55 protein-coding genes and 1 pseudogene (2 of these 56 running past the window's edge) are annotated in these 55,987 nt (G+C 68.3%); 39 read left to right on the plus strand and 17 right to left on the minus strand.

Features of this window, described 5'->3' with window-relative positions:
- The 5 genes in view from ADBZ9K_RS16755 to ADBZ9K_RS16775 are tightly spaced (at most 43 nt apart) and all read left to right on the plus strand, a layout consistent with a single transcriptional unit that may run on beyond the window.
- Positions 1-983, plus strand: the 3' portion of a protein-coding gene (locus ADBZ9K_RS16755; protein ID WP_526622312.1) for an ABC transporter permease. It extends 196 nt beyond the left edge of the window; 983 of the gene's 1,179 nt are visible here — the last part of the coding sequence; its start codon lies off the left edge, out of view; it ends in the stop codon at positions 981-983.
- Positions 983-1,549, plus strand: coding sequence for an ABC transporter permease (locus ADBZ9K_RS16760; RefSeq protein ID WP_526622314.1), 567 nt, complete (start codon positions 983-985; stop codon positions 1,547-1,549). Before ADBZ9K_RS16755 ends, ADBZ9K_RS16760 begins: the two co-directional genes overlap by 1 nt.
- A gap of 2 nt (positions 1,550-1,551) precedes the next feature.
- A complete protein-coding gene (locus tag ADBZ9K_RS16765) occupies positions 1,552-2,274 on the plus strand; it encodes an ABC transporter ATP-binding protein (RefSeq protein ID WP_526622316.1) in 723 nt (240 codons plus the stop codon).
- A 43-nt stretch (positions 2,275-2,317) separates the two neighbouring features.
- Positions 2,318-3,838 carry an amino acid permease gene (locus ADBZ9K_RS16770; RefSeq protein WP_526622318.1) on the plus strand — a complete coding sequence of 507 codons (1,521 nt, stop codon included), beginning with the start codon at positions 2,318-2,320 and terminating at the stop codon, positions 3,836-3,838.
- A gap of 5 nt (positions 3,839-3,843) precedes the next feature.
- Entirely contained in the window at positions 3,844-5,823 is a 1,980-nt protein-coding gene (locus tag ADBZ9K_RS16775) for a primary-amine oxidase (protein WP_526622320.1), read from the plus strand.
- Here ADBZ9K_RS16775 and ADBZ9K_RS16780 read toward each other — a convergent pair.
- Positions 5,817-6,239, minus strand: a complete 423-nt coding sequence (locus ADBZ9K_RS16780) for a MarR family winged helix-turn-helix transcriptional regulator (RefSeq protein WP_526622322.1) — start codon at positions 6,237-6,239, stop codon at positions 5,817-5,819. The two genes, ADBZ9K_RS16775 and ADBZ9K_RS16780, sit on opposite strands and share 7 nt — an antisense overlap.
- 45 nt (positions 6,240-6,284) lie before the next feature.
- On the opposite strand from ADBZ9K_RS16780, the gene ADBZ9K_RS16785 reads away from it, so the two are divergent.
- The 6 genes from ADBZ9K_RS16785 (at position 6,285) to rlmN (ending at position 10,894) form a co-directional block, all read left to right on the plus strand.
- Positions 6,285-6,965, plus strand: coding sequence for a class I SAM-dependent methyltransferase (locus tag ADBZ9K_RS16785; RefSeq protein WP_526622324.1), 681 nt, complete (start codon positions 6,285-6,287; stop codon positions 6,963-6,965).
- A gap of 47 nt (positions 6,966-7,012) precedes the next feature.
- Positions 7,013-7,366: a Fe-S protein gene (locus ADBZ9K_RS16790; RefSeq protein WP_526622326.1), complete on the plus strand. Its 354-nt coding sequence runs from the start codon at positions 7,013-7,015 to the stop codon at positions 7,364-7,366.
- Between the two features lie 125 nt (positions 7,367-7,491).
- Positions 7,492-8,259 (plus strand): UMP kinase, encoded by a 768-nt coding sequence (pyrH, locus tag ADBZ9K_RS16795; protein ID WP_526622327.1) that lies wholly within the window; start codon positions 7,492-7,494, stop codon positions 8,257-8,259.
- 16 nt (positions 8,260-8,275) lie between these two features.
- On the plus strand, positions 8,276-8,833 hold the full coding sequence (frr, locus tag ADBZ9K_RS16800) for a ribosome recycling factor (protein ID WP_526622329.1): 558 nt from the start codon (positions 8,276-8,278) through the stop codon (positions 8,831-8,833).
- A complete protein-coding gene (locus ADBZ9K_RS16805; protein ID WP_526622331.1) occupies positions 8,833-9,726 on the plus strand; it encodes a phosphatidate cytidylyltransferase in 894 nt (297 codons plus the stop codon). Before frr ends, ADBZ9K_RS16805 begins: the two co-directional genes overlap by 1 nt.
- 76 nt (positions 9,727-9,802) lie before the next feature.
- A complete protein-coding gene (gene rlmN / locus ADBZ9K_RS16810) occupies positions 9,803-10,894 on the plus strand; it encodes a dual-specificity RNA methyltransferase RlmN (RefSeq protein WP_526622333.1) in 1,092 nt (363 codons plus the stop codon).
- A gap of 169 nt (positions 10,895-11,063) precedes the next feature.
- Here rlmN and ADBZ9K_RS16815 read toward each other — a convergent pair whose 3' ends face one another.
- Both ADBZ9K_RS16815 and ADBZ9K_RS16820 read right to left on the minus strand, forming a co-directional pair.
- Positions 11,064-11,318, minus strand: coding sequence for a DUF2631 domain-containing protein (locus tag ADBZ9K_RS16815; protein WP_526622335.1), 255 nt, complete (start codon positions 11,316-11,318; stop codon positions 11,064-11,066).
- A 61-nt stretch (positions 11,319-11,379) separates the two neighbouring features.
- Entirely contained in the window at positions 11,380-12,729 is a 1,350-nt protein-coding gene (locus ADBZ9K_RS16820) for a cryptochrome/photolyase family protein (protein ID WP_526622337.1), read from the minus strand.
- Positions 12,730-12,807: 78 nt separating this feature from the next.
- Here ADBZ9K_RS16820 and puuE point away from each other — a divergent pair, with 78 nt between their 5' ends.
- Together puuE and ADBZ9K_RS16830 are read left to right on the plus strand one after the other, a co-directional pair.
- Positions 12,808-13,731, plus strand: a complete 924-nt coding sequence (puuE, locus tag ADBZ9K_RS16825; RefSeq protein ID WP_526622339.1) for an allantoinase PuuE — start codon at positions 12,808-12,810, stop codon at positions 13,729-13,731.
- Between the two features lie 83 nt (positions 13,732-13,814).
- The gene (locus tag ADBZ9K_RS16830; RefSeq protein WP_526622341.1) at positions 13,815-14,870 is read left to right on the plus strand and encodes a GlxA family transcriptional regulator; all 1,056 of its coding nucleotides are present in this window, start codon (positions 13,815-13,817) and stop codon (positions 14,868-14,870) included.
- On the opposite strand, the gene ADBZ9K_RS16835 is transcribed toward ADBZ9K_RS16830, so the two are convergent.
- Positions 14,820-15,827 carry a GlxA family transcriptional regulator gene (locus ADBZ9K_RS16835; protein ID WP_526622343.1) on the minus strand — a complete coding sequence of 336 codons (1,008 nt, stop codon included), beginning with the start codon at positions 15,825-15,827 and terminating at the stop codon, positions 14,820-14,822. The two genes, ADBZ9K_RS16830 and ADBZ9K_RS16835, sit on opposite strands and share 51 nt — an antisense overlap.
- A gap of 218 nt (positions 15,828-16,045) precedes the next feature.
- On the opposite strand from ADBZ9K_RS16835, the gene ADBZ9K_RS16840 reads away from it, so the two are divergent.
- From ADBZ9K_RS16840 to ADBZ9K_RS16860, 5 genes are read left to right on the plus strand one after another with little or no spacing between them, the layout of a single operon-like run.
- Entirely contained in the window at positions 16,046-16,570 is a 525-nt protein-coding gene (locus ADBZ9K_RS16840; protein ID WP_526622344.1) for a DUF1097 family protein, read from the plus strand.
- On the plus strand, positions 16,567-17,298 hold the full coding sequence (nthB, locus tag ADBZ9K_RS16845) for a nitrile hydratase subunit beta (RefSeq protein ID WP_526622346.1): 732 nt from the start codon (positions 16,567-16,569) through the stop codon (positions 17,296-17,298). Before ADBZ9K_RS16840 ends, nthB begins: the two co-directional genes overlap by 4 nt.
- Complete coding sequence (gene nthA, locus ADBZ9K_RS16850) at positions 17,295-17,915, plus strand: nitrile hydratase subunit alpha (protein WP_526622348.1); 621 nt, start codon at positions 17,295-17,297, stop codon at positions 17,913-17,915. The genes nthB and nthA overlap by 4 nt, the downstream gene beginning before the upstream one ends.
- Entirely contained in the window at positions 17,912-18,220 is a 309-nt protein-coding gene (locus tag ADBZ9K_RS16855) for a nitrile hydratase accessory protein (protein ID WP_526622350.1), read from the plus strand. Before nthA ends, ADBZ9K_RS16855 begins: the two co-directional genes overlap by 4 nt.
- Positions 18,221-18,235: 15 nt before the next feature.
- A complete protein-coding gene (locus ADBZ9K_RS16860) occupies positions 18,236-18,913 on the plus strand; it encodes an energy-coupling factor ABC transporter permease (RefSeq protein ID WP_526622352.1) in 678 nt (225 codons plus the stop codon).
- A 74-nt stretch (positions 18,914-18,987) separates the two neighbouring features.
- On the opposite strand, the gene ADBZ9K_RS16865 is transcribed toward ADBZ9K_RS16860, so the two are convergent.
- The 6 genes from ADBZ9K_RS16865 to ADBZ9K_RS16890 all read right to left on the minus strand — a co-directional run bounded on the left by ADBZ9K_RS16865 (position 18,988) and on the right by ADBZ9K_RS16890 (position 26,520).
- A complete protein-coding gene (locus tag ADBZ9K_RS16865; protein ID WP_526622353.1) occupies positions 18,988-19,593 on the minus strand; it encodes a fasciclin domain-containing protein in 606 nt (201 codons plus the stop codon).
- A gap of 45 nt (positions 19,594-19,638) precedes the next feature.
- Positions 19,639-20,298, minus strand: coding sequence for a fasciclin domain-containing protein (locus ADBZ9K_RS16870; protein WP_526622355.1), 660 nt, complete (start codon positions 20,296-20,298; stop codon positions 19,639-19,641).
- 102 nt (positions 20,299-20,400) lie between these two features.
- Positions 20,401-22,878 (minus strand): AMP-binding protein, encoded by a 2,478-nt coding sequence (locus tag ADBZ9K_RS16875; protein WP_526622357.1) that lies wholly within the window; start codon positions 22,876-22,878, stop codon positions 20,401-20,403.
- Entirely contained in the window at positions 22,871-23,926 is a 1,056-nt protein-coding gene (locus tag ADBZ9K_RS16880; RefSeq protein ID WP_526622359.1) for an ABC transporter ATP-binding protein, read from the minus strand. Before ADBZ9K_RS16880 ends, ADBZ9K_RS16875 begins: the two co-directional genes overlap by 8 nt.
- Positions 23,923-25,497, minus strand: a complete 1,575-nt coding sequence (locus tag ADBZ9K_RS16885; RefSeq protein ID WP_526622360.1) for an ABC transporter permease — start codon at positions 25,495-25,497, stop codon at positions 23,923-23,925. The genes ADBZ9K_RS16880 and ADBZ9K_RS16885 overlap by 4 nt, the downstream gene beginning before the upstream one ends.
- Positions 25,498-26,520 (minus strand): iron ABC transporter substrate-binding protein, encoded by a 1,023-nt coding sequence (locus ADBZ9K_RS16890; RefSeq protein WP_526622362.1) that lies wholly within the window; start codon positions 26,518-26,520, stop codon positions 25,498-25,500.
- A gap of 165 nt (positions 26,521-26,685) precedes the next feature.
- Between ADBZ9K_RS16890 and dxr the strand changes: the two genes are divergently transcribed.
- The 7 genes from dxr to ADBZ9K_RS16925 all read left to right on the plus strand — a co-directional run bounded on the left by dxr (position 26,686) and on the right by ADBZ9K_RS16925 (position 34,417).
- Positions 26,686-27,861 carry a 1-deoxy-D-xylulose-5-phosphate reductoisomerase gene (dxr, locus tag ADBZ9K_RS16895; protein WP_526622729.1) on the plus strand — a complete coding sequence of 392 codons (1,176 nt, stop codon included), beginning with the start codon at positions 26,686-26,688 and terminating at the stop codon, positions 27,859-27,861.
- Positions 27,858-29,096, plus strand: coding sequence for a M50 family metallopeptidase (locus ADBZ9K_RS16900; protein WP_526622364.1), 1,239 nt, complete (start codon positions 27,858-27,860; stop codon positions 29,094-29,096). The genes dxr and ADBZ9K_RS16900 overlap by 4 nt, the downstream gene beginning before the upstream one ends.
- Before the next feature lie 46 nt (positions 29,097-29,142).
- Positions 29,143-30,282 (plus strand): flavodoxin-dependent (E)-4-hydroxy-3-methylbut-2-enyl-diphosphate synthase, encoded by a 1,140-nt coding sequence (gene ispG / locus ADBZ9K_RS16905; RefSeq protein ID WP_526622730.1) that lies wholly within the window; start codon positions 29,143-29,145, stop codon positions 30,280-30,282.
- A 43-nt stretch (positions 30,283-30,325) separates the two neighbouring features.
- Positions 30,326-31,180 (plus strand): GNAT family N-acetyltransferase, encoded by an 855-nt coding sequence (locus ADBZ9K_RS16910; protein ID WP_526622366.1) that lies wholly within the window; start codon positions 30,326-30,328, stop codon positions 31,178-31,180.
- 62 nt (positions 31,181-31,242) lie between these two features.
- Complete coding sequence (locus ADBZ9K_RS16915; RefSeq protein WP_526622368.1) at positions 31,243-33,066, plus strand: penicillin-binding transpeptidase domain-containing protein; 1,824 nt, start codon at positions 31,243-31,245, stop codon at positions 33,064-33,066.
- A 131-nt stretch (positions 33,067-33,197) separates the two neighbouring features.
- Entirely contained in the window at positions 33,198-34,055 is an 858-nt protein-coding gene (locus tag ADBZ9K_RS16920; RefSeq protein WP_526622370.1) for a cyclopropane mycolic acid synthase family methyltransferase, read from the plus strand.
- Positions 34,056-34,198: 143 nt separating this feature from the next.
- The gene (locus ADBZ9K_RS16925; protein WP_526622371.1) at positions 34,199-34,417 is read left to right on the plus strand and encodes a hypothetical protein; all 219 of its coding nucleotides are present in this window, start codon (positions 34,199-34,201) and stop codon (positions 34,415-34,417) included.
- 1 nt (position 34,418) lies between these two features.
- Here ADBZ9K_RS16925 and ADBZ9K_RS16930 read toward each other — a convergent pair whose 3' ends face one another.
- Positions 34,419-34,838: a Rieske (2Fe-2S) protein gene (locus tag ADBZ9K_RS16930; RefSeq protein WP_526622372.1), complete on the minus strand. Its 420-nt coding sequence runs from the start codon at positions 34,836-34,838 to the stop codon at positions 34,419-34,421.
- Between the two features lie 97 nt (positions 34,839-34,935).
- Between ADBZ9K_RS16930 and ADBZ9K_RS16935 the strand changes: the two genes are divergently transcribed.
- The 5 genes from ADBZ9K_RS16935 (at position 34,936) to ADBZ9K_RS16955 (ending at position 39,270) form a co-directional block, all read left to right on the plus strand.
- Positions 34,936-35,517 (plus strand): DUF1707 domain-containing protein, encoded by a 582-nt coding sequence (locus tag ADBZ9K_RS16935; protein WP_526622373.1) that lies wholly within the window; start codon positions 34,936-34,938, stop codon positions 35,515-35,517.
- Positions 35,518-35,526: 9 nt separating this feature from the next.
- Positions 35,527-36,384: a type I methionyl aminopeptidase gene (gene map / locus ADBZ9K_RS16940; protein ID WP_526622375.1), complete on the plus strand. Its 858-nt coding sequence runs from the start codon at positions 35,527-35,529 to the stop codon at positions 36,382-36,384.
- Positions 36,385-36,457: 73 nt separating this feature from the next.
- Positions 36,458-37,960 (plus strand): cobyric acid synthase, encoded by a 1,503-nt coding sequence (locus ADBZ9K_RS16945; RefSeq protein WP_526622377.1) that lies wholly within the window; start codon positions 36,458-36,460, stop codon positions 37,958-37,960.
- 10 nt (positions 37,961-37,970) lie between these two features.
- Positions 37,971-38,642 carry a hypothetical protein gene (locus ADBZ9K_RS16950; protein ID WP_526622379.1) on the plus strand — a complete coding sequence of 224 codons (672 nt, stop codon included), beginning with the start codon at positions 37,971-37,973 and terminating at the stop codon, positions 38,640-38,642.
- A gap of 76 nt (positions 38,643-38,718) precedes the next feature.
- On the plus strand, positions 38,719-39,270 hold the full coding sequence (locus ADBZ9K_RS16955) for an alpha/beta hydrolase (protein ID WP_526622732.1): 552 nt from the start codon (positions 38,719-38,721) through the stop codon (positions 39,268-39,270).
- A 2-nt stretch (positions 39,271-39,272) separates the two neighbouring features.
- Here the strand turns inward: ADBZ9K_RS16955 and ngg are convergent, their stop codons facing one another.
- The 3 genes from ngg to ADBZ9K_RS16970 all read right to left on the minus strand — a co-directional run bounded on the left by ngg (position 39,273) and on the right by ADBZ9K_RS16970 (position 44,621).
- Entirely contained in the window at positions 39,273-41,072 is a 1,800-nt protein-coding gene (gene ngg, locus ADBZ9K_RS16960; protein ID WP_526622734.1) for an N-acetylglutaminylglutamine synthetase, read from the minus strand.
- Positions 41,069-42,877, minus strand: coding sequence for an N-acetylglutaminylglutamine amidotransferase (locus tag ADBZ9K_RS16965; protein WP_526622381.1), 1,809 nt, complete (start codon positions 42,875-42,877; stop codon positions 41,069-41,071). Before ADBZ9K_RS16965 ends, ngg begins: the two co-directional genes overlap by 4 nt.
- Before the next feature lie 172 nt (positions 42,878-43,049).
- Positions 43,050-44,621 (minus strand): amino acid permease, encoded by a 1,572-nt coding sequence (locus ADBZ9K_RS16970; RefSeq protein ID WP_526622383.1) that lies wholly within the window; start codon positions 44,619-44,621, stop codon positions 43,050-43,052.
- Positions 44,622-44,879: 258 nt separating this feature from the next.
- Here ADBZ9K_RS16970 and ADBZ9K_RS16975 point away from each other — a divergent pair, with 258 nt between their 5' ends.
- From ADBZ9K_RS16975 to zwf, 6 genes and pseudogenes are all read left to right on the plus strand, one after another.
- Positions 44,880-46,202, plus strand: a complete 1,323-nt coding sequence (locus tag ADBZ9K_RS16975; protein WP_526622736.1) for a glutamine synthetase family protein — start codon at positions 44,880-44,882, stop codon at positions 46,200-46,202.
- Positions 46,189-46,944 (plus strand): gamma-glutamyl-gamma-aminobutyrate hydrolase family protein, encoded by a 756-nt coding sequence (locus tag ADBZ9K_RS16980; RefSeq protein ID WP_526622385.1) that lies wholly within the window; start codon positions 46,189-46,191, stop codon positions 46,942-46,944. Before ADBZ9K_RS16975 ends, ADBZ9K_RS16980 begins: the two co-directional genes overlap by 14 nt.
- Complete coding sequence (locus ADBZ9K_RS16985; protein WP_526622387.1) at positions 46,941-48,305, plus strand: aldehyde dehydrogenase family protein; 1,365 nt, start codon at positions 46,941-46,943, stop codon at positions 48,303-48,305. The genes ADBZ9K_RS16980 and ADBZ9K_RS16985 overlap by 4 nt, the downstream gene beginning before the upstream one ends.
- Complete coding sequence (locus ADBZ9K_RS16990) at positions 48,302-49,087, plus strand: 3-oxoacyl-ACP reductase (protein WP_526622388.1); 786 nt, start codon at positions 48,302-48,304, stop codon at positions 49,085-49,087. Before ADBZ9K_RS16985 ends, ADBZ9K_RS16990 begins: the two co-directional genes overlap by 4 nt.
- A gap of 9 nt (positions 49,088-49,096) precedes the next feature.
- Positions 49,097-49,823 (plus strand): annotated as a pseudogene (locus ADBZ9K_RS16995) (FadR/GntR family transcriptional regulator).
- Between the two features lie 34 nt (positions 49,824-49,857).
- Positions 49,858-51,372 (plus strand): glucose-6-phosphate dehydrogenase, encoded by a 1,515-nt coding sequence (zwf, locus tag ADBZ9K_RS17000; protein ID WP_526622390.1) that lies wholly within the window; start codon positions 49,858-49,860, stop codon positions 51,370-51,372.
- Here zwf and ADBZ9K_RS17005 read toward each other — a convergent pair whose 3' ends face one another.
- Positions 51,373-51,678: a hypothetical protein gene (locus tag ADBZ9K_RS17005; RefSeq protein ID WP_526622392.1), complete on the minus strand. Its 306-nt coding sequence runs from the start codon at positions 51,676-51,678 to the stop codon at positions 51,373-51,375.
- Between the two features lie 206 nt (positions 51,679-51,884).
- Positions 51,885-52,436 carry an RNA polymerase sigma factor SigC gene (gene sigC / locus ADBZ9K_RS17010; protein ID WP_526622394.1) on the minus strand — a complete coding sequence of 184 codons (552 nt, stop codon included), beginning with the start codon at positions 52,434-52,436 and terminating at the stop codon, positions 51,885-51,887.
- Positions 52,437-52,655: 219 nt separating this feature from the next.
- Here sigC and ADBZ9K_RS17015 point away from each other — a divergent pair, with 219 nt between their 5' ends.
- From ADBZ9K_RS17015 to ADBZ9K_RS17025, 3 genes are read left to right on the plus strand one after another with little or no spacing between them, the layout of a single operon-like run.
- A complete protein-coding gene (locus tag ADBZ9K_RS17015) occupies positions 52,656-54,935 on the plus strand; it encodes a heavy metal translocating P-type ATPase (protein ID WP_526622396.1) in 2,280 nt (759 codons plus the stop codon).
- Positions 54,936-54,939: 4 nt separating this feature from the next.
- Positions 54,940-55,152, plus strand: coding sequence for a heavy-metal-associated domain-containing protein (locus tag ADBZ9K_RS17020; RefSeq protein WP_526622398.1), 213 nt, complete (start codon positions 54,940-54,942; stop codon positions 55,150-55,152).
- Positions 55,153-55,198: 46 nt separating this feature from the next.
- Entirely contained in the window at positions 55,199-55,339 is a 141-nt protein-coding gene (locus tag ADBZ9K_RS17025; protein ID WP_526622400.1) for a hypothetical protein, read from the plus strand.
- 4 nt (positions 55,340-55,343) lie between these two features.
- On the opposite strand, the gene ADBZ9K_RS17030 is transcribed toward ADBZ9K_RS17025, so the two are convergent.
- On the minus strand, positions 55,344-55,987 hold the 3' end of the coding sequence (locus tag ADBZ9K_RS17030; RefSeq protein ID WP_526622402.1) for a cytochrome c oxidase assembly protein. The gene runs 1,291 nt beyond the window's last position; only the last 644 of its 1,935 coding nucleotides appear in the window; its start codon lies off the right edge, out of view; the stop codon is at positions 55,344-55,346.

Raw genomic sequence — 55,987 nt, forward strand, 5'->3', positions numbered from 1 at the left:
CCTCGAGTTTCGCGATCACCGGGGCTGATTCGGTCACCGATGTGCTCGACGGCGCGCAATTGTGGGCGGTTCCGGCCGCCGGGGTGCACTTCGACAGTGAGGCGCAGGCCCTGGTTGCCGACGGACCCGCGCCGGCGATCGCCAGTCCCGAAGGGTGGCGCGCGATCAAGATCCTGTCCGGCACCACCGAGGTCGACGGCAAACCGGTGTCGCTACACGGATCTGACGAAATACCCACTGGTCAAGCAGTTTTGGGATCGCAGGTCGCCGAGCGGCTGGGCTTGGTCGGCGGCGACCGGATCACGATCGGCGGCCAAGATCTCGGTGTCGAGGTCCGCGGCGCCGGGCAGTCGATCACCGTGGCCACCCCGCTGGCGCAATCGGTGGTGGGCGACCGCGGCTGGTGGATCGTCTTCGCGCCGTCCGGTCAGGAGAAGAGCCGCAGCCTCGGCACGACCTTCGGCGGTGCCGTCGGGCTGGCATCGACATCGGACCCGTCGGTCACGCCGGACCCCGCCGGCTCGGGACTGATCTACGACACCGTCGGCGGTTCGGGTCCGCTGACCTTCGACCAGAAGTTCTCGGCACTGTTCTCCGGCAAGGTGACCAGTTCCACGTTGGGCATCATCTCGATCATCGGGCTGGTGCTCGGCTTCATCATCGCGGTGTCCTCCTTCCTGGCCGCCGTACAGGAACGCCGCCGCGAATTCGGCATCATGTCCAGCATCGGGCTGGCCGACGAGGTGCTCTATTTCTTCCTCGTCGAATCCGCCGTGGTGTTCGTGACGGCTTACGTGCTCGGCGTGCTATCGGCCGGAATCGCAGTGGCACTGGTGATTCCCGGCATCGCCACCCCGATCGCCTGGTTGCAGGCCGCCGGCATGGTCGCCGGCTTCATGCCGGCCATGGCAATCGTCGGCGCGCTGATACCCGTGCACCGGCTGCTCCAGCAGCGCCCGGTCGACCTGCTCGGAGGCCGCTGATGATCGGTCATGGACTGGCCTACGGATGGCTTGCTGCCAGGCGGCGGGTCCGGGAGATGGTGCTGCCGATCGTCACCACGGCCACCGGCGCCTTCCTCGTCGTCATCGTGTTCGGGATGTCGGCGGGGATCCGGGCACAGTCGGCAGCGCTGGGACATGCCGCCGAGATCGGCAAGGCCATCGTGCTGATCGCCATCACCGTGTTGCTGGTCGGTGTCGTCGAGGTCGCGGTGGCCACCACCCGAACCGTCGCGCACCGTACCCGTGAACTCGGGGTGCTTGGCGCCACCGGGGTGCCGCGCCGGCCGGTGATCGCGGCGCTGCTGGTCGAACCGGCGGTCGCCGCGATCCTGGGGGCGCTGGCCGGTGTGGTGCTGGCGGTGGCGGGTGCGGTCATCCTGGCCGCCCTCGGCTTGGTGCCCACCGGGGTGTCCCCGGCCGGGCTGGGCTTCGGCGCGGCCATCGCCGTCGGGGTGAGCATCGTCGCCGCCCTGGTCACCAGCGTCATCCCCACGTGGAACGCGGCGTCGCGTCCACCCATCCGCTCCCTGTCGACCGGAGGTTAATCATGACCGCAGTCGAAGACGCCGTGCCGCAGGCGGCGCCGGCTCCCGACCCCACGCCGGTGATCGAGATCAGCGACGTGTGGAAGTTGCACAAGCTCGGCGATGAAGTGGTCAAGGCGTTGATAGCCGCCGAATTGACTGTCATGCCAGGAGAATTCGTCTGTCTGATGGGGCCGAGCGGAAGCGGGAAGTCGACCCTGCTCAACATCATCGGCGGCCTCGACCGGCCCACCAAGGGTTCGGTGACGATCGCCGGGCGAGACACCGGCACGCTGACCGAGAGCCAGTTCGCCGCGCTGCGCCACGACACGATCGGCTTCATCTTCCAGAGCTACAACCTGATCCCGTTTCTGTCCGCGGTCGAGAACGTCGAACTGCCACTGATGTTCGAGCCCTTTGACCGCGCATCATTGCGTCAGCGGGCGCTGGAACTGCTCGACCTCGTCGGCCTGAGCCACCGGGTGCATCACCAGCCGACCAAGATGTCCGGTGGTGAGCAGCAGCGCACCGCGATCGCGCGGTCGCTGATCAGCAATCCCACCCTGGTGCTCGCCGACGAGCCGACCGCAAATCTGGACCACCGCACGGGGGAGACGGTGGTGCGCATGCTGCGCGACCTGTGTTCGACGCTGGGCGTCACGGTCGTTGCCAGCACCCACGATCCCACGGTGGCCGACGAAGCGAGCCGTGTCGTCCGGATGCGAGACGGACAAATCATCAACTGATCCAAGCGGGAACAACTGCCCCTATCGGGATTGGAAGTAATACATGACGCAAGAACTCGAGGCGCCAGCGTCGGCTCAGCGCGACAAGCTCTTGACCACAGAGCTCGTCCCCGAGCAGGTGCTACCGAAGGTGATGACGACCTTCGGCCTCACGGCCACCTACGTCTTCATCATCTGCTGGATCACCGGCTCGTCGATCATGGCGGCCGGCGGCTGGACCGCGATCCCGATGTGGATTCTCGGCATCCTCACCTTCTTGATTCCCGCGGGCATGGCGGTGGCCGAACTGGGCAACCTGTGGCCCGGTGAAGGTGGGGTGTACATCTGGGCCACCCGAACTATGGGCGAGACGTGGGGCTTCATCGGTGGCTACCTGTCGTGGATCCCGGTGGTGCTCAACTCCGCGTCGTCGCCGGCGATCATCCTGCAGTTCCTGCTGCTGGCTTTCCACGCCGAACTCGGCCTGACCCTGAGCATCATCCTGCAGGTGGCGCTGCTGTGGGCTGTCGTCGGTTTGGCGCTGGCCAAACTGGCTGCAAACCAACGCATCATGAACACCGTTTTCGTTGTGTACTGGGTTCTGACCGCCGTCATCTTCATCTCGGGCGTCATCTACGCCATCCGCAACGGGTCGGCGCAGGAGTTCACGGCGCGCGCCGCGACGGTGCCCGACTTCGCCGGCGCCGGATTCCTGTACGGCACCGTGCTGCTCTACCTGGTGGGCGTCGAGACGCCGTACAACATGGGTGCCGAGTTCTTGTCGGTGCGCAAGAGCGGGCCCAAGATGGTCGTCTACGGATCGATCGCACTGATCCTTATCTACCTGCTCACCACGCTGGGCACCATCATGGTGTTGCCGGCCGACGAGGTCAATCCGGTCACCGGCGTCATCGGCATGCTCGGCACCGCCGCACCCAAGGGCGTGATGGAAGTGGCGGCTGTCGTGCTGGCCATCATCGTGTTCGTGGCGTTGATGAGCTACCAGGTCACCTATTCGCGGCTAATCTTCGTCTCCGGCCTGGAGCGCCACCTGCCGCGGATCTTCACCCACCTCAACCCGCGCACCCGTAACCCGGTGACCGCGGTCCTCATCCAGGGTGTGCTGTCGTCGCTGCTCATCGTGGGCCTCTACTCGCAGAGCAGCATGGCCAACGTGACCGTGTTCCTGCAGGGCGGTCTGTCCATCGCGTGGCTGATCTCCGGGTTCTTCTTCCTGATCCCGGTCGTCATCGCGCGCAAGAAGTACGCCGATCGCTATGCCTCCGAAAAGTTCTGGCGTATCCCCGGCGGCATGGTCGGCGTGTGGATCGCCATTGTGGTCGGCTCGTTGGGCACCCTCGGCGGCATCTACTACTCGTTCGCCAAGTCGTGGATCGCCGATGTGCCCGACAGCACCTGGATGGTGTGGACCGGAAGCATCGCGATGGGCATGTTCGCCCTCGGCGTCGTCGTGTACATCTTCGGCCGCCGCTCCGCCCACAAGGTGACCCAGGAAGACGCCCTGGCCCATCTGGCCGTACTGGATCTCAAGAAGTCCGAATCATCAAGCCCCGAGGCGGTTTAACCCACATGACCATGGACAGCACCGTGCTGAGCACGGGAACCACCGACGACCGTGCCTGTTACCCCCTCGACCCACTCTCCGGAGCCGAGATCGAGGCCGCCGCGGCCGTCGTCAAGGAATCGCAGTACGCGACGCCGACGCTGAAGTTCGTGATGATCCAGCTGGCCGAGCCGGACAAGAACGCGGCGTTGACATTCGAGGCGATGACCGACCTGCCACGGCGGGCTTTCATCACGATGTACGACGCCGCGGCCAAGCTCATCTACGAATCGGTGGTCGACATCGGCGCCCGGGTGGTGGAGACCTGGACGGCCATCCCGGGTCGCTTCCCGTCCTATCTCGTCGAGCACATGACCGGTGTCGAGGAGGTGGTCCGCGCCGATCCGCGGTGGCAGGAGGCGATGCGCAAGCGCGGCGTCACCGACTTCGACCTGGCGATGATCGACCCTTGGCCCGCAGGCTATTACGGCGCGCAGGACCACTACGAGAACTCGCCGTTGATCTGCCGGCCGTTGACGTTCATGCGGGCCGCGCCGTCCGAGCACGGCTACGCCCGTCCGGTGGAGGGCGTGATCGTCACGTTCGACCTCGACTCGATGACGGTCCTCGAGGTGGAGGACCACGGGGTGGTGCCGCTGCCGCCGAAATCGGGCAACTACTCGGCGCAGTTCATGTTCGACGAGGACAACCGGCCCGCCTTCACCCAGTTCCGCGACGATGTCAAGACCATCGAGATCACCCAACCCGACGGTCCGAGCTTCACCGTCGACGGCTGGAAGGTCCAGTGGCAGAAGTGGTCCCTGCGGGTTGGCTTCAACCCCCGTGAGGGGCTCACCCTGCATGAGATCACCTACAACGACCGGGGCACGGTCCGCCCGATCATGTACCGGGCGGCGCTCTCGGAGATGGTGGTGCCCTACGGTGACACCTCGCCGACGCACTGGAACAAGAACGTCTTCGACATGGGTGAGGTCGGCATGGGGTTCTCGGCCAACCCACTGACCCTCGGGTGTGACTGCCTGGGCGAGATCTTCTACTTCGACGGTACGGTGCACGACTCCGACGGCAACGCGGTCACCATTCCCAACGCGATCTGCATGCATGAGGAGGACTACGGAATCTCCTGGAAGCACACCGACTTCCGCACCGGCGAGGTGGAGGTGCGCCGCTCGCGCCGGCTGGTGATCTCGATGATCTGCACGGTGGGCAACTACGAATATGGGTTCTTCTGGTACCTCTACAACGACGCGTCCATCGAGATGGAGGTCAAGCTCTCCGGCGTGCTCACCACCGGGTCGATTCCGGAGGGGGAGTTGCCGCGGTGGGGCAAGCTCGTCGCGCCGGGAATTTATGGTCCCAACCACCAGCACTTCTTCAACTTCCGGCTCGACATGAGCATCGACGGGCCGAGTAACAGTGTCTACGAGGTGGATTCGGTGGTCGAGCCCGAAGCTGAGCTCAACCCGCACCACAACGCGTGGATCGCGAAGGACACACTGGTGGCCTCGGAGGCCGAGGGTGCCCGGGACTGGAACTGGTCGACCGGGCGGTACTGGAAGGTCACCAACCCGTCCAAGGTCAACGAGCTCGGCGCCGCGGTGGGATACAAACTGATGCCCCGTGATCCGGTGCCGGTGATGGTGCAAGAGGGCTCCTACATCTATGACCGGGCCCGCTTCGTCCAGCACAACCTGTGGGTGACAAAGTACGACCCGGCGGAGAAGTTCGCCGCCGGCGACTACATGTACCAGAGCGCCGAGGCCCAGGGGCTGCCCCAGTACATCGCCGACGACGCGCCGCTGGAGAACACCGACATCGTGCTCTGGTACACGGTGGGTGCCCATCACATTGTGTGCCCGGAGGACTGGCCGGTAATGCCCTGCCACTACACCGGATTCAAGATGAAGCCGGTCGGCTTCTTTGACGGGAACCCGGCGCTGGACGTGCCGCCGTCACCGCCGAAGGGCTGCCACAGCCATCACTGAGCTCCGAGGGCGGCGAGAATTCCGCGGAATTCTCGCCGCTGTTCGGCGCTCAGGTTGACCATCAGCCGGTCCTCGGCCGCGCGCACGCCGGTCTCGGTGCTGGCCAGCAGTTCCATCCCGCTCCGGGTCAACTTCGCGGGTAGTGAGCGCCCCGAGGCCACGCTCGGCGGGCGGATCACGAGTTCGCGCTCCTCCAGGCTGCGCAGGACCATGTTCATCGCCTGTGGTGAGACGCCGGTGTCACGGGCCAGCTCGGCATTGGAGCGGTCGGGATAGCGCGACAGTAGGCGCATGCAGATGTACTGCGGGAACGACAGGCCGATGGGTTCGAGCACCGTCGAGCACACTTCGGCGCGCAACGCCGAGGTGACGCGGTGCAGCAGGTAGCCCAGCGGCTGGTCGTTGCCTGAAACCATGTCAATCATATTGACATATATCAACGGCATTGATAATGCTGGAGTATGACCACACCAGACGATCTCTTCGATTCGGCTTACCGCGGCCAGGCTCCGGAATTCGAGGGCTTCCGGCCCCCGTGGAGCATCGGCGAGCCGCAGCCCGAGATCGCCGCACTCATCGAGGCGGGGAAATTTCACGGTGACGTCCTCGACGCCGGCTGCGGCGAGGCGGCCGTGTCGCTGTACCTGGCCGAACGCGGGTTCACCACCGTCGGGCTCGACCTCTCGCCCACGGCCATCGAGCTGGCCCGGGCCGAGGCCGCCAAGCGGGGCCTGGCCGGCGCCAGCTTCGACGTCGCCGACATCAGCAACTTCGGTGGCTACGACGGCCGATTCGGCACCATCGTCGACTCCACACTGTTCCACTCGATGCCGGTCGAAGCGCGGGAGGGCTATCAGCGTTCGATCGTGCGGGCGGCCGCCCCGGGCGCGAGCTACTTCGTGCTGGTGTTCGACGCCACCGCGATGCCGGCGAACGGGCCCGCCCACCCGGTGACTGCCGAGGAGCTGCGGGCCGCGGTCGAGCCGTACTGGGTGGTCGACGAGATCAGGCCGGCGCGGATTCACGCCAACGTGCCCGATGCGTTGGCCGCCATGACCGAGTTCGCCGGTGGCGATCTACGTCCCGAAGCCAACGGTCGTAAGTCGATGCCGGCCTGGCTGTTGTCGGCGCATCTGGGCTGACCGTCTAGCCTGCGGGCCGCCGACCTGGGGTGTCGTACGCTGAGCCGATGGAGCTACTACGCAACGTAGTCGTGTTGGTGCACATCGTGGGGTTCGCCGTGACGTTCGGCGCCTGGGTGGCCGAAGCGGCAGCCCGGCGGTTCCGCACCACCCGGGTGATGGACTACGGGCTGCTGGTGTCGCTGCTCACCGGCGTGGCGCTGGCCGCGCCGTGGCCGGCGGGAATCGTGCTGAACTACCCGAAGATCGGGGTCAAGCTCGTCATCCTGGTGGTGCTGGGCGGGCTGCTCGGCATGGGTAATGCGCGGCAGCGGCGCACCGGCGAGCCGGTCGCCCGCCCGGTGTTCGTGTCGGTCGGCGTGTTGTCGCTGGCGGCGGCCGGCATCGCCGTGCTGTGGTGAGCTGAATCGGGCCCGCAACCCGACAAATCCGTGACTCCGGCGATGAGGCAGGATAGAAGTGCCGTCCCGAACGTCGCCGGGATGGCACTCTCGTGCCAGGAGTCCGACACAATCCGAGGAGTCTGATGGGGGAGCCGGCCAGTCCCAACGGCGCTGATCCGTCGGCGACGCATCCGCAGGGATTGCGCCCGAAGTATTCGCGGGTGCTGCTCAAACTCGGCGGGGAGATGTTCGGCGGCGGGTCGGTCGGGTTGGACCCCGACGTCGTCGCCCAGGTGGCCCGGCAGATCGCCGAGGTGGTGCGCAGCGGGGTGCAGGTCGCCGTTGTCATCGGCGGGGGCAACTTCTTCCGTGGCGCCCAACTGCAGCAGCGCGGGATGGAACGCACCCGGTCGGACTACATGGGCATGCTCGGCACCGTTATGAACAGCCTTGCGCTCCAGGACTTCCTGGAAAAGGAAGGCATCGTCACGCGGGTCCAGACGGCCATCACCATGGGCCAGGTCGCCGAGCCCTACATTCCGCTGCGGGCGGTGCGGCACCTGGAGAAGAGCCGGGTGGTGATCTTCGGCGCGGGTATGGGTCTGCCGTACTTCTCCACCGACACCACCGCCGCGCAGCGCGCCCTGGAGATCGGCGCCGACGTCGTGCTGATGGCCAAGGCGGTCGACGGGATCTTCACCGACGACCCGCGGGAGAACCCGGACGCGCAGATGCTCACCGAGATCACCCACCGCGAGGTCATCGACCGTGGACTGCGGGTGGCCGACGCGACCGCATTTAGCCTGTGCATGGACAACGGCATGCCCATCCTGGTGTTCAACCTGCTGACCAACGGGAATATCGCCCGGGCGGTCGCAGGTGAGAAGATCGGGACACTGGTCACCACCTGAGGGAGGACCCCCGTACATGATTGAAGAGGCGCTCTTCGACGCCGAAGAAAAGATGGAGAAGGCCGTCGCGGTGGCCCGCGATGACCTGTCGTCCATCCGTACCGGACGGGCGAACCCCGGCATGTTCTCGCGCGTGGTGGTGGACTATTACGGCTCGACGACCCCGATCACGCAGCTGTCGAGCATCAACGTGCCCGAGGCGCGGATGGTCGTGATCAAGCCCTACGAGGCGTCCCAGCTCAAGGCCATCGAGGATGCCATCCGCAACTCCGATCTTGGCGTGAACCCGACCAACGACGGCACCATCATCCGGGTGTCCATCCCGCAGCTGACCGAGGAACGCCGCCGCGATCTGGTCAAGCAGGCCAAGTCCAAGGGCGAGGACGCCAAGGTCTCGGTGCGCAATATCCGCCGCAAGGCGATGGAGGAGCTGGCCCGCATCAAGAAGGACGGCGAGGCCGGCGAGGACGAGGTCAGCCGGGCCGAGAAGGACCTCGACAAGTCGACCCACCAGTACACCACTCAGATCGACGAACTGGTCAAGCACAAGGAAGGCGAACTGCTGGAGGTCTGATGACCGCTCAGCAACCATCGCCCGTGGCAGCCACCGAGTCCGGCGCCCCCGATTCCGGGGTACCGGAGAAGAAGACCTCACGCGCCGGACGCAATCTGCCCGCCGCGATCGCCGTCGGCGCATTCCTGGGCGCCATGGCCATCGGCAGCCTGCTGTTCGCACCGAAATGGTGGTTCCCGCTGTTGGCCAGCGCCATCGCGATCGCCACCCACGAGGTGGTGCGCCGGTTGGGCGAACATGGCTACGCGATGCCGCTGGTGCCGCTGCTGGTGGGCGGTCAGGCGATGATCTGGCTGGCCTGGCCGTGGGGCGTCGCGGGGACGCTGGGGGCCTACGGCGGCACGATCGTGGTCGCCATGGTGTGGCGCCTCGTCGGGCAGGGGCTGCGGGAGCAGCCGGTCAACTACCTGCAGGACATCGCCGCAACGGTGCTACTGGCCACCTGGGTGCCATTGTTCGCCAGTTTCACCGCGCTGCTGATCTTCCAGGACAACGGCGGCGCCCGGGTCTTCACCGTGATCGCCACCGTCGTCTTCGCCGATATCGGTGGCTATATCGCCGGTGTGCTGTTCGGCAAGCATCTGCTGGCCCCGGCGATCAGCCCCAAGAAATCCTGGGAGGGGCTGGGCGGCTCACTGCTGTTCGGCATCGCCGCGGCCGTGCTGTCGGTCACGTTCCTGCTGCACAAACCCGCCTGGGTCGGCCTGCCGCTCGGGTTGATGCTGGTGATCACCGGCGTCCTCGGCGACCTGGTCGAATCGCAGGTCAAACGCGACATGGGCATCAAGGACATGGGCACGCTGCTGCCGGGCCACGGCGGCATCATGGACCGCATCGACGCGATGCTGCCGTCCGCGGTCGTCGGCTGGATCGTACTGACGCTGCTCGCCTGACCCGCGGTCGGGGATGCTCCAATGTCGGGGATGCTCCAATGTCGGGGATGCTCCAATGTCGGGGATACTGGGACCAATGAAGCAAGAGCTGGTCTTCGAGGCCCCGCGGCGTGCGCTGCCGCCACGACACCTCGCTGACCTCGATGCCGAGGGCCGCGCCGCCGCCGTCGCCGAACTCGGGCTGCCCGCATTCCGGGCCAAGCAGCTGGCTCAGCAGTACTACGGCAGGCTGCTGGCCGACCCGCAGCAGATGACCGACCTGCCCGCCGCGGTGCGTGACACGGTGGCCGACGCGCTGTTCCCGAAGCTGCTCTCGGTGGCCAAGGAAATCGAGTGCGACGCCGGGGAGACGCGAAAGACGTTGTGGCGCGCCCACGACGGCACCACCTTCGAGTCGGTGCTGATGCGCTACCCGAATCGCAACACCGTCTGCATCTCCTCGCAGGCCGGCTGCGGCATGGCCTGCCCGTTCTGCGCCACGGGCCAGGGCGGGCTGACCCGCAACCTGAGCACCGGCGAGATCCTCGAGCAGGTCCGGGCCGCGGCCGTCACGTTGCGCGACACCTTCGGTGACCGGCTCTCCAACGTGGTGTTCATGGGGATGGGTGAGCCGCTGGCCAACTACACCCGGGTGCTCGCCGCGGTACAGCGCATCACCGCCGCACCGCCGGAGGGTTTCGGCATCTCGGCACGGTCGGTGACGGTGTCGACGGTCGGGCTGGCCCCGGCGATCCGCAAGCTCGCCGACGAGCACCTGGGTGTGACGCTGGCGGTGTCGCTGCACACGCCCGACGACGAACTGCGCGACACTCTGGTGCCGGTGAACCTGAGATGGAAGGTCCACGAAGTTCTTGATGCCGCCCGTTACTACGCCGATCTCACCGGGCGCCGGGTGTCCATCGAGTACGCCCTGATCCGCGACGTCAACGACCAGGGCTGGCGGGCCGACCTGCTGGGCAAGAAGCTGCACTCCGCGCTCGGGCCGCTGGCGCACGTCAACCTGATCCCGCTCAACCCGACGCCGGGCAGCCAGTGGGATGCCAGCCCCAAGGCCGCCGAGCGTGAGTTCGTGCGCCGGGTGCGGGCTCGGGGCGTGTCGTGCACGGTGCGCGACACCCGCGGTCGCGAGATAGCGGCCGCGTGCGGCCAGCTGGCCGCCAGCGGCTAGTCGTCATGGTGTCACCTGCCGGGCAGGGAGGTTGTGTGCCCGTCTCTGAGCGACACAGTGGCGGCTGCGCCCGCCTTCACCCTCGCCGGAGCGCGCAGTGTCGCGCGAAGGCGGTCAGAGAACTAGACCCCGACGTCGGCGTGACGACGGGAACGGATGAGGCTGGTGGTTAGCGCAGCCAGCCGCGGCGGCGACCCCACCAGTCGCGGATGATCACACCGGCGACCAGGACCGCGAATACGACGAGCACATAGTCCTCGACGTGGCCGACATGGTTGCCGCGCAGCATCGCCAGCAGGAACACGACGACGAAGATGCCGACGCCGTACCAGGTGCGGTAGTTGATCTTGCTCCAACCCCAGGCGGCCGAGGGCACGTCGGCGGGGTCGACTTCGGTGTAACGCTCCACCTCGGTACTGACCATTGCGGCTCCTGTCGAACGATCGGCAACTGCGGCCATTCTGGCATACCGCCCCGGCGCGGGCTCAGCGGATCTGGCCGTAGCGCCGCAACGCCTCGACCCGTTCGGCGGCGTGGTCGACGATCGGGTCCGGATAGTCGGCGGGCCGGCCGCCCTTGAGCTTGTGCACGTCGGTCACTCCGGCCAGTTCGGGCACCCAGCGCCGCACATAGTCGCCGCTCGGGTCGAACTTCTCGCCCTGCGCGGTCGGGTTGAACACCCGGAAGTACGGCGCGGCGTCGGTGCCCGTGCCCGCGCACCACTGCCAGCCGTGCTGATTATTGGCGACGTCGCCGTCGGTCAGCTGCTCGAGAAACCAGCGCGCACCCCACTGCCACGGCAGATGCAGGTCCTTGACCAGGAACGACGCCACGATCATTCGTACCCGGTTGTGCATGAATCCGGTGTCGAGCAGCTGGCGCATGCCGGCGTCGACGATGGGGTAGCCGGTACGGCCCTGTTTCCAGGCCTCGAAGGTAACCGTTGCCGCCGTGTCGGTGTCGACCTCGATAGCGTCGTACCGGCGGTTCCAGTTCCACCAGGCGCTGTCGGGCCACGTCTGCAACACCGCGGCGTAGAAGTCACGGAACGCCAACTCGCGCAGGTAGGCGCCCGGCCCGGTCTGACGGGCGTCGAGGTCGGCGACCATCGTGCGGGGGTGGATGGTGCCGAACTTCAGGTGCGCCGACATCCGGCTGGTTCCCGGCTTGTCCGGGCGGTCGCGGTCCTGCGCGTAGTGAGCGAGCCCGGTGTCGACGAACTCGGCCCAGCCGCGCAGCGCGGCCGGCTCGCCGGCTTCGATGTCGAGGCGCGCGCCCGGGTTCGGCGGGTCGACCCGGCCGAGCCGGGCCGGCAGGGCCGCCGGGTCGATCCAGCTCACCGGCGCCGTCGCGGACTGAGCGGGGGCCCGCCAGCCGATCTGACGCCATCTGGCCAGAAAGGGGGTGAACACCTGATACGGGGATCCGTCGTCCTTGGTGACCCGCCCCGGTGAGACGAGGTAGGGCGACCCGGTGGCCTGCAGCGTGGCGCCGGCCTGCGCCAGCGTCGCGGCCACCGCGGCGTCGCGCCGCACCCCGAACGGGCTGAAGTCGGACGAGACGTGGACGGTCGTCGCGTCGACGGCGGCGCACAGCGCCGGGATCTCCTCGTCGGGCCGCCCGCGGGTGATCAGCAGCCGGCCGTCGAGCGCATCGGACAGCGCCCGCAGCGCATCGCCCAGATACTGCATCCGGCGCGGCCCCGACGAGGCCTCCAGCCGCGGGTCGAGCACGAAGCAGCCGAGCACGTCAGCATCGTCGGCGGCGGCTGCCAACAGGGGCGGAAGGTCGTGCAGGCGCAGATCGCGGCGAAACCACAGCAGTGTGGACGGCATGCCGTCCATGCTGCCCTGCCGCCGCAGACAACGCCGCCGAACCCGGCTCAGGCCCACTGGGCCTGCCAGAATGCAGCCATGACCCAAGGGCCCGGTCCGGTGCAGTATCCGCGCGACTTGGTCGGCTACGGGGCGCATCCGCCGCACCCGCGCTGGCCGGACGAGGCCAACATCGCGGTGCAGTTCGTACTCAACTACGAGGAGGGCGCCGAGAACAGCGTCCTGCACGGCGACCCGGCATCGGAGACGTTCCTCTCGGAAATTGTTGGTGCCCAGCCCTTCCCGAACCGGCACATGAGCATGGAGTCGCTCTACGAGTACGGATCCCGCGCCGGGCTGTGGCGGCTGCTACGGGTGTTCGACCGCCGTGGCCTACCGCTGACCATCTTCGGGGTCGCGATGGCGCTGGCCCGCAATCCCGAGGCGGTCGCGGCGTTCACCGCACGCGGTGACGAGATCGCCTGCCACGGCCTGCGCTGGATCAGCTATCAGCTGGTCGAACCGGCGGTGGAACGCGCGCACCTGGCCGAGGCGGTGGACCTGATCACCGAGCTCACCGGATCGGCCCCGTTGGGCTGGTACACCGGCCGGGACTCCCCGCAGACCCGCCAGCTGGTGGTCGAGCACGGCGGGTTCCTCTACGACTCCGACTCCTACGCCGACGACCTGCCGTACTGGACACGGGTCGACGGACACGCTCACCTGGTGGTGCCCTACACGTTGGACACCAACGACATGCGTTTCGCGACACCGGGTGGATTCCCTTCCGGTGAACAGTTTTTCGCCCACCTGCGTGATGCCTTCGACGTGCTGTACGCCGAGGGCGCGGCGGGTGCGCCCAAGATGCTCTCAGTCGGGTTGCACTGTCGGCTGGCCGGGCGGCCGGGGCGCACCGCCGCGCTGGAGCGCTTCCTGGACCACGTGCAGTCCCACGACAAGGTGTGGATCACCCGGCGGGTGGACGTCGCCCGGCACTGGATCGCGCGCTTTCCCGCGCCCTGAACGACGCTGCGCGTCGGTGGCAACGTCGCGGTAACAGAGGCCGGTTACATTCATCGGCACAGCGAAGGGCGGCAAGAGGACACGTGGCCGACGATTCCCGGGGCCGGGCGGGTGCGACGCAGGGCGCGCACGCGCCTAGAACCGTCGTGTTCGCGCTCTATGACAAGGTGACCTTGCAGGATGTCGCCGCACCGCTGGAGATCTTCGCCCGCGCCAACGATTTCGGCGCGAATTACACCGTCCTGCTGGCCTCGCCGACCGGTGCGCCGGTGGGCACCACCGCCTACGCGACACTCGACGTCGACGTCTCGGTGGCCGATGTGCCCGGCGAGATCGACACCCTGCTGGTGCCGGGCGGGGTCCCCGCCGACTTCACCTTCACCCCAGGCGTCCACGACATCCCGGAGGAACCCACCCCCGACGCCGTCCCGGACGCCCTGGAGATGGTGCGCCAGCTCGCGCCGCGGGCGCGCCGGGTCGCCTCGGTGTGTACAGGTGCCTTCGTGCTGGCTCGCCTCGGAATGTTGGAGGGGCGCAGTGCGACAACACATTGGGCGCACTGCCAGGAGCTGGCCCGCCAGTACCCCGGGGTGCGGGTCGACCCGGATTCGCTGTTCGTCCGGGACGGCCCGTTCATCACCGGCGCGGGGATCACCGCCGGGATCGACCTAGCGCTGGCACTGGTCGAAAGCGACTACGGCCCGAGTGTGGCCCGGCGGGTGGCCCGTTGGATGGTCGTCTTCCTGCAACGCCCCGGCGGGCAGGCCCAATTCAGCGTCTGGGCGGACTCGGCGCTGCCGGCCTCGGACGGCCTCCGCGAGATCATGGACGCGGTGATCGCCGCTCCCGGCGCCGATCACTCGATCGCCTCGATGGCCGCGCGCGCCGCGGTCAGCGAACGGCATCTGGTGCGGATGTTCCGCGACCAGGTCGGCATGACCCCGGCCCGGTTCGTCGAGCAGGCCCGGTTGGAGGCCGCCAAGGTGCTGCTCGCGACCGGCGACCACAGCCAGGACGCCATCGCGCGGCGAGCCGGGTTCGGCACCCCCGACACCATGCGGCGCACCTTCCGACGCAACCTCGGGGTGTCACCCAGCGTGTACCGAAACCGCTTCCGCACCACAGGTATCGACCAGTAGCCGCGCCGGGCGTGCGCTGCCCGGCGGAGCGCGGTGCGCGGCCAGATGATCGCGGACCCGGGCGCCGTAGCGCAGCCCGCTGCGCTGGGCGGCGGCGTGAAACGACTCACCCGCCAGGACCAGACCGACCGCGTTCTCCAGCCGGACCTCGTAGACATACTGGCGCAATGTCTTACCGACCTGGGCCTTGAACAACCGGGCCAGATGGCGCGGGCTCAGCCCGACCTGAGCGGCCACCGCGTCGAGTTCGTAGTCACCGGCTGGGTCGGCGTTGACCGTCGCCGTCAAGCGTTCCAGCCCAGGGTGTTTCGGCCGCGGCGTGCGGGCCGCGACCGAGATCTGCGGGTGGCCCTCCAGTCGTCGGCTCAGCACCACCATCTCTTTGGCGATCTCGGCGGCGACGTCGGTGCCGTGGTCGTCGGCAACCAGCGCCAGGGCCAGATCGATGCCCGCCGCGACACCGGCCGAGGTCCAGATCTCGCCGTCGCGGGTGTAGACCGATTCCCGTTCGAGCAGTGTCGACGGGTGGCGCGCGGCGAACGTATCCAGGTGCCGCCAGTGCGTGGTGGCACGCCGACCGTCGAGCAGCCCCACCGCGCCCAGCGCGAAGGACCCCGCGCAGATCGCGGCGACCCGGCGCGCCTGCGGGGCGTGCAGGCGGATCAGCTGTTGGAGGCGTTGCGGCACAGCGTCAGTCACCAAAGCCGCCCCGCCGGGAATCAGGAGGGTGTCCGGGTGCGGCGCCAGCTCCGAGGCAGCTGCCACGTCAAGGCGCAACCCCGACGAGCATTGCACTGTGTGGGATTCGCCGCACGCATGCAGCGTGACGGAGTACGAACAGCCCAGTGCCCGCGCCACATCGAAGACTTCCAACGGGCCGGTGACGTCGAGGGTGCGGACGCCGTCGAATACCAGCATCGCGATGTGCCGCGACGCCGGGGCCACGTGATGACACATTGCTAGAGCCTGGCTGCGCCGCTGCACGGGCGCGCGGCGATGTCCCGATTTACGGTGGATCTGTCCGGGTCGGTCGGGTCGGCCGATCGATGGCCTGTTCTGCGCATGACGTGTCCTCATCCGCCGATGACCGAAAAGCGTTGGTTACCAGACGGAAACACCGTCGGATCACCGTTGGCTGCAGCGACTCGACATGACCGACAAGGGAGGTGGAACTGATGGATTCACGGACTGCGCTGACGCTGAGCATCGGTGTGCTCGGTGGGGTAGCGGTGGCATTCACCGCCACGGTGATCACCGTTCCGATCTGGGTGGTGTTCCTGGCGTGGGCGTCGTTCTTCTTCGTCGGCGGCGGGATCACCGGCTGGATGCGCTCGGTGCTGTCGAACCTGGTGGGTGTGGCCATCGCCTGCGCGAGCCTGTACGCAGCCCATCTGCTCGGCGGCTCGTTGACCGCGACGTCGATCGCGGTGGGTGTGGGCAGCGCGCTGATGGTGCAGACGTCCTGGGTGGGGCTGCTCTCCACCACACCGGCGGTGGTGGTGGGGTTCGCCTCCACGGTGTCGACGGTGGCAGGTACGGGCCAGTTGGTCACCGCGACCAGCATCTCCCATCCCGGACTGGTGGCCGCGTGCGCGTGCGTGCTCGGTGCGACGTTCGGGATCGCCTCGGAATATCTGGCCAATGTGATGACCAGGACGGCCACGGCCGGCCGTCCCGACACGGAAGGTGCGACGGCATGAAGTTACAGCACTATCTGGGTGGGCTGGAGGGCCTGCCCGAGCCGCTGACGCTGGAGAAGCGGGTGTTCGTCGAGGAATGGGAGAAGCGGATCTTCGGTATCCACGTCGCGATGATGGGCCTGAGCAACCACCTGGGTTCGGCGCTGCCGGAGTATCCGATCGCCGACGTCCCGACGAACTTCAGCGACGAGTGGACCTGGGCATCCCTGCGCACGGGCGCCGAGGCGATGAATCCTTTCGACTACTTCAAATTTCGCTATTACGAGAAGTGGCTTGGGGGTATCACCCAGTTCTTCGTCGACAAGGGTTACGTGTCCGAGGAAGAGATCTCGGCCCGGCTGGGTGATGCGACACCGGTCGCCGGGGGTGACGACGCCATCGACGACCAGGTGATCGATTATCTGCGCCGCGGCGACAGCCCCCGACGCGATGTCGCGCACCCGCGGTTCGCGGTCGGCGAGCAGGTCCGCATCACCAATGTTCCGGCCGGTGCACACACCCGGCTGCCCGGCTACCTGCGTGAGCGGACCGGGACGGTACAGCGCATCTTCGAGGGCGACTACGGCTACTTCGTCCACACCGGTGACGGCATCGGCGACCCGATGCCGATCTACATCGTCGAGTTCACCCCCGAGGAGTTGTGGGGCGCGCGCGCCGAACCGGGTGCCAACACCGTCTACGCAGAGCTTTTCGAGGCCTATCTCCAACCCGTCGAGGAGGACCAGTGACTGACCAGTTTGCCTACCCGTCCGACCGCGAGCAGTCCAGCGCCGACCGAGTTGCCGCGCTGGAGCACCTCCTGATCGAGAAGGGCATCATCACCAGCCAGACCGTGGACAAGGTACTGGCCTACTTCGAGTCCGAGATGACGCCGTTGAACGGCAAGAAGATCGTGGTGAAGGCGTGGACCGACCCCGACTTCGCCGCCCGTGTCGTCGTCGACACCCCCGCCGCGCTGGCCGAACTCGACCTACCCGAGGGGATGGCCGGCGCCGAAGGGGAGCATTTGCAGGCCGTCGCCAACGGGCCGGGCATCCACAACCTGGTGATCTGCACGCTGTGCTCGTGCTTTCCCTGGCCGGTGCTGGGGCTGCCGCCTTACTGGTACAAGGATCCGGTCTTCCGGTCCCGGGCGGCCCGTGAGCCCCGCACCGTGCTCGCCGAGGTCGGCCTGGAACTGCCGACCGACACCGAGATCAAGGTGTGGGACTCCAGCGGTCATTCGCGGTGGTTCGTCATTCCCGAACGGCCTTCCGGCACAGAGGATTACACCGATACCGAACTCATGGATCTGGTCACCACCGAGTCGATGATGGGTGTCGCGCGGGCGGGGCAACCGGTATGAAACTGCACGCCACCTGCACCACCGATCAGGCTGCACCGTCGTTCGACCACGAATGGCAGCGGCGAGCCTTCGGTCTGGCGCTCGCGCTCTCGGAGTTCGGCCACTACCCGTGGAGTGAATTCCAGCAGAGCCTGATCGACACGATCGGGGCCTGGGAGTCCAGCCAGGACGCCAGCCGCGGCGAATGGCAGTACTACGACCACTGGGTGGCTGCCCTCGACCACGTGGTCGCGGAACGACAGCTGCTTACTGCCCCCGTAATCACCGACGACGGCGACCACGCCGTGGACCACGACGACCACTGACCGAAAGGACTGACGATGCACATCGAGCCCGGAATCGTTGAAGGACCCAAGATCGTCCTGAGTTACCTCACCGCCGGCGGCGTCGGCGGGTACGCGCTGACCCTGGCGTGGAAGCACATCAAAGAGCGGGGGGCGGGCTCGCTGCTGACCGGAACAATCGCCACGACGGCGCTGGTGTTCGTCTTCTTCCAGGTGTTCCCGCATGTGCCAGTGGGAATCTCGGAGGTGCACCTGATTCTCGGGTCTACCCTGTTCCTGCTGTTCGGAGCGGTGCCCGCGGCGTTCGGCCTGGCGCTGGGACTGCTGACGCAGGGTCTGTTCTTCGCGCCCTTCGATCTACCGCAGTACGGCATGAACGTCACCACCCTGCTGGTACCGCTGTTCGCATTGCAGTACGTCGCGGCCAGGACCATCGCGCCACAGACCCGCTACGTCGATCTGAAATACCGCCAGGCACTGGCACTGTCGACCACATACCAGGCCGGGATCGTGTCATGGGTGACGTTCTGGGCGATCTACGGGGAGGGTTTCAGCGGCCAGACCATCGCCAGCGTCGCGACGTTCGGGGTGGCGTACATGTCGGTAATCGTCCTCGAGCCGCTAGCCGACCTTGCGGTGCTGGCCGGGGCGAAGGCGTTGCATCGCTTCCGCAACGGGGCCTGGCTGGAGCCGCGGCTGTTCAACCCGGCCTGAACAACGCAGCGAGGGTGCGGTTTCGCAGTACGCCGGGCGGCGTGGCGAAACCGCACCCTCGTGCGTGCGTCCGGTTACTGGGCCGGGGGCATCAGCACGGTGTCGATGAGGTAGACGGTCGCGTTGGCGGTCTTCACCCCGCCGCAGACCACATTGGCCCCGTTGACCTGCAGATGATCACCCGAACCGGTGACGGTCAGATCTGCGCCCTGCACCGTCTTGTGGGTGCCGACCACCTGCGCGGGGCTGGCCTGGCCGGACACCACGTGGTAGGTCAGGATCGAGGTCAGCAGATCCGAGTCGGTCTTGAGCTGCTCGATGGTCGCGGGATCGATCTTGGCGAACGCGGCATCGGTCGGGGCGAACACGGTGAACTGGCCGCCGTTGAGGGTGTCGACGAGATTCACGTTCGGGTTCAGCGCGCCCGAGACCGCGGCGGTCAGGGTGGTCAGGAGCGGATTGTTGGACGCGGCAACGGCAACCGGCGACATCGCCATCCCCGCCACCGAACCGGGCCCGGTGGGTACCTGGGCCGCGTAGGCACTGCAGCCGGGGCCCACCAGGTTGGTGGCCGCGTCATCGGCTGTGGCGCTGGGGGTTACGGCCAGCGAGAGGCCGAGTGCCGCGGTGGCGGCGAGGGTTGCGATCGTGCTTGCTTTCTTGGACATCAACGTGGACATGGGTGTTCCTCCTGGATCGGACAGTGCAGTGGTGGGCGGACGTTCTTACTGAGCCGGGGGCATCAGGACGGTGTCGATCATGTAGACCGTGGCGTTGGCGGTCTTGACGCCACCGCAGACCACGTTGGCGTCGTTGACCTTCAGCTCGTTGCCCGAGCCGGTGACCGTCACGGTGGCGCCCTGCACGGTCTTGTGCTCGCCGACGACCTGCGCGGGGCTGGCCTGGCCGGACACCACGTGGTAGGTCAGGATCGAGGTCAGCAGATCCGAGTCGGTCTTGAGCTTCTCGATCGTGGCGGGATCGATCTTGGCGAACGCGTCATCGGTCGGGGCGAACACGGTGAACTCCCCACCGTCGAGGGTCTTGACCAGGTTGACGTTCGGATTGAGCTTGCCCGACAGCGCCGAGGTCAACGTGGTGAGCATGGGGTTGTTGGACGCCGCCACCGTGAGCGGGGCGGCCGCCATACCGGAGACCGAGCCCGGCCCGGTGGGCACCTGCTCGGCGTAGCCCGCGCAGCCGGGACCGACCAGGTCGGCGGCCGGGGCGGCCATGGTCGTGGATGTGGTGGTTGTGGTGGTGGTCGGTTGCGGGGCGGAGGATTGCGAGCTCGCGGTGCTTCCGGTGGTCGACGAACACGCCGAGAAGAGGACGGCCGCCACGGCGATCCCGGCTGTCGTCGGGGCTGTGCGGTGAACATGCATCGTGACTCCCTTGTCTGCATTCAATGGACCGACCGCGTCGCGATCGGCTTGCACAAGGGATTCGGGTCGAGGCTCGTGCCGGACTGGTCCGAACGGCTCAGGTCACAAACGCGTCACATTCGCACGAGCGGGAAGTGCTGCCAACCCCACCCGGGCGCGGACCGCGGCAACCACCCGGGCCACGGCGACGCCCACCACGATCGAGGCGGCGACACCGGCCACCGGATGACCGAACAGCGGATACACCTGAAAGTGCGTGAGGTAGATGTAGAGCGAGGCCTCGGCGACTACGCCGGCGACGGCGGTCAACGGGGCGGGGAACGCCACGGCGGGCAGCCAGATCAGCAGCAGAATCCCGGCGGCGACCAGAGCTTCCCGGTGGCCGTTGCCGAAATATCCGGCCACCCCGATGACGACGACGGCGCTGATCGCCAGGCGCTGCCAGGCAGCGCCGGCCTTGGCCGCGGCCCAGCCGGCCGCGAAAAACCAGAAGGCCAGCACCGTGAACCACGCCTCTCGGCCCAGGTGCAGACCACCGAGGTCGTAGCGCAGGGCCAGGCCGAGCGCCAGGAACGCCGCCGCGATCCCGAACGGAAAGCGACGCTCCAGGCGATCGCAGACCGGAAGCCAGCTGATCGCGGTGAGCGCCACCAGAATCCACACCAGCACCTCGACGAACCACAGCCGGCCTGCGGTCATGCTGTCGTGCGGACCGAGAACCTTTTGCAGCAGAACCAGATTGGTGGGCGCGTAATCGTCGGTGACGAGCAGGGCGAACGCGATCCAGACGATCGAGGGTATGGCGATCCAGGCGATCGTGTCGACCAGATGCCGCACCCGCTGCCGCCGGGCCGGGCTGGCCAGGCAGAACCGGCCGAAGTTGTAACCGGCGACCGCGAGCAGAATGTGGGCGCCACCCCACAGTTCGAACAGGCCCGCGTGGGATCCCACGATCAGCACGATGGCAACCGCCCGCAGGGCGACGCTGGTGTCCAGCGTCGCGCCCCATCGCGGACCGCCGCGCCTGCCGAGGGTTTCCAGTTCGGCGATGGTGCGGTTCTGCCAGTCGGCCGGCAGCCGGCCCAGCATGCGTTCGAGCCGGATCGACATCGTCACATACGACAGCGAGTTACCGCCCAAACCGACGAAGCTGCTCTGCGGTGTCAGGGTGTCGGTGTCGACGTGCAGCACATCGGCGAACAGGGCGCGCACATCGGTTGCGGGCCGCCGGTCTTGTTCGCGGGCGATGGTGCGCAGGGCCGGGTAGTCGGGCTTGCCCGACGGCAATACCGGCAGTTCGGCCAGCGCGACGGCGCGCACCGCCGTGGCGGGCAGGCCGGCTGCAGCCGCGGTGCGGTGCCGCAGCTCGGCGGGGTCCACCGGGCCGGCGGCCGCGACGACAAGGTGTCCGTCGGCCTCGGTGCACATCGCCGGGGCGGCGTGTTCGGCCACGGCGGATTCGACGCGTTGCAGATCGATGCGCAACCCGTAGAGCTTGACGAATCGGCTCAATCGGCCCACCACCTGGTAGAGGCCGTCGCCGAGGCACCGGGCCAGATCCCCGGTGTGCAGCGCCTCGAGTTCGGGGCCGCCGGCCAGGTCGGCGGGCGAATGGGCGTAGCCCATCATGACATTCGGCCCGTGGTAGACCAGCTCGCCGACGTCGGGATCGCCGAAGCCGTCCACCGCGGCCAGCGTGAACCGGCCCCCGGGTATCGGCCGGCCGATGGCCTCGGGGTGGGTGTGGGCGAGTTCGGCTGGCAGATAGGCCATCCGCGCGGTCGCCTCGGTGGCGCCGTACATGACGACGAACTCGAATCCGCGCCGGCGCCCGAGTTCGGCGTACCGGCACACCGCCGCGGGGCCCAAGCGTCCACCGGCCTGGGTGACATAGCGCAGCGTCGGCAATTCCATGGTGTCGAAGCCGATCCGGTCGAGCAGGTCGAATGTGTGGGGCACCCCGGCCAGGCTGGTGGCACCGTGGCGGCCGAACAGCGTCCAGAACTGGTCGTCGGTGACCGACCGATCGGTGAGGACCAGCGCGGCACCCCGCCACAGGTGGCTGTGGATCACCGAGAGTCCGTAGCAGTACGACATCGGCAATGTGGTTGCCGCCCGGTCGGTTTCGGTTATCTGGAGATACTCGGCGATCGCGACGGCGTTGGCGCGCAGGTTGCCCGCCGACAAGCGCACCAGCTTGGGGGAGCCGGTGCTGCCCGAGGTGCTCAGCAGCAGCGTCAAGTCCGGGTGCAGGTGGTGCCGGCTGGACCGGCCGCGGTGCCGGACGGTTCCGTCCGCGGCGACGACGACGTCGGGGTCATAGGTGTCCAGCAGCGCCGCCGGGTCCGCCCCCGGGGGTACCGGGATGGTGACGTGGCCGCCGGCCAGCGCACCCAGGTAGGACACCAGGGCCGCGACGGTGTTGCCGGCCTCCAGCAGAACGAGTTTGGGTTCCCGGCCCAGTTCGGCCGCCGCGGTGGCGGCGCGGGCGGCCAGGTCGCGGTGGGTCAGGGTCTCGGTGGCCGTCGCGACGGCCATGCGGTCACCGAAGCCGGCCATCCGCTGGACCAGCTCACGCACCACTGTCCTCGAAAATGACCGGGGTTCCCAACAATTCGACGGTGACCTTGCTGTGCAGGTCGGGACAGCCGAAGCTGTGCTGGCGCACGGTGATCGCCGCGGCCGCACCGGCCGGTGCGATGGTCAGCAGCACATCGGGCCCCAGGAACTCCGCCCCCACCACGGTGCCCAGGCCGGTGCCGGCGGCATCGGTGACCACGCTGGCCTGCAACTGCTCGGGGCGCAGCAACATCGTTGCGGGCCCGTCGGCCGCCGACGCGACGGGAAGGCGCCCGAGTACACACTCGGCGACGCCGTCGCGCACGGTGCACGGCAGGAACACGCAATCGCCGAGGAATTCCGCGGTGAACCGGGAGGTGGGGTTGAGGTACACCGCCTGCGGGGTGCCCACCTGGGTGAATCGTCCGTCGCGCATCACGGCCACCTGGTCGGCGATCGACAGCGCCTCCTCCTGGTCGTGGGTGACCAGCAGGGCGGTCACGCCGGCTTCGGACAGGGTGCGTGCCACGGCCTTGCGGGTGGCCGCGCGCAGTCCGGTGTCCAGCGCGCTGAACGGTTCGTCGAGCAGCATCAGGGCGGGGCGGCGGGCCAGGGCGCGGGCCAGTGCGACCCGCTGCTGCTGGCCGCCGGACAATTCGCTGGGACGCCGGGAGGCCAGCGACTCGTCCAGGGACACCGTGCGCAGCAACTCGGCGACCTGGTCACGTACCGCGCGCCGACGCTGCCCGCCGGTGAGGCCGTAGGCGACGTTCTGCCCGACGGTCAGGTGCGGGAACAGGGCGCCGTCCTGCGCGACGTATCCCACCCCACGCCGGTGCGGTGCCACCCCGCCACCCGGGCCGGCGACCTGGCGACCGGCCAGCGTGACCGTGCCGGCATCGGGTGTCTCGAATCCGGCGATGATGCGCAGCAGGGTGGTCTTGCCGCAGCCGGACGGGCCCAGTACCGCGGTGATGCCGCCGTCGGCGATGTCGAGGTCAAGTTTGTCGAGCACCGTGTTGCCGTCGAAAGACTTTGTCAGAGAACGTGTTTGCAGTTGGACGTTCACAGCGCGGCCACCTTCGATGACTGCCGGACCAGCAGCATCGTGACCGGCAGCGCCAGCACGATCATGATCGCGGCATAGGGTGCGGCCGCGGCGTAATCCAACTCGCTGGCCAGCGACCAGAACCGCATCGACAGGGTGCGGGTGCCCGTCGGTGCCAGCAACAGGGTGGCGGTGAGCTCGGTGGCGACCGCGACGAACACCATCGCCGCACCGGCGGCGGCCGCGGGGGCGGTGAGCCGCAGTGTGATTCGGGCGAAAGTGGCCGCCGGCGGCACGCCCAATGTCCACGAGGCCTCCTCCAGGCCGGCGGGCACCTGGGCCAGACCCGCTCGCACGCTGACCAGCGCCCGCGGGATGAACATCAGCACGTAGGCGCACACCAGCAGGGTCACCGTCTGGTAGAGCGGGGGAGTCACCCGGATGGCCACGGTGACCAGCGCCAGCGCGGTGACGATGCCGGGCAGCGAGCTGGTGAGGAAGTTCGCCCCCTCGACAGCCCGCGCCAGCGGCCCGCTGGTGCGAACCGCCACCCACGCAACGGGATACGCCAGCGCGGTCGCGGCCAGCGCACCGGCCGCGGCCAGCCCGACGGTCTGGGCGAGCGCGACGCCGACATCGTCGAGCACCCACACGCCGGGCCCGCCGATCCACAGCCAGCGCACGATCGTCCACGCCGGAACGCCCAGCGCCAGCACCGACAGCGCGGTCAGGCCGGCCGCGGCGGGGATCCGAGCGGTGCCGAGCCGAACCGTGGTCGCCGGTCGCGGCGCGCCCGAACCCACCCGGGCGAACTGCGCGCGGCCCCGCGCGCCGGCCTCGGCCACCAGCAGCAGCAGACACAGCAGCACGAGCACACCGGCCAGCATCGAGCCGGCCGCGCCGTCGAACGTGGCCTGGAACTGCTCGAAGATCGCGGTGGTGAAGGTGTTGAACCGCAGCATCGCGAATGCCCCGTATTCGGCGAGCAGGTGCACGCCGATCAGCAGCGCGCCGCCCAGGATCGCCAACCGCAGCTGCGGCAACACCACGCGGCCGAACACCGCCACCGAGCCGGAACCCAGCGCCCGCGCAGACTCCTCGAGTGCCGGGTCCAGCCGCCGTAGGGTGGCCGCCGCGGGCAGGTAGGCGAACGGGAAGTAGGACAGGGTCGTCACCAGCACGGCAGCGGTGAACCCGTGCAAGCCGGGCACGACACCGACCCAGGCATAGGAGTTGACGAACGCCGGCACGGCCAGGGGGGTCACCAGCAGCGGTCGCCACGCCGCCCGGCCGGGCACGTCGGTGCGCTCGACGAGCCAGGCCGCGCCGATCCCGATCACCACACACAGCGGAACGGTGACCAGCACCAGGCCGACGGTGTTGACCAGCAGCTCGCCGACGCGGGGCCGCACCACCAACTCGACGACCCGCGCCGGCCCGGTGGTGACGAACGCCCACGCCACGTAGCCCAGCGGAATGAACGTCACCGCGACAAGAACCGCGACGACGGCGGCCGCGACCGGGCCCGGTCGCCGGCGCGGGCCGGATCGGTTCGCCGCCGGTCGCGGCGGCGCGTCGATGACGGCGCTCACCTACAACAAGCCCGCCTGCGTCATCAGGTCCGAGACGCGTTTGGCGTCCAGGGTGGACGGGTCGACGGTGGGCGGGTCCAGCCGGCTCAGCGGCACCAGCGCGGCGTTGGCGGGTACGCCGCTGGCCACCGGATACTCGAACGACGTGCCGGTGCGCAGCACCTCCTGGCCGGCCTTGGAGGTGATGAAGGTCAGGAATTGCTGTGCCTTGTCCTGCTTCTTGCTCGACTTGAGCACTCCGCCACCGGACAGGCTCAGGAATGCCCCGGGATCCTGGTTGCCGAAGTAGTGCAGCGCGGTGTTACCGCTCATCTCCTTGGTCTTGGCTTGATCGCGGTACCAGTAGTAGTGGTAGATCACGCCGCCGGCGACCTCGCCGTTGTTCACTGCGCGCAGCGTGGCGATGTTGTCGGAGTAGATGACGGCGTTGCTCTTCATGCCGGCCAGCCACTGCTCGGTGGCGGCCGGGCCCTTCAGCTGCAGCAGCGCGGCGACGATCGCCTGGAAGTCGGCCTTGGTGGGTGGGGCGCCCCAGCGGCCCTTCCATTCCGGCCGTTGCAGATCCAGCAGCGAGCCGGGCAGCTGGTCGGCGGGCAGCTTGGCCGGGTTGTAGACGAAGACGGTGCTGCGTGCGGCGACCCCGGCCCAGGCGTTGCTGGCCGGGCGGAACTGCGGGGGCACGTTGGCCACGACCTTCGCGTCGATCGGCGCGAACAGGCCGGCGCGCTCCACGGCCGCCATGGCAGGGGAGTTCTCGGTGAGGAACACGTCGGCGGGGGAGTTGGAGCCCTCGGCGATCAGCTGATTGCCCAGCTCGGTGTCCCCGCCCTGGCGGTAGGTGACCTTGATCCCGGTTTCCTTGGTGAACGCGTCGATCCACTCATTGGTCAGCGACTCGTGCTGGGCGTTGTAGACCAGCAGTTCGTCGCCGCCGCCCGAGGAGCACGCGGTGCCGGCGAGGCCGACGAGCACGGTCAGAATCAGGGCACAGGTGGTCCGAACCGCGTTTCGGCAGCTGGGCATGCGGGACCCTTCCGGTGGGGGGCATAAGGGTTGCCTAACCATATACCTATGCAGGCGGGCGTCCCCCGGTTGCGTGGCCAGCGGGCGCGGAAACACCACCGTCGAGCCGCGAAACACCGGAGTCGATGTCGGCTCGTGACAATTCCGCCTCCTGGAGGCGGCACAATTGGTCGGGTGAGCCCCGCCAACCGCCTGAAGGTCCTGATCCTGGGCAGCACCGGTTCGATCGGAACCCAGGCGCTGGAGGTCATCGCCGAAAACCCGGACCGCTTCGAGGTCGTGGGACTGGCCGCCGGCGGCGGAAACCCCGAACTGCTGGCCCGCCAGCGGGCCCAGACCGGGGTGGTCAACATCGCCGTCGCCGACCCGGCCGCCGCCGATCGGGTGGGTGAGGTCACCTACACCGGGCCGGACGCGGCGACCCGCCTGGTGGAGAACGTGCACGCCGACGTGGTGCTCAACGCTCTGGTCGGGGCGCTGGGGCTGGCACCGACCCTGGCCGCGCTGGCCAGCGGCGCGCGGCTGGCCCTGGCCAACAAGGAGTCGCTGGTGGCCGGCGGGCCGCTGGTGGTCAAGGCCGCCGCTCCCGGCCAGATCGTGCCGGTGGACTCCGAGCATTCGGCGCTGGCCCAGTGCCTGCGCTCCGGGCGGTCCGAGGAGGTCGCCAAGCTGGTGCTCACCGCCTCCGGCGGACCGTTTCGCGGCTGGTCGGCCGCCGACCTGGAATCGGTCACACCCGGGCAGGCCGGCGCCCACCCCACCTGGAGCATGGGCCCGATGAACACGCTGAACTCGGCCTCGCTGGTCAACAAGGGCCTGGAGCTGATCGAGACCCACCTGCTGTTCGGGATCGGATACGACGACATCGAAGTCGTGGTGCACCCGCAGTCGATCGTGCATTCGATGGTGACGTTCACCGATGGCTCGACCATCGCCCAGGCCAGCCCGCCGGATATGAAGCTGCCGATCGCGCTCGCGCTGGGCTGGCCCGACCGGGTGCCCGGTGCGGCGGCGGCCTGTGACTTCAGCACCGCCTCCACCTGGGAATTCGAGCCGCTGGACGCCACGGTCTTCCCGGCCGTGGACCTGGCCCGCCATGCCGGGCAGACCGGTGGCTGCCTGACCGCGGTGTACAACGCCGCCAACGAGGAGGCCGCCGCGGCCTTCCTGGACGGGCGCATCCCGTTCCCGGCCATCGTGCGAACAATTGCAGACGTCCTGCACGCCGCCGACCAGTGGACCGGCGAACCAGCTACCGTGGATGAGGTACTTGACGCGCAGCGCTGGGCTCGGCAACGGGCCCGTGCGGTCGTCGCACAGGAGGTCGCTTCAATCCGATGATGTTCGCTATCGGCATCGTGCTGTTCGCGCTCGCCATCCTGCTCTCGGTGGCGCTGCACGAGTGTGGCCATATGTGGGTGGCGCGCGCCACCGGAATGAAGGTCCGCCGCTACTTCGTGGGCTTCGGCCCAACGCTGTGGTCGACGATGCGGCCCAACAAGCTCGGCTATACCGAGTACGGCGTCAAGGCCGTCCCGCTGGGCGGGTTCTGCGACATCGCCGGCATGACGTCGGTCGAGGAGCTCGAGCCGCAGGACCGGCCCTACGCCATGTACAAGCAGAAGACCTGGAAGCGGGTGGCGGTGCTGTTCGCCGGCCCGGCGATGAACTTCCTCATCGGCCTGGTGCTCATCTATTCGATCGCCGTCATCTGGGGCCTGCCCAACCTGCACGCGCCGACCACCGCCGTCGTCGGCGAAACCCAATGTGTGGCACCAGAAGTCACCAAGGGCAAGCTCGGCGACTGCACCGGGCCCGGCCCGGCCGCGCTGGCCGGCATCAAGGCCGGCGACGTGGTCGTCAAGGTCGGTGGCACCGAGGTGAAGAACTTCGATGAGATGGTCACCGCGGTGCGCAAGGCCGCCGGCCCCACACCGTTCATCGTGCAGCGCACCGAGGACGGCGCCACCCGCGAGTTCACCACCACCGTCGACGTCACCCCCACCCAGCGGTACGCCGCCAAGGACAAGGGCGCCGAACCCGTCCCCACCAGCGTCGGGGCAGTCGGGGTCAGCGCCGCAACCTTCCCGCCGGCCCAGTACAACCTGCTGACCGCGGTGCCCGCCACCTTCGTCTTCACCGGTGACCTGGCCGTGGAGTTGGGCAAGTCGCTGGCGGCGATCCCCACCAAGGTCGGCGCGCTGGTGCACGCCATCGGTGGCGGGGAGCGTGACCCGGAAACCCCCATCAGCGTCGTGGGGGCCAGCATCATCGGTGGCGACACCGTCGACCACGGACTGTGGGTGGCGTTCTGGTTCTTCCTGGCTCAGCTCAACTTCGTGCTGGGCGCGATCAACCTGGTGCCCCTGCTGCCGTTCGACGGTGGCCACATCGCCATCGCCGTCTTCGAGAAGCTGCGCAACCTGGTCCGCTCGGCCCGCGGCAAAGTCGCCGCGGCGCCGGTGAACTACCTGAAGCTGATGCCGGCCACCTACGTGATCCTCGTCGTGGTGGTCGGCTACATGCTGTTGACCGTCACCGCCGACCTGGTCAACCCGATCCGACTGTTCCAGTAGTCGGCCTGAGTTTGGAGATGAATCAGTGACTTCCATCGGCCTGGGCATGCCGGCCCCGCCGGCCCCCGTGCTGGCGCCCCGCCGCAAGACCCGCCAGCTCATGGTGCGCGACGTCGGCGTCGGCAGCGACCATCCGATCTCGGTGCAATCCATGTGCACCACCAAGACCCACGACGTCAACGCCACCCTGCAGCAGATTGCGGAGCTGACCGCCGCCGGCTGTGACATCGTCCGGGTGGCCTGCCCCCGGCAGGAGGACGCCGACGCGCTGGCCGAGATCGTGCGGCACAGCAACCTGCCGGTGATCGCCGACATCCACTTCCAGCCGAAGTACATCTTCGCCGCGATCGACGCCGGCTGCGCGGCGGTGCGGGTGAACCCCGGCAACATCAAGGAATTCGACGGTCGCGTCGCCGAGGTGGCCAAGGCCGCCGGGGCGGCGGGCATCCCGATTCGCATCGGCGTCAATGCCGGTTCGCTGGACAAGCGCTTCATGGACAAGTACGGCAAGGCCACCCCGGAAGCGCTGGTCGAGTCCGCGCTGTGGGAGGCCTCGCTGTTCGAGGAACACGGCTTCGGAAACATCAAGATCAGCGTCAAGCACAACGATCCGGTCGTGATGGTCGCCGCCTACGAGCAGCTGGCCGAAAAGTGCGATTACCCCTTGCATCTCGGCGTGACCGAGGCGGGCCCGGCGTTTCAGGGCACCATCAAGTCGGCCGTCGCCTTCGGCGCGCTGCTGTCGCGTGGCATCGGCGACACCATTCGGGTGTCGCTGTCGGCCCCGCCGGTCGAAGAGGTCAAGGTCGGCAACCAGATCCTGGAGTCGCTCAACCTGCGCCCCCGGGGCTTGGAAATCGTGTCCTGCCCGTCCTGCGGGCGGGCCCAGGTCGACGTCTACACACTGGCCAACGCCGTCTCGGCGGGGCTGGACGGCCTGGACGTGCCGCTGCGGGTGGCGGTGATGGGTTGCGTCGTCAACGGTCCCGGCGAGGCCAGGGAGGCCGACCTGGGCGTCGCGTCTGGCAACGGCAAGGGGCAGATCTTCGTCAAGGGTGAGGTCATCCGGACGGTCCCCGAGGCGCAGATCGTCGAGACCCTGATCGAAGAGGCGATGAAACTTGCCGAGCAGCAACGCGGCACGGACACATCTGCCAGCGGTTCTCCGGTGGTCACCGTAAGCTGAGGGCGTAACACAGCGGTTTTCGAACCCGCAGAAAGTGACGCCCATGTCGGCTCCACCACTGTTCCGCCTGGTCGACGAACGCCGGGTCTCAGTGGTGCGCGATGTCGCCGCGGTGGGTCGGGTGCTCGCCGACGATCCGGTCGGCTCCTGCATGGTGGCCGCCCGGGTCTCCGAGCACGGCGTCGAGCCGCAGGCGATCGGCGGGGAGCTGTGGACACGCCGGGGTGCCGAGGAGTCGCTGTGTTACGCCGGGGCGAACCTGATCCCGCTGCGCGGCACGCCCCCCGATCTGCAGGCCTTCGCCGATAAGGCGATGAGTAGCGCGCGGCGCTGCTCATCGCTGGTCGGGCGGGCCGACCTGGTGCTGCCGATGTGGGACCGTCTGCAGCACGCCTGGGGGCCGGCCCGCGACGTCCGGGACCGTCAGCCATTGATGGCGCTCGGCACGGCACCGGCCTGCCCGAGCGACCCGGCCGTGCGCCGCGTCCGGGTGGACGAGCTCGACGCCTATCTGGTGGCCGCGATCGACATGTTCATCGGCGAGGTGGGGATCGATCCGCGGATCGGTGACGGTGGGCGGGGCTACCGGCGGCGGGTGGCCAGCTTGATCGCGGCCGGGCGCGCCTATGCCCGCTTCGACCGCGGCCAGGTGGTGTTCAAGGCCGAGGTGGGATCCCAGTCGCCGGCGGTCGGCCAGATCCAGGGGGTCTGGGTGCACCCGGAGTGGCGCGGTCACGGGCTCGGCACGGCAGGGACCGCGGCGGTGGCGGCCGCCGTGGTGAACGGCGGCCGCGTCGCGAGCCTGTATGTGAACAGCTACAACACCGTCGCCCGGGCGGCGTATGCGCGGGTCGGTTTCGCCGAGGTGGCGATGTTCGCCACCGTCTTGCTCGACTGAGTGCGGTCAACGCCGGTGCGCCTCCGCCGGATTGGGGTCACGGACTCATAACATCTGCCCCAATGGCTACTTGCACCTCATTAGCAACACGAGTCACAGGCTTGGTTTCGATCCTGGTGGTCGTGGTGGCCTCGGCGACGCTGTCGGCGTGCACCCCGCGTCCCGACGGTCCTGCCCCGGCCGCGGAAAAGTTCTTCGCCGACCTGACCAAGGGTGACACCGCCAGTGCCGCCCAACTGTCGGACCGGCCCGCCGACGCGCAGGCCGCCCTCAACGAGGCCTGGGCCGGGCTGCAGGCCACCCATCTGGATGCGCAGATACTCGGCTCGCGCTACACCGAGGACACCGGCAGCGTGAACTACCGCTTCACCTGGCAGCTGCCCAAGAAACGGACGTGGACCTACGACGGCGTGCTGCAGATGATCCGTGACGAAGGGGCCTGGCGGGTGCGCTGGAGCGCCGCCGGATTGCATCCCAAACTTGGTGAGCACCAAACACTTTCGCTGCGTGCCGACCCGCCGCGACGGGCCTCGGTCAACGAGCTGGGCGGTAGCGACGTGCTGGCGCCCGGCAACTTGTACCGCTACCAGCTCGACGCCGCCAAGGCGGGCTCCGCGCTGATGACCACGGCCCGGGTGGTCGCCGACCAGCTGCGCCCGTTCGACAACACCCTGGACCCGCAGCGGCTTGCCGAGCAGGCCAGCTCGTCGAGCGCACCCCTGGAACTGATGACGCTGCGTCCCGCCGACCACGACCGGGTCGGCCCCGCCCTGGACAACCTGCCCGGCGTCGTCGTCACCCCGCAGGCCGACCTGTTGCCCACCGACGACCACTTCGCGCCGGCCATCATCAGCGAGGTCAAGAAGTCGGTGATCGATCAGCTCGACGGCGAAGCCGGCTGGCGGGTGGTCAGCGTCAACCAGAACGGCGCCGACGTCGACGTGTTGCATGAGGTGCCACCCACACCCGCGCCGTCGATCTCGATCACGCTGGACCGCTCGGTGCAGAACGCCGCCCAGCACGCCGTCGACACCCAGGGGCGCAAGGCGATGATGGTCGTCATCAAGCCCTCGACGGGCGAGATCCTCGCGGTGGCCCAGAACGCGGCGGCCGACGCCGACGGGCCTGCCGCCACGACCGGCCTGTACCCGCCCGGCTCGACGTTCAAGATCGTCACCGCCGGCGCGGCCATCGACCGGGACCTGGCTACCCCCAACACGCTGCTGGGCTGCCCCGGCCAGATCGACATCGGCCACCGCACCATCCCGAACTACAACAAGTTCGACCTGGGCACGGTGCCGATGGCCAAGGCGTTCGCCAACTCGTGCAACACCACCTTCGCCGAGCTGGCCAGCCGGATGCCGCCGACCGCGCTGACGGTCGCGGCCTCCCAATACGGGATCGGCCCGGATTACACCATCGACGGTCTGACCACGGTGACCGGCACGGTGCCCCCGACGGTCAACCTCGCCGAGCGGACCGAGGACGGGTTCGGGCAGGGCAAGGTTCTGGTCACCCCGTTCGGGATGGCCCTGGCGGCGGCAACCGTGGCCGCGGGCAAGACACCCAACCCGCACCTGATCGTCGGTAGCCAGACCACCGAGACCGGCGACCACCCGGCGATCACCCCGGCCATGCTCGACGGCCTGCGGTCGATGATGCGGATGGTGGTGACCAACGGCACCGCCAAAGACATCAACGACGCCGGCGACGTACGGGGCAAGACCGGTGAAGCGGAGTTCGAGGGCGGCTCACACGCCTGGTTCACCGGGTACCGCGGGGATCTGGCGTTCGCGGCGCTGATCGTCGGCGGCGGCAGTTCGGAGTACGCGGTGCGGATGGTCAAGATGATGTTCAGCGAGCTTCCCGCCGACTATCTGGCCTGAGCGTCTCCACATCCGCCGCTATCGGATAGCACCCGAAGTCGGCTACGGTCAGAGGACGCAGACATCCGGGTAGCTCACGGTCGGGGGACAGTCGTGAATGCCACCGGATGTTCAGGAAGGCGCCCGTGGCGATGTCCAAGCAACCCCACTTTGCGAACGTCCAAGCCCACTACGACCTGTCCGACGACTTCTTCCGGCTGTTCCTCGACCCGACGCAGACCTACAGCTGCGCCTACTTCGAGCATGACGGCATGACCCTGGAAGAGGCGCAGCTGGCCAAGATCGACCTGGCCCTGGGCAAGCTGAACCTGCAACCGGGCATGACACTGCTCGATGTGGGCTGTGGGTGGGGCTCGACGTTGAACCGGGCGCTGGAGCGCTACGACGTCAACGTGATCGGGCTGACCCTCAGCCAGAACCAGCATGCTTACGTCCAGCAGTTGTTTGCCGCGTCGGACAGCCCGCGCTCCAAGCGCGTGGAACTGCGCGGCTGGGAGCAGTTCGACGAGCCGGTCGACCGGATCGTATCCATTGGCGCCTTCGAGCATTTCGGCTTCGACCGCTACGACGACTTCTTCAGGTTCGCCTATGGCGCGATGCCCGATGACGGCGTCATGTTGCTGCACACCATTCTTGGTCTGCATCCCGACGAAGTGCTCGAAAAGGGCATACCGCTGACCTTCGACATGGCCCGGTTCTGCAAGTTCATGATCACCGAGATCTTTCCGGGCGGCCGGCTGCCGTCGGTGCGGATGGTCGAGGCCCATGCGGTCAAGCCCGGTTTCACCGTGACCCGGTTCCATTCGCTGCAGTCCCATTACCCCACGACATTGGACCACTGGTCGGCGGCGCTGGAGGCGCACAAGGACCAAGCCGTTGCCATCCAGTCCGAAGAGGTCTACGACCGCTACATGAAGTACCTCCTCGGCTGCCCGGGCATGTTCCGCAGCGGTTTGATCGACGTGGGTCAGTTCACGTTGGTGAAGTAGCTGTCGCCCCGGCGCGCCGTCGACCCGCGGGGCAAGTCTGGGGAAGGTCTGCCGACCTGCTGGCAATGTGATGTGCTGCCAGCTCAGCTACGCTGTCGCAGCTAGACTGCTGTTCGGCCCAAATACCTCAGGGGGAGCAAAGAATGAGACTGTCCGTGTTGCGGTCCGGTGCCCGCGTTGTCGTCGTCGGTGCGGTCGTGACCGCGTCGGCTCTGCTCGGGGCGTCGAGCGCGCTGGCCGACCAGACCACCGATTGCCAGCCCGGCCAGGTCGTCATCGACGGCCAGTGCTCCGTGCCCGCGCCCCAGACGGGTAGCCAGCCGTCGGACAACCACAGCTCGAACGACAACGGGCACCACTGATTCAGTCGGCGACTATCTGGTTGCCCTGAACTTTCACTGCGACGGGCGTCAGCGGCGCCATCGCGGGCCCGCGTAAAACCGTCCCGTCCAGGCCGAACCTGCTGCCATGGCAGGGGCAGTCGATGGTGGCCCCGCTCACCTTGTCCGATGTCGCCGGCCCGGCGGCTCCCACCGACAGCACGCAACCGGCATGCGTGCACCGGGCGACAAAACCTTCGAACACCCCGGGTTGAGGTTGGGTGATGACGGTGTCGCCGACGACCGTGCCCGAACCCACCGGAATGGCCGAGGCGGCAGCCAGCACCTGGCCCGGGGTGGGTGGCGCCGCCGGCTTGATCAGCTCGTCGGCGTTGGTGCTGCAGGCGGCGATCGGTGCAACGGCGGCACCGATGAGCACGACCCGGCGCGGCAAGGCAAACATCGCAACAGGGTAATCGAGTCGCCGAGGTCGACGTTATGGTGCAATCCACTCGGGGTTGCACACCCATTCGTTCGTCTCGGCGAACAGGTACCGTGGTATGGCCATGACGGGAATCGACAACAGTCCTGCGCTGCGGGTATCCGATGCCGACCGCAACGGAACGTTGCGGCGACTGCACAATGCCGTCGCGCTCGGGCTGATCGACATCGGCGAGTTCGAGGAGCGCTCGGCGCAGGTCTCGGCGGCGCGGATGCAGAGCGATCTCGCGGTCCTCGTCGACGACCTGCCCGGTCCGGGCGCCATCGTCACCTCGGCCGCCGACCGCGTCGAGCTGCGGGGCTGGTTGGGCTCGCTGAAACGCCAGGGGGAGTGGATCGTGCCGACCCGGCTGGCACTGGTGCGCCGGATGGGCTCGGTGGATCTGGACCTCACCAGCTCCCGCTTCGCCGGGCCGGTCGTCGTGATCGAGCTCGACATGGTGCGCGGATCGGTGGACATCCGGCTGCCCGCCGGCGCCAGTGCGTCCATCGACGATGTCACCGTCTACGGCGGCACCGCGCGCGACCGCCGCAAGGACGCGCCGGCCGAGGGCACCCCCCACGTCGTGCTCACCGGCCGCGTCGTGCTGGGCTCGGTCAACGTCCGCGGCCCTAAGCGGCCACTGCTGCGCCGCCATTAAGCTGGGAACATGCCCGTACGCAGTGCACTGAGCCCCGGAGTGGTCTCACCCACCCTGCCGGTCCCCAAGGCGATCGAGCGGCCCGAATACGTCGGCAAGTCGACGGTTCAGGAGGGCAGCGAGCCCTGGGTGCAGACACCCGAGGTCATCGAGAAGATGCGGATCGCCGGGCGGATCGCGGCCGGTGCGCTGGCCGAGGCCGGCAAAGCCGTCGCCCCGGGCGTGACCACCGACGAGCTCGACCGGATCGCCCACGACTACATGGTCGATCACGGCGCCTACCCCTCGACCCTGCACTACAAGGGTTTTCCGAAATCGTGCTGCACGTCGCTCAACGAGATCATCTGCCATGGCATCCCGGACTCGACGGTCATCGAGGACGGCGACATCGTCAACATCGACGTCACCGCCTACATCCACGGTGTGCACGGCGACACCAACGCCACCTATCTGGCCGGCGACGTCAGCGAGGAGCATCGGCTGCTGGTCGAGCGCACGCACGAGGCGATGATGCGGGCCATCAAGGCCGTCAAGCCGGGCCGGGCGCTGTCGGTCGTCGGCCGGGTGATCGAGGCGTACGCAAACCGGTTCGGCTACAACGTGGTTCGCGATTTCACCGGCCACGGCATCGGCACCACGTTCCACAACGGACTGGTGGTGCTGCACTACGACCAGCCCAGCGTTGAGACGATGCTGGAACCCGGTATGACGTTCACCATCGAACCGATGATCAACCTCGGTGGGCTGGACTACGAGATCTGGGACGACGGCTGGACGGTGGCCACCAGGGACCGCAAGTGGACCGCCCAGTTCGAGCACACGCTCGTCGTCACCGAGGACGGCGCCGAGATCCTCACCCTGCCGTGACCGTGGCGAGCGTGCGGTGGCATACACCGGCGTCGGCGTGTCGCGCACGAAACTGCACACTCGCGCCGCACCCGTGAGGGGCGCGCTGCTGGTCGCCGGCACCACCTCGGACGCCGGCAAGTCGATGGTGGTCGCCGGACTGTGCCGACTGCTGGCGCGCAAGGGAATCGGTGTCGCGCCGTTCAAGGCGCAGAACATGAGCAACAACTCGGTGGTCACTGTCGAGGGCGGCGAGATCGGCCGGGCCCAGGGCATGCAGGCGCGCGCCGCCGGCCTCGAGCCCAGCACCCGGTTCAACCCGGTACTGCTCAAACCCGGCAGCGACCGAACCTCGCAGCTGGTGGTCAAGGGCCAGGCGGTGGGCACGGTCAGCGCGTCCGACTACATCCAGCACCGGGACCGGCTGGCCGGTGTGGTCGCCGACGAACTCGCTTCGCTGCGAGCCGAATTCGACGTCGTACTGTGCGAGGGTGCCGGCTCGCCGGCCGAGATCAATCTGCGCGCAACCGATCTGGCCAACATGGGACTGGCGCGGGCGGCGCAGCTGCCGGTCGTCATCGTCGGCGACATCGACCGCGGCGGGTTGCTGGCCCACCTGTTCGGCACGGTTGCGGTGCTCTCACCGCAAGACCAGGCGCTGATCGCCGGCTTCATCGTCAACAAGTTCCGCGGCGACCCGGCACTACTGGCTCCCGGCCTCGACCAGCTCGCCGAATTGTCCGGCCGCCCCACCTACGGGGTGCTGCCCTACAGCGACGAGCTATGGCTTGACACCGAGGACTCGGTGTCGGTGGTCGCCAGCCAGGTGGTCGGCCTGCCCGCACCGCCGCTTGGCGAGGACTGGCTGCGGGTGGCGGTGCTCCGCTTGCCGCGCATCTCGAACTCCACCGATGTGGAGGCGCTGGCCTGCGAACCCGGGGTGCTGGTCCGCTGGGTCAGCGACCCAGCCGAGGTGGCCGACGCCGACGTCGTCGTCATCCCCGGGAGCAAGGCCACCGTCGCAGACCTGCGGTGGCTGCGCGACCGCGGACTGGCCGAGGCCATCGCCGAGCACGCCCGGTCGGGTCGCCCGGTGCTCGGCATCTGCGGCGGATTCCAGATGTTGTGCCGCCGCATCAACGACACCGTCGAGACCCACAGCGGCGTCGTCGACGGATTGGGCCTGCTGGACGCCGATATCGACTTCGCCCCCGACAAGGTGTTGCGGCGCTGGCAGCACCCCCTGGCCGGCTATGAGATCCACCACGGCCGGGTAACCCGGTGCGGTGCGGACGGCTGGTTCGAGGCCGGCGGCGCGCCCGCGGGTTATGCCCGCGGCGCGGTGTACGGCACCCACTGGCACGGCCTGCTGGACAACGACGAGTTTCGGCGCCGGTGGCTCGACGAGGCCGCCGCGGCGGCCGGCCGGCACCGGTTCCGGGCCGCCGCCGACGTCAACGTGGCCGCCCGGCGAGACCGCCAGCTCGACGTGATGGCCGACCTGCTGGGTGCCCACCTCGACCTCGACGCCCTGCTGTCGGTGCTGGCCGGTGGCCCGCCGGAGCGCCCCACGGTCAGCACGTCGCTGCGTCGGTAGCCTGAAACTCATGTCACATCGGGGAGTGCGGGTCGCGGTTGCGGCGGTGACCGCTTTCCTCGTCGCGGGGTGCGGGTCAACGGTGGCGGGCACGGCGACATGGCCGGGCGCCACCCTGGAGAAGGTCACGCTGCGCGCGGCGGACTTCCCGCCCGGCGTGCACTACGACCGCATCGTCGAGCAGCCCGGCCAGCCCGACGGGGCCGGCGCTCCTCCCTCGATGCTGTCTCGCCCCGAAGGCTGCGCCAACGCCCTGACCAATGTCATCGCCGAGTCGGCCGAACGGGGGCCCGGCAGCGCCGCGAAGTACACCGCCACCTACGACGGCACCCGCATCGTGATGACCGTGCTGTCCTGGCCGCTGGATCTTGCCAAACTGGAGGCGGCCGCGCGCCGTTGCGCGAAGTTCGAGGCCTTCTTCGACCCGCGCGCCGTCGGCATCCCCATCACCACCGTCGAGCTCCCCGGCGTCGAGCACGGTGCACTGGCCTATCAGCAGACCATGCAGCTGAAGGGTTCGCCCAGTAGCGTTTACATGGCGTTCCAGAACGTCGGCAGGCTTGGGATGTTCGGAATCGCCTTTCCCGCACCCAATCCCAGCGTCGAAGCCAAAGCGTCACTGCCGCAGACATTCCTGGATGTTTTCGCCAAGCAAGCTGCCAAGATCCGCCGGACTAGCTGAACAGGGGCTGACAGACAATGGCGAAACCGCCCGCCGGGAGCCGCCTTCGCAGTAGCGTGGCGAAGTGCCTTCGACAATGGTGACTGTCGACGGGGTCCACGTGCCGGTCAGCGTGACCGGCCCGGAAAAGGGGCCGTACGTCGTTGTACTGGGGGCGGCCCAGCACGCGCCGGCGGCCTACGATCCGGTCTGCCAGCGGCTGCACACCGCGTCGGTGCGGACCGTCGTTATCGGCGCCGACCCCCGGTTGCATCCCAAGGCCGTGGTGGGCATCCTCGACGCGCTCGACGTCCGCTGGGGTGTGCTGGTCGGCGATCGGGCCGGCGCCGAGATCGCCTGGGAGCTGGCCGCCACCCGGCTCGACCGGTTCACCGGGCTGGTGGTGGTCGACCGTGGACATCCCCGCGTGCCCGACCAGGACGGCGTGGTCCGCGACGAGGACTGCCCGCCGGTGGAGGTCAACACCACCGCCCTGGTCAGCACCCCGGCGGCCCGGGCGCTGGCCAGGGCCAGTCAGCGCTACGTCTACAGCGACTACCGGGTGGTCGACTTCGCGGGGCGGCGCAATGCCGCCGAATCCACTGCCCAGTTGGCCGCTGAGATCGTGCTGCGCACCAGCACCTGGTGACCTCACGTCCCGTTCGGGGACGCCTGCGGAGTCCAGGCCTGCGGTAGTCCGGGCTGGCCGGGGAACAGAAAGTCGACGAAGGCCTGAGCGGTCGGTTGCGGCTGGTGGTTGGCCAGTCCGGGGCGTTCATTGGCCTCGATGAACACATACTCGTCCCGAGCCACATCGGGAACCAGCAGGTCGATACCGGTGACCGGGATGCCGACCGCTTCAGCGGCGACCACGGCCACCCGGCGCAGCTCCGGATGCACCTCGGCGGTCACGTCGTGGATGGTGCCGCCCTGGTGCAGGTTCGCGGCTCGGCGGACTCGCAGCCGGTGTCCTTCGGGCAGGACGGCCTCGAAGGACCAGCCGGCCTCGGCCACCGTCGCCTCGGTGACCTCGTCGAGCGGAATGCGGGACTCGCCGCCGGTGGCCGCGGCGCGGCGCCGGCTCTGCGTCTCGATCAGCTCTCGCACGGTGTGCGTGCCGGTGCCCACCACCTCGGCGGGCCGGCGCAGTGCGGCGGCGACCACCTTGCCGTCGATCACGACCAGCCGCAGGTCGTCACCGGAGGCGCGCTGCTCGATCAGCACCTCGGGATGGTGTTCGCGCGCCCGGGCCAGGGCCGCGTCCAGCGCGTCGGGTCCGTCGACTCCGACGGTGATCCCCTTGCCCTGCTCCCCGCGGGTGGGTTTGACCACGACGTCGCCGACCTCGGCCAGGAATGCGTGGTCGTCGGAGTCGAAGGTGGCCAGCCGGCCCTTGGGCACGACGATGCCGGCCTCGGAGACGATGCGCCGGGTGAGCCGCTTGTCGTCGCAGCGGCTCATCGCCACCGCCGAGGTGTACTCGCTCAACGACTCCCTGGTCACCACGCTGCGCCCGCCGTGTGACAGCCGCATCTCACCGGTTTCGGCGTCGAGCACCTCGACGCGGATACCGCGGCGCATCGCCTCGTCGGCGATGATCCGGGCGTAGGGGTTGAGGTCGTCGACGGTCTCGGAGGTGGGGGTGAACAGCGGTTCGTTGATGGCGTTCTTGCGTTTGACGGCCAGCACCGGAACGCGCTGGAAGCCGAGCTTCTCGTAGAGCCCGATGGCGGCGACGTTGTCGTAGGCCACCGACAGGTCCAGGTAGGCCCGGCCGCGCTCGCGGAACATCCGGGCCAGCGTGCGGGTCAGCGCGGCCCCGATACCGGGCAGGCTGGCGGTCGGGTCGACGGCCAGCGTCCACAGGCTCGCGCCGTCCTCGGGATCGTTGAACAACCGCTTGTGGTCGACCCCGGTGACGGTGCCGACCACCGAACCGTCGTCGTCGCGGACCGCAACGAGGTACTCGACCGCATCGGCGTGCAGGTGGTTGTTCCAGATCACCTCGGTGGGCGCGGGCACCATGCCGCACCGCACGTAGACCCGGTTCATCGCATCGGCTTCGGGTTTGTCGCGCAGCGCGCGAACCGAGAACCCGATCGGGGTGGGCTCCTCCTCGGCGTCGCCGCCGAACCGCCACCGGTAGGTGTGGCTGGGATCGATGAACAGCTCGGCCGGTGATTTGGCGATCAGGACATGGGATTCGCGGGCGTAGATGCAGATATCGCGCCGGCCCCGTTCCTCCTGCTGCAATACGGCGGCGAGCTTGTCGGGATCGGCAAAGGTCTGACCGAATATCAGACGGCCCCAACCCAATTCGAGGACGACGTCATCTTGCATCTCCTCGACCAGGTGCTGCGGGGACGCGTCGTGCAGGCCCAGGGTGATGGCTTCGGTTGCGGTGTCGATGCGCGACCCGCCGTCGGCCACGCGCTGGCCGCTGGCGTTCATGCCGCCGGCCCGGTGATGCCGTGCCGCTGCAGCCACAGCTCCAGCAGGCCGATCTGCCACAGTTCGTTGCCGCGCAGCGGCGTCAGCCGGCCGTTGGGGTCGGCCAGCAGGCGTTCGACCGCCTCGGGCCGGAACAGCCCACGTTCCTTGGCTTGTGGCGCGTAGAGGGCGTCGCGGACCATGTCCAGATACGGCCCCTCCAGGTGGGTGAGCGCCGGCACCGGGAAGTAGCCCTTGGGCCGGTCGATGACCTCGGCCGGAACGACTTGGCGGGCAGCTTCTTTCAGTACGCCTTTGCCGCCGTGGGCGGTCTTGAGCTGCGGCGGGCAGGTAGCGGCCAGTTCGACGAGTTCATGGTCGAGGAACGGCACCCTGCCCTCCAGCCCCCACGCCATCGTCATGTTGTCGACGCGTTTGACCGGGTCGTCGACGAGCATCACGGTGGTGTCCAGGCGCAGTGCGCGGTCCACGCCGGTCTGCGCGCCGGAGCGGGCGAGATGCTCGGTGACGAACGCCAGGCTGGGGTCGCCGTCCCAGCCGGCGCGCTCGTCGGCGAGCAGAGCGGCGACACCGTCGTCGTCGCGGTCGAAGAACGCCGCCCGGTAGCGGTCCACGGAGCCGGCGACGGTGGCCGCATCGGGCTCGCCCATCGGCGGGTACCAGTGGTAGCCGGCGAACACCTCGTCGGCGCCCTGGCCGGACTGCACCACCTTGACGTGCCGGGAGACTTCCTGGCTGAGCAGGTAGAACGCCACGCAGTCGTGGCTGACCATCGGTTCGCTCATGGCGCCGATCGCCCCGTCGAGGGCGGGCAGCATCCGCGCGGTGTCGATCCGGATCTGGTGGTGGTCGGTGCCGAACCGGTCGGCGACGATGTCGGAGTAGACGAACTCGTCGCCCTTGACCCCGCCGACCGACTCGAAGCCGATCGAGAATGTCGACAGTCCGGCCTGGCCCGCCTCGGCCAGCAGGCCGACGATCAGGCTGGAGTCAACCCCGCCGGACAGCAGGCAACCCACCGGCACGTCGGCCACCAGTCGTCTGCGCACGGCGGTGCGCAGCGCGTCGAGAACGGCGTCCTGCCAGTCACGTTCGGTCCAGTCGGACCGTTCTGTGCGGCGACTGAAATCCGGTGCCCAGTAAGTGGTTTCGGTGCGGGTGCCGTCCGGTTCGATGGCCAGCAGCGACCCGGGGGGTAGTTTGCGCACCCCGGCGAGGATGGTGCGCGGTGCGGGGACCACCGAATGGAAGCTCAAGTAGTGGTGCAGGGCGATCGGGTCGATGCGGGTGTCGACGCCGCCGCCGGCCAGCAGCGCGGGCAGGGTGGACGCGAACCGGATGCGGCGGGCATCTTCGGACAGATAGAGCGGCTTGATGCCCAGGCGGTCACGGCCGAGCAGCACCCGGCCGCTGTCGCGTTCGGTGATGGCGAAGGCGAACATGCCGTGCAGGTGCTCGACGAAGCGGTCGCCCCAGTGGTGGTAGGCCTTTCCCAGCACCTCGGTGTCGCTGTGGGAGAAGAAGCGGTATCCGTGGCCGGCGAGCTCGTCGCGCAGGGCCTCGTAGTTGTAGATGCACCCGTTCCAACAGATGGTCAACCCGAGGTCGGAGTCGACCATCGGCTGCGCGCCGGCCTCGGACAGGTCGATGATCTTGAGCCGGCGGTGCCCCAGCGCCACCCGGCCCTGCGACCACACCCCGGCGCCGTCGGGCCCGCGGGGCGTCATGGCCGCGGCCATGGCGGCCACGGCGGCCACATCGGGGGCCTGGTTGTCGAGACGGATTTCGCCCGTCGCTCCACACATAGCTGCTCTTCGACCCCATCCCGTCTGCTCGCTGTCTCGGCCCCTTAGTTACCCGCAGTTGTTCGTTCTCAACCGGGCCGAGACGGTGCTCACAAAGACCGCGCCCCTCGGCTTGGGGCACGAGGGGCGCGGGACCCTGCCTCACGGCGGGCCTGGGGTGTGGTCCCTGACGTCAGGAAACCCCCTCCAGTTCTTCGCCGGTGGCATCGACCTGCTGGATTGGCCCGGTGAACCAGTTCTTCACCGAGGCGTGCCAGTAGATCCACAGCAGGATCAACACGCCACCGACCACCAACGGGGTGTAGTTGACGAACTTCCACTCGAAGCTGGCGTCCCAGGGCGCACCACCGATCGAGGTGGGGAACATCGCGATGATCGAGGTGACGACGATCTCGATCAGGGCCAGCGGCGCCATCCACTTGTGGTGGCCGCGCAAGTTCCAGCTCCCCAGCGGGAACGAGTCGCCGGCCTTCCACCGGAAGTAGATGGGCACCGCGAAGCACAGGTACAGGCCCACGACACCGATCGAGACCACCGCGAAGAAGGCGATCGGCACGGGCGCACCGTTGATGTCCACCTCGACCAGGGCCGGCAGGGTCAGGATCGCCGCGATGGCTGCGGTGATCATCACCGCATTGGCCGGCACCCTCTTGGCACTGACCTTCGACCACAGCTGATGTCCGGGTACCGCCCGGTCGCGGCTGAAGGCGAACAGCATGCGCGAGGCACTGGTCTGGCATGCCGTGGTGCAGAACAGCTGGCCCGCCGTCGAGATCAGCAGCACGATCCCCACCCACTTGGAATCCATCGCCTGGGAGAAGATGGTGGCGACCGCGCCGCCGCCCTTGGTGACGCCGTCGACGTCCTGCACGGCGAACAGGAAGGTCAGCAGCAGGATCCAGCCGCCGATCGCCGAGTAGAAGATCGAGCGCCAGATGCCCTTGGCGGCGGCGTTGGCCGCGCTCTTGGTCTCCTCGGACAGGTGCGCCGAGGCGTCGTAGCCGGTGATCGTGTACTGGGTCAGGATCGCCGACATCGGCAGGACGAAGAACAGGAAGCCCAGGCCGGAGGTGGATCCGCCGAAGAATCCGGTGTTGTTGACGGTGGTGGCGAACACCGTGGAGAAACTGGCGTGCTGCTCGGGGATCGCCCACAGGATCACGACGACTGCGGCCGCGCCGACGACATGCCACCACACCGAGATGTTGTTGATCACGGCCAGCAGGTGGCTGGAGAAGATGTTGATGACCGCCACTGCCACCAGGATGATCAGGAACATGATGAAGGTCCGGGTCAGGCTGTAGCCGGCCAACCAGCTCTCGCTGAACGTGCCCAAGGTCAGGTCCAGGAACGTCGCCGATCCGTAGGCCACCGAGGCCAGGATGGCGATCAGACCCACCAGGTTCAGCCAGCCGGTGTAGTAGCCGGCCTTCGGCCCGCCGAGTTTGGCTGCCCACCAGTAGATTCCGCCCGATGTCGGGAATGCCGAGACCATCTCCGACATACAGAACCCGATGAACAAGATGAAGACCGCGAGAATCGGCCAGCCCCAGGCGATGGCCGCCGGACCGCCGTTGTTCCAGCCCAGGCCGAACGAGGTGAAGCAGCCCGCCAGGATGGAGATGATCGAGAACGAGATGGCGAAGTTGGAAAATCCGGACCAGGACCGGTGCAACTCTTGGGCGTAACCGAGGCTGGCGAGGTGGCGTTCGTCCTCGTCGAGTATTTCGTGACCCTCTGGCACAGCGCGTCTCCTTCAGGGCGAGGTAGGAGAGAGGCGGCCGACCGGCGCTCTCTGAATAGGGACAATAGAGTGCTATTGGTCTGGTGTCCTACCTTTGGAGTGACGTTTATGTAAATCTGGAAGACGACGTCGCCGCAAAGGTGGCATCCAATGGTTGACTTTCGGTCTATTCAATCCCGTCTGGAGGGGGCACACGTGACGCCTGATGGTGCTGGCCGCCGCCGGCCTGGCCTGTTGGTGCTGGCCGAGTTGGAGAGCATGGTGGCCGCCGGTGAGATCGACACGGTGATCGTGGCCTTCGCCGACATGCAGGGCCGGCTGACCGGCAAGCGGGTCGCGGCCCGGTTGTTCGTCGAGGAGGTCGCTGCGCACGGAGCCGAGTGCTGCAACTACCTACTGGCCGTGGACGTCGACATGAACACCGTCGACGGCTATGCGATGTCGAGCTGGGAGTCCGGTTACGGCGACATGGTGATGACTCCGGACTTCGCCACCCTGCGGCTGTTGCCGTGGCTGCCCGGGACCGCGTTGGTGATGGCGGACTTGTCCTGGGTCAACGGCGGGGCGGTGACCCCGGCGCCGCGCAGCATCCTGCGCACCCAGCTGGACCGGCTGGCGCAGCGCGGTCTGGAGGCTTTCGTCGGCACCGAACTGGAGTTCATGGTGTTCGACGAGAACTACCGAGACGCCTGGGCGGCCGGGTACCGGGGGCTGTCGAAGGCCACCGACTACAACGTCGACTACGCCATCCACGCCTCCACTCGGATGGAGCCGCTGCTGCGTGACATCCGGCTGGGTATGGACGGCGCCGGCATGTACTGCGAAGGCGTCAAGGGGGAGTGCAACTTCGGTCAGCAGGAGATCGCGTTCCGCTACGACAGCGCGCTGGTCACGTGTGACAACCACACGATCTACAAGAACGGCGCGAAAGAGATCGCCGACCAGCACGGCAAGAGCCTGACGTTCATGGCGAAATTCGATGAGCGCGAAGGCAACAGCTGTCACATCCACATCTCGTTGCGCGATGCCGACGGTTCGGCCGTATTTGCTGCGGCCGACGAGCCGCTGGGCATGTCCCCGATGTTCCGCAGCTTCATCGCGGGCCAGCTGGCCACGCTGCGTGAACTGACCCTGTTCTATGCACCGAACATCAACTCCTACAAGCGTTTTGTCGAGGGCAGCTTCGCGCCGACGGCGATCGCCTGGGGTCTGGACAATCGCACCTGTGCGCTGCGCGTGGTCGGCAACGGCCCCTCGATGCGCATGGAGTGCCGGGCGCCGGGCGGGGACGTCAACCAGTACCTGGCGGTGGCTGCGCTGGTGGCCGGTGGCCTCTACGGCATCGATCAGGGGCTGGAGCTACCGGAGGCCTGTGCGGGCAACGCCTACACCAGTGGTGCGCAGCGGCTGCCGACCACGCTGGCCGAGGCCGCCGACCTGTTCGCCAATTCGACGGTGGCGCGAGAAGCCTTCGGCGAGCAGGTCGTCGAGCACTACCTCAATAACGCCCGCGTCGAGCTGGCCGCGTTCAACTCGGCGGTGACCGACTGGGAGAGGGTGCGCGGCTTTGAACGACTCTAGAGCGGACGCCCCGCCCAGGCCGATCGTGGGCCTGACCACCTATCTCCAACAGGCGCAGACCGGGGTCTGGGACGTCCATGCCAGCTTCCTGCCCGGCATCTACATCGAGGGCGTCACGCTGGCCGGCGGTATCGCCACCCTGCTGCCGCCGCAGCCGGTCGACGGTGACATCGCCGCCCGGGTGCTGGATGGGATCGATGGGCTGATCATCACCGGCGGTAAGGACGTCGACCCGGCCGCCTATGGTCATGATCCGCATCCGACTACCGACGAGCCGGCCCGCGACCGTGACGCCTGGGAGTTCGCGCTGGTGGCTGCCGCCTTGCGCCGGCACCTGCCCGTCCTCGGGATCTGCCGCGGCGCACAGCTTCTCAATGTCGCACTCGGCGGAACGCTGCACCAGCATCTCCCCGACCTCCTCGGACACACCCGTCACCAGCAGGGCAACGCGGTGTTCACCACCTCCACCGTGCGGACCGTTGCCGGCAGCAAGCTGGCCGGGCTGATCGGGGACAGCATCGACGCGCAGTGCTATCACCATCAGGCGATCGACCGGCTCGGTGACGGACTGGTGGTCACTGCGTGCGACAGCGACGGAATCATCGAGGCGGTGGAGCTGCCCGGCCACGACTTCGTGCTTGCCGTGCAATGGCATCCCGAGGAGACCCTGGACGACCTGAGATTGTTCGCCGGCCTGGTCGAGGCCGCGCGGGTGTATACGACAGAAAGAGCACACCTTTGAGCACCACAGAGCTGGTCAATCCGGCGACCGAACAGGCGCTGCGCACCGTCGAGCTGACCGACGTCGCCGGTGTCGACGACGCCGTCGAGCGGGCCAAGGTCGCGCAGAAGGCCTGGGCGGCCCAGTCGCCGGCCGAGCGGGCCGCCGCGTTGCGGTCCTTCGCCGCCGCCGTCGACGCCCATGTCGGCGAGCTGGCCGCCCTGGAGGTGGCCAACTCCGGGCATCCGATCGGTGCCGCCGAATGGGAGGCCGGCCACGTCCGCGATGTTCTCCAGTTCTACTCGGCCAGTCCGGAGCGGTTGTCCGGCAAGCAGATTCCGGTCGCCGGTGGTCTCGACGTCACGTTCAACGAGCCGATGGGTGTGATCGGCGTGATCACCCCGTGGAACTTCCCGATGCCGATCGCGGTATGGGGTTTCGCCCCTGCGCTGGCCGCCGGCAACGCCGTGCTGCTCAAGCCGGCCGAGTGGACCCCGCTGACCTCGATGCGTCTCGGTGAGCTCGCACTGGAGGCCGGCCTTCCCGAGGGTCTGTTCCAGGTGCTGCCCGGCAAGGGCTCGGTGGTCGGCGAGCGTTTCATCAGCCACCCGGGTGTGCGCAAGCTGGTGTTCACCGGGTCCACCGAGGTCGGCACGAAGGTGATGGCGGGTGCGGCGGCCCAGATCAAGCGGGTCACGCTGGAACTCGGCGGCAAGAGCGCCAACATCGTCTTCGCCGACTGCGATCTGGAGCGTGCCGCTGCAACCGCACCCTACGGAGTCTTCGACAACGCCGGCCAGGACTGCTGTGCCCGCAGCCGGATTCTGGTGCAACGCAGCGTGTTCGACAAATTCATGGCGATGCTCGAGCCGGCGGTCAAGGGGCTGGTCGTGGGGGATCCCGCGCAGCGCGACACCGAGATGGGTCCGCTGGTGTCGCGCAAGCACTTCGAGTCGGTGGCTGCCTACGTGCCCGACGACGCCCCGGTCGCCTTCCGCGGCTCGGCGCCCACCGGCCCTGGCTACTGGTTCCCGCCAACGGTGCTGACCCCCGAGCGGGACGACCGCACCGTGACCGAGGAGATCTTCGGCCCGGTGGTCACCGTCTTGCCGTTCGAGGACGAGGCCGACGCCATCGCGCTGGCCAACGACACCGAATACGGTCTGTCCGGCTCGATCTGGACCGACAATCTGTCCCGCGCGCTGCGCGTCTCCCGGGCCGTCGAGGCCGGCAACCTGAGCGTGAATTCGCATTCGTCGGTGCGGTACAACACCCCGTTCGGCGGATTCAAGCAGTCCGGATTGGGCCGTGAGCTCGGCCCGGACGCACCCCTGCATTTCACGGAAACCAAGAACGTCTTCTATGCGATCGGAGAAGCATGACCTCGAAAGTTGACCTCACCCAACGGCTGTCGGGCAAGGTCGCCGTTGTCACCGGTGGTGCCAGCGGAATCGGATTGGCCACCGTCAAGCGGCTGCGGGCCGAAGGCGCGATCGTCGTCATCGGGGACCTCGACGCGACGGCCGGCCAATCCGTCGCAAATGACCTGAACGTCCAGTTCGTCCAGGTCGACGTCTCCGATCAGGTCGCGGTGGACAACTTGTTCGACACCGCTTTCGAGACCCACGGCGGGGTCGACATCGCCTTCAACAACGCCGGCATCAGCCCGCCCGACGACGACCTGATCGAGAACACCGGCGTCGAAGCCTGGGACCGGGTGCAGGACATCAACCTCAAGTCGGTGTTCTTCTGCTGCAAGGCCGCACTGCGACACATGGTGCCGGCGCAGAAGGGCTCGATCATCAACACCGCCTCGTTCGTGGCGGTGATGGGCTCGGCGACCAGCCAGATCTCCTACACCGCATCCAAGGGCGGCGTGCTGGCCATGTCCCGTGAGCTCGGAGTCCAGTACGCGCGGCAGGGGATTCGGGTCAACGCGCTGTGCCCGGGCCCGGTGAACACCCCGCTGCTGCAGGAGCTGTTCGCCAAGGATCCCGAGCGGGCGGCCCGCCGGCTGGTCCACGTGCCGATGGGCCGCTTCGCCGAGCCCGAGGAGCTGGCCGCCGCGGTGGCGTTCCTGGCCAGTGACGACTCGTCGTTCATCACCGGCTCGACCTTCCTGGTCGACGGCGGTATCAGCGGCCACTACGTCACGCCGCTGTAGGTCATCCAGATGTCGGCGGCGGCGGACGATTCGGCAGTGGCTTCCGAGGCACTGCTGCGTCCGGTGCGGCCCGGCAACGCCTTCGAGGACACCGTCGGCCGGCTGTTGCAAACCATCCGGCTCGGTGTGCTGGCGCCGGGGGGACTCGCTGCCTCCCGAGCGTGAACTCGCCGCCCGGCTCGGCGTCAGCCGCGACACCGTGCGCGAGGCCATCAAGTCGCTGGGCGACGCCGGCTACCTGGTGTCGCGCCGTGGCCGCTACGGGGGCACCTTCCTGGCCGAAGAGCTGCCCGCCCCGACCGAGGGGGCGGTTCGGGTCACCCGGGCCGAGATCGACGACGCGCTGCGGCTGCGGGAGATCCTCGAGGTGGGCGCGGCCCGGATGGCCGCCACCCGCACGCTGACCGCCGCAGAACGCGATGTGCTGTGGTCACGGCTGCTCGACGTGCGCAACGCCACCCCCGATGACTACCGGCGGCTGGACTCCCGGCTGCACCTGGCGATCGCCGAGGCCGCCGGCTCACCGTCGGTGGTGCCACTGGTGGCCGAGAACCGGATGCGCCTCAACGCCCTGCTCGACCAGATTCCGTTGCTGCGCCGCAACATTGTGCACTCCGACGAACAACACGAGGCGATCGTGATCGCGATCCTGGCCGGTGACCCGGAGGCCGCATCCGTCGCGATGCGCGCCCACGTCGCCGGATCGTCGGCGTTGCTGCACGGCTTCCTGGACTGACGAGCAGTGGCACCGGCCCCGGCGGGGTGCGATCATGCCCGGTGTGGCTACCGACAACTTGCAGACCATCGCTTATCCGGCAGCGGGTGCCCGTCCGCACCGTCGTGACGCCGAGAGCCTCGATCCCCACGTCATCGTCCTCTTCGGGGCGACCGGCGACCTCGCCAAGCGCAAGCTGATACCGGGGCTGGCGTATCTGGAAGAGTCCGCGCTGGCCCCCGACATCCGGCTGGTCGCCACCTCGTTGGAGGACTACACCGACGAGCAGTTCCTGGGCATGGCCAGAAAGGCCGTCGAGGAGTTCGGCAGCCGCCGGCTCTCCGACGCGCAGTGGGCGCACTTCGCCGAACGCGTCACCTACGTGCCCCAGAGTGCCGGACCGCAGGCGTTGGCCGACGCCGTGATCGCCGCCGAGGAGCTGCTGGGCCCCAACGTCCGACGGCTGCACTACCTGTCGGTTCCGCCGAAGGCGGCGCAGTCCGTCATCACCATGCTCAAAGAGGCGAACCTGGTGCAGCGCTCCCGGGTGGTGATGGAGAAGCCGTTTGGCACCGACCTGGCCAGCGCCATCGAACTCAACGACTTCGTGCACGACACGTTCGGCGAAGAACAGATCTTTCGCATCGATCACTTTCTCGGCAAGGAAGCTGCGCAGAACATTCTGGCGTTCCGGTTCGCGAACGGCCTGTTCGAACCGATCTGGAATCGCAACTTCATCGATCACATTCAGATCGACATCCCCGAGATGCTCGGCCTGGACGCCCGCGCGAACTTCTACGAGAGCACCGGCGCCTACAAGGACATGGTGGTCACCCACCTCTTCCAGGTGATGGCCTTCGTGGTGATGGAACCACCCACCGCCCTCGAGCCCCGCGCGATCAGCGAGGAGAAGAACAAGGTTTTTCGCTCGATGCTGCCGGTCAACCCGGCCGACGTGGTCCGTGGCCAGTACATCGGCTACCGCGAAGAGGACGGTGTGGCAAGGGATTCCGATACCGAGACGTTCATCGCGCTCAAGGTCGGAATCGATAACTGGCGCTGGGCCGGGGTACCGATCTACCTGCGGACCGGAAAGAAGATGGCCGAGGGCCAGCGCATCATTTCGATCGCGTTCAAGGAAGCGCCGCGCACCATGTTTCCGCCCGGCTCGGGAGTCGGTTCCGAGGGACCCGATCACCTCACGTTCGATCTGGCCGACGAGTCCAAGGTGTCGCTGTCGTTCTACGGCAAACGCCCGGGGCCCGGCATGAAACTCGACAAGCTGTCCATGCAGTTCTCCACCAGGGAGACCGACTCGGTCGGTGATGTGCTCGAGGCATACGAGCGGCTCATCCTGGATGCGATGCGGGGTGACCACACGCTATTCACCACAGCCGAAGGCATCGAGTCGTTGTGGGATCGCTCGGCGCACCTCCTGGAGGATCCGCCACCGGTCAAGAGCTATCCGGTCGGCACATGGGGTCCCAATGCCATTCACCAACTCATCGCCCCGAACGCCTGGCGGCTGCCCTTTGAACGGGCGTGGCGGGAGAAGAAGCCGCCGGCTTGATCAGCCGGCGCTGACCGGACTGGTCCGGATATCGGGCTGGGACCGTTCCAACGGGATGGTGATCAGCCGTAGCCAGGCCACGGTTAGGCCGGCGGCACACAGCACCCCGACTGTCATCCACGCCGCGGGCCCCCGGGTCAGTGCCGCCGGTGCGGTCTGATGCCACCAGAGCATGCCGAGTCCGGCAACGGTCGACAGGCCGCCGGCGTACGCGGCCGCACAGCACCAGCGGAAGCGCCTGCGCCACAGCGCTATCGAGGACAGCACCGCCGTCAGCACGAACATCGCGATCGCAACTCGGGACATCCAGATGCTTGTGCACATCAGCCAGCCAGCCCGTCGCTGCGGCGCCGCCTGAGCACACTGGCCGCGACGAGCATGACCACGGTTGCGCGCCCGCTGATCCACACATCCTCAAGCACGCGCGCTGCCCGATCCGGCGCAGCATCACATCGAGGTCGTTGTCACGGGGCACGTTCAGTGGTCGCATGGGCGCGCCCGGTGGTTCCCGGTCAACCCACCTGGTCGTCGCGGTGCGCGGCGGTCATCAGATCGTCGCGGGCGCGGGCGACGCGGGAGCGGATGGTGCCCACCGGGCACCCGCACACCTCGGCAGCCTCGGCGTAGGACAGCCCGAGCACCTGGGTCAACATCAACGCGTGGCGGCGGTCGGGGTCCAGCCCGTCCAGCAACATCCGAATCTCGATGATGTCCTCGAAACGCGCGGCGCTGTGCCGGGTGTCGAGCATCTGGTCCAGGTCGATCCCGTAGCCGGTGCGCGGCCGGGCCTGGTTGCGGCGGATCTGGTCGATGACCACGCGGCGGGCGATCGACAGCAACCAGGTCCGGGCCGAGGAGCGCCCGGAGAATCGGGGCAGCGCCCCGAGGGCGCGCAGGAAGGTCTCCTGGGTGAGGTCATCGGCGTGACCGGGGTCGCCGAGGAAGGCGACCGTGCGCCAGACATCGCGCTGGGTGGCCTTGATGAACGCCTCGAGCGCGGCCGAATCGCCGCGGCCGGCAGCCAGGGCCAGCACCGTCACCTGGTCGTCGTCACGTTCGCCCACGGAACGTCAGAGTAGGCGATCGCTGCGCCGGGCACATCTGCAGGCCACTGCGAACGGGTCGGCTGAACCCGGCGGAGTATTTTGGACACCGGTGTCGTCGGCGTGTCCGCACGAATTTTCCCGGTCGTCGGGAACTCGGCGGTCGCGGCAGCCGACTATCCGACTTGGGCGCCGGAGCGCCCGGTGGCGCGCGCGGCCACCACTGAGCCAAGGAGGGCGATGACGGTTTCCGTCGTGGGCGGTCCCGCCCCGGACGCGCCGCATGTCGCGCCCGATGCGCTCCACCGAGTCGAACTCGACGTCTCGGGAATGTCCTGCGCCGCGTGTGCCGCGCGGGTCGAGACCAAACTCAACAAGATCGACGGCGTGCGCGCGTCGGTGAACTTCGCCACCCGCGTTGCCACCGTCGACACGGTCGACTCGGTGGCCACCGACGAGCTCTGCGCGGTGATCCGCAAGGCCGGCTACGACGCGGCGCCGCGCAGCACGTCGCCGGTCGAACCGGCCGATCCCGACGACCAGCTGGCCCGCAGCCTGCTGCGCCGACTGGCCATCGCCGCCGTGTTGTTCGTGCCGCTGGCCGATCTGTCGGTGATGTTTGCCGTTGTCCCGAGCACCCGTTTCACCGGCTGGGGGTGGGTGCTGACCGCACTGGCGCTGCCCATCGTCACCTGGGCGGCCTGGCCGTTCCACCGGGTCGCCGTGCGCAACGCCCGGCACGGCACCGCGTCCATGGAGACGTTGATCTCGGTTGGGGTCACCTCGGCCACGCTGTGGTCGCTGTACACGATCTTCGGCGCGCACCGGGTCCGGGAAACCAGCGGCATCTGGCAGGCGCTGCTGGGCAGCGACGCCATCTACCTCGAGGTGGCCGCCGGGGTGACGGTGTTCATCCTGGCCGGCCGCTACTTCGAGGCGCGGGCCAAGTCGCGGGCCGGCAGCGCGTTGCGGGCGCTGGCCGCGTTGAGCGCCAAGAACGTGTCGGTGTTGCTGGCCGACGGCACCGAGATGGTGATCCCGGCCGACGAGCTCAAGGAGCAGCAGCGCTTCGTCGTGCGCCCCGGGCAGACCGTCGCCGCCGACGGGCTGGTGGTCGAGGGCAGCGCCGCGATCGATATGAGTGCCATGACCGGCGAAGCCAAACCCGCCCGGGTCCACCCCGGCGGCCGGGTGATCGGCGGGACGGTGGTGCTCGACGGCAGGCTGATCGTCGAAGCCGCGGCGGTGGGTGCCGACACCCAGTTCGCCGGCATGGTGCGTCTGGTCGAGGAGGCGCAGGCGCAGAAGGCCGACGCGCAGCGGCTGGCCGACCGGATCGCCGGGGTGTTCGTGCCCGTGGTGTTCGTGATCGCGGCGCTCACCGCCGGTGGGTGGTTGCTGGCCGGGGCCGACGCCGACCGGGCGTTCTCGGCGGCGCTGGCCGTGCTGGTCATCGCCTGCCCGTGCGCTCTGGGTCTGGCCACCCCGACGGCGATGATGGTGGCCTCGGGCCGCGGGGCCCAGCTGGGCATCTTCCTGAAGGGCTATCGGGCCCTGGAAGCCATCCGCGCGGTGGACACGGTGGTGTTCGACAAGACCGGCACCCTGACCACCGGGCATCTGGCGGTGACCGCGGTGACGGCCGCCGAGGGCTGGCAGCCCGCCGAGGTGTTGGCGCTGGCCGGCGCCGTCGAGGTCGCCTCCGAACACGCCGTCGCGGTGGCGGTCGTGACGGCGACCGACGATCGCCGCCCGGTCGAGGACTTTCGCGCGCATGCCGGGCGCGGTGTCACCGGTACGGTCTCGGGCCACGATGTGGCGGTCGGCCGGCCGTCCTGGGTGACCGGGGCGGGCCGGGCGCCCGCGGTCTTGGAGTCGGCGCGCCGTGCGGCCGAATCGCGCGGCGAGACGGTCGTCTTCGTCGCCGTCGACGGCGAGCTGTGCGGTGCCATCGCGGTCGCCGACGCGGTCAAGGATTCGGCGGCCGACGCGGTGGCCGCCCTACATCGCAGAGGGTTGCGCACCGTCCTGCTCACCGGTGACAATGCCGCGGCCGCCGGGGCGGTAGGCGCCCAGGTCGGCATCGACGAGGTCATCGCCGAGGTGCTCCCGGAGGGCAAGGTCGATGTCATCGGGCAGCTGCGCGACCGCGGCCGGGTGGTCGCCATGGTCGGCGACGGCATCAACGACGGTCCGGCCCTGGCCTCGGCGGATCTCGGACTTGCGATCGGGCGCGGCACCGACGTGGCGATCGGTGCCGCCGACATCATCCTGGTGCGCGACGACCTCGACATCGTCCCGCAGGCACTGGATCTGGCTCGCGCCACCATGCGCACGATCAGGGTCAACCTGTTCTGGGCGTTCGGCTACAACGTCGCGGCCATCCCGATCGCCGCGGCCGGGCTGCTCAATCCGCTGATCGCCGGTGCGGCGATGGCCTTCTCGTCGTTCTTCGTCGTCTCGAACAGCCTGCGGCTGCGCAATTTCGACAGCCGCGGGCGCACGTCAGCGAAAGGGTGATCCGATGTCACAGCAGACCTTCAAGGTCGACGGCCTGCACTGCCAGAGTTGTGTGCGGATCGTGAGCGCCGCCCTCGGCGCGTTGCCGGATGTCAGTGCCGTCGAGGTCGACCTCGGTGAGCCGTCGACCGTGCGGGTGCAGGCGGGCGCCGACCTCACCGTCGAACAGGTGCAGGCCGCACTCGACGAAGAGGGCGAATACTCCGTCGTGGGGTGACCGCGGCTGCCACCATGTAGATCTGTCGAGAATTAAGGAGACGACAATGTCGCGATCGTCCGGAGAGCGCTATCAGTGTGGTGAGTGCGGAGCCACCATCGTCTACGAGAAGGCCTGCCCCTGCTGCAAATCGACGACCGACCACACCGAGACCTGCTGCGGCAAGCAGATGTCGAAGGTGTCCTAGCGACTCAGCCCCGGGTTTCGGACAGCTTGCGCAGCATCGCGTTGTAGGCGTCCAGATCGTCGTCGTACTTGGCATCCGCGTGCCGGTCACTGCGGACCGCGGTGCGGCGGTCCTGGCGCGACCACTGCACCACCAGCGCCACCACGACCACGATCACGGGTAACTCACTGGACCCCCAGGCGATGGCGCCGCCGAGATGCTGGTCGTCGATCAGGCTTGACAGCCACGGCAGGTCGAGGCTGCGGTAGAACGTGCCGCCGAGCACCGAGGTCATCGTCATGGTGGCGATACCGAAGAACGCGTGGAACGGCATGACTGCGAACAACATTCCCAGCCGGCCGATGAAGGGCAGCCGTCGCGGGCCCGGGTCGATGCCGATGATGCCCCAGAAGAACAGGTAGCCGGTGATCATGAAGTGCAGGCTCATGAATTCGTGACCCCAGTGGTAGCGCACCAGGGTGTCGAACAGCGGGGTGAAGTACACCGCATACAGCGAGCCGACGAAGAGCACGAATGCCGTCGCGGGGTGGGAAAGGAACCGTGACACCGGCGAATGCACCATCCACATCAGCCACTCGCGCGGACCGGGGGGATGTCCGGCACCCGCGGCGGGCAGGGTCCGCAGTGCCAGGGTGATCGGCGCGCCCA

This window comes from Mycobacterium sp., assembly GCF_965229265.1.
Lineage (GTDB): Bacteria > Actinomycetota > Actinomycetes > Mycobacteriales > Mycobacteriaceae > Mycobacterium.

Bases quoted from the DNA above. Each gene is read 5' to 3' on its own strand.
- ADBZ9K_RS16760 (WP_526622314.1), top strand. From the start codon at position 983: ATGATCGGTCATGGACTGGCCTACGGATGGCTTGCTGCCAGGCGGCGG.
- ADBZ9K_RS16765 (WP_526622316.1), top strand. From the start codon at position 1,552: ATGACCGCAGTCGAAGACGCCGTGCCGCAGGCGGCGCCGGCTCCCGAC.
- ADBZ9K_RS16770 (WP_526622318.1), top strand. From the start codon at position 2,318: ATGACGCAAGAACTCGAGGCGCCAGCGTCGGCTCAGCGCGACAAGCTC.
- ADBZ9K_RS16775 (WP_526622320.1), top strand. From the start codon at position 3,844: ATGACCATGGACAGCACCGTGCTGAGCACGGGAACCACCGACGACCGT.
- ADBZ9K_RS16780 (WP_526622322.1), bottom strand. From the start codon at position 6,239: ATGGTTTCAGGCAACGACCAGCCGCTGGGCTACCTGCTGCACCGCGTC.
- ADBZ9K_RS16785 (WP_526622324.1), top strand. From the start codon at position 6,285: ATGACCACACCAGACGATCTCTTCGATTCGGCTTACCGCGGCCAGGCT.
- ADBZ9K_RS16790 (WP_526622326.1), top strand. From the start codon at position 7,013: ATGGAGCTACTACGCAACGTAGTCGTGTTGGTGCACATCGTGGGGTTC.
- pyrH (WP_526622327.1), top strand. From the start codon at position 7,492: ATGGGGGAGCCGGCCAGTCCCAACGGCGCTGATCCGTCGGCGACGCAT.
- frr (WP_526622329.1), top strand. From the start codon at position 8,276: ATGATTGAAGAGGCGCTCTTCGACGCCGAAGAAAAGATGGAGAAGGCC.
- ADBZ9K_RS16805 (WP_526622331.1), top strand. From the start codon at position 8,833: ATGACCGCTCAGCAACCATCGCCCGTGGCAGCCACCGAGTCCGGCGCC.
- rlmN (WP_526622333.1), top strand. From the start codon at position 9,803: ATGAAGCAAGAGCTGGTCTTCGAGGCCCCGCGGCGTGCGCTGCCGCCA.
- ADBZ9K_RS16815 (WP_526622335.1), bottom strand. From the start codon at position 11,318: ATGGTCAGTACCGAGGTGGAGCGTTACACCGAAGTCGACCCCGCCGAC.
- ADBZ9K_RS16820 (WP_526622337.1), bottom strand. From the start codon at position 12,729: ATGCCGTCCACACTGCTGTGGTTTCGCCGCGATCTGCGCCTGCACGAC.
- puuE (WP_526622339.1), top strand. From the start codon at position 12,808: ATGACCCAAGGGCCCGGTCCGGTGCAGTATCCGCGCGACTTGGTCGGC.
- ADBZ9K_RS16835 (WP_526622343.1), bottom strand. From the start codon at position 15,827: ATGTGTCATCACGTGGCCCCGGCGTCGCGGCACATCGCGATGCTGGTA.
- ADBZ9K_RS16840 (WP_526622344.1), top strand. From the start codon at position 16,046: ATGGATTCACGGACTGCGCTGACGCTGAGCATCGGTGTGCTCGGTGGG.
- nthB (WP_526622346.1), top strand. From the start codon at position 16,567: ATGAAGTTACAGCACTATCTGGGTGGGCTGGAGGGCCTGCCCGAGCCG.
- ADBZ9K_RS16855 (WP_526622350.1), top strand. From the start codon at position 17,912: ATGAAACTGCACGCCACCTGCACCACCGATCAGGCTGCACCGTCGTTC.
- ADBZ9K_RS16860 (WP_526622352.1), top strand. From the start codon at position 18,236: ATGCACATCGAGCCCGGAATCGTTGAAGGACCCAAGATCGTCCTGAGT.
- ADBZ9K_RS16865 (WP_526622353.1), bottom strand. From the start codon at position 19,593: ATGTCCACGTTGATGTCCAAGAAAGCAAGCACGATCGCAACCCTCGCC.
- ADBZ9K_RS16870 (WP_526622355.1), bottom strand. From the start codon at position 20,298: ATGCATGTTCACCGCACAGCCCCGACGACAGCCGGGATCGCCGTGGCG.
- ADBZ9K_RS16890 (WP_526622362.1), bottom strand. From the start codon at position 26,520: ATGCCCAGCTGCCGAAACGCGGTTCGGACCACCTGTGCCCTGATTCTG.
- ADBZ9K_RS16900 (WP_526622364.1), top strand. From the start codon at position 27,858: ATGATGTTCGCTATCGGCATCGTGCTGTTCGCGCTCGCCATCCTGCTC.
- ispG (WP_526622730.1), top strand. From the start codon at position 29,143: ATGCCGGCCCCGCCGGCCCCCGTGCTGGCGCCCCGCCGCAAGACCCGC.
- ADBZ9K_RS16910 (WP_526622366.1), top strand. From the start codon at position 30,326: ATGTCGGCTCCACCACTGTTCCGCCTGGTCGACGAACGCCGGGTCTCA.
- ADBZ9K_RS16915 (WP_526622368.1), top strand. From the start codon at position 31,243: ATGGCTACTTGCACCTCATTAGCAACACGAGTCACAGGCTTGGTTTCG.
- ADBZ9K_RS16920 (WP_526622370.1), top strand. From the start codon at position 33,198: ATGTCCAAGCAACCCCACTTTGCGAACGTCCAAGCCCACTACGACCTG.
- ADBZ9K_RS16925 (WP_526622371.1), top strand. From the start codon at position 34,199: ATGAGACTGTCCGTGTTGCGGTCCGGTGCCCGCGTTGTCGTCGTCGGT.
- ADBZ9K_RS16930 (WP_526622372.1), bottom strand. From the start codon at position 34,838: ATGTTTGCCTTGCCGCGCCGGGTCGTGCTCATCGGTGCCGCCGTTGCA.
- ADBZ9K_RS16935 (WP_526622373.1), top strand. From the start codon at position 34,936: ATGGCCATGACGGGAATCGACAACAGTCCTGCGCTGCGGGTATCCGAT.
- map (WP_526622375.1), top strand. From the start codon at position 35,527: ATGCCCGTACGCAGTGCACTGAGCCCCGGAGTGGTCTCACCCACCCTG.
- ADBZ9K_RS16950 (WP_526622379.1), top strand. From the start codon at position 37,971: ATGTCACATCGGGGAGTGCGGGTCGCGGTTGCGGCGGTGACCGCTTTC.
- ADBZ9K_RS16955 (WP_526622732.1), top strand. From the start codon at position 38,719: ATGGTGACTGTCGACGGGGTCCACGTGCCGGTCAGCGTGACCGGCCCG.
- ngg (WP_526622734.1), bottom strand. From the start codon at position 41,072: ATGAACGCCAGCGGCCAGCGCGTGGCCGACGGCGGGTCGCGCATCGAC.
- ADBZ9K_RS16965 (WP_526622381.1), bottom strand. From the start codon at position 42,877: ATGTGTGGAGCGACGGGCGAAATCCGTCTCGACAACCAGGCCCCCGAT.
- ADBZ9K_RS16975 (WP_526622736.1), top strand. From the start codon at position 44,880: ATGGTGGCCGCCGGTGAGATCGACACGGTGATCGTGGCCTTCGCCGAC.
- ADBZ9K_RS16990 (WP_526622388.1), top strand. From the start codon at position 48,302: ATGACCTCGAAAGTTGACCTCACCCAACGGCTGTCGGGCAAGGTCGCC.
- zwf (WP_526622390.1), top strand. From the start codon at position 49,858: ATGCCCGGTGTGGCTACCGACAACTTGCAGACCATCGCTTATCCGGCA.
- ADBZ9K_RS17005 (WP_526622392.1), bottom strand. From the start codon at position 51,678: ATGTCCCGAGTTGCGATCGCGATGTTCGTGCTGACGGCGGTGCTGTCC.
- ADBZ9K_RS17015 (WP_526622396.1), top strand. From the start codon at position 52,656: ATGACGGTTTCCGTCGTGGGCGGTCCCGCCCCGGACGCGCCGCATGTC.
- ADBZ9K_RS17020 (WP_526622398.1), top strand. From the start codon at position 54,940: ATGTCACAGCAGACCTTCAAGGTCGACGGCCTGCACTGCCAGAGTTGT.
- ADBZ9K_RS17025 (WP_526622400.1), top strand. From the start codon at position 55,199: ATGTCGCGATCGTCCGGAGAGCGCTATCAGTGTGGTGAGTGCGGAGCC.